The organism is Megalodesulfovibrio paquesii (assembly GCF_054653055.1).
This window is the reverse complement of the sequence record NZ_BAAIGQ010000006.1, coordinates 167,325-223,769: the sequence shown is the minus strand read 5'-3', so window position 1 is coordinate 223,769 and position 56,445 is coordinate 167,325. Positions and strand designations below refer to the sequence as shown.

General features: G+C 62.9%; 52 protein-coding genes and 1 riboswitch (2 of these 53 running past the window's edge). Of the genes, 24 read left to right on the top strand and 28 right to left on the bottom strand.

Annotation, left to right across the window (positions count from 1 at the left end):
* Window positions 1–1,187: the 3' portion of an alkaline phosphatase family protein gene (locus ACYQ00_RS13835; RefSeq protein ID WP_460032730.1), read on the top strand. Its footprint begins 151 nt before the window's first position; the window shows 1,187 of its 1,338 coding nt (coding positions 152–1,338); its start codon lies beyond the left edge, outside the window; it ends in the stop codon at window positions 1,185–1,187.
* A 66-nt stretch (window positions 1,188–1,253) separates the two neighbouring features.
* On the opposite strand, the gene ACYQ00_RS13830 is transcribed toward ACYQ00_RS13835, so the two are convergent.
* The 3 genes from ACYQ00_RS13830 to ehuB all read right to left on the bottom strand — a co-directional run bounded on the left by ACYQ00_RS13830 (window position 1,254) and on the right by ehuB (window position 7,164).
* Window positions 1,254–3,287, bottom strand: a complete 2,034-nt coding sequence (locus tag ACYQ00_RS13830; RefSeq protein ID WP_460032729.1) for a methyl-accepting chemotaxis protein — start codon at window positions 3,285–3,287, stop codon at window positions 1,254–1,256.
* A gap of 65 nt (window positions 3,288–3,352) precedes the next feature.
* Window positions 3,353–6,292, bottom strand: a complete 2,940-nt coding sequence (locus tag ACYQ00_RS13825) for a PAS domain S-box protein (protein WP_460032728.1) — start codon at window positions 6,290–6,292, stop codon at window positions 3,353–3,355.
* Window positions 6,289–7,164, bottom strand: a complete 876-nt coding sequence (gene ehuB, locus ACYQ00_RS13820) for an ectoine/hydroxyectoine ABC transporter substrate-binding protein EhuB (protein ID WP_460032727.1) — start codon at window positions 7,162–7,164, stop codon at window positions 6,289–6,291. The genes ACYQ00_RS13825 and ehuB overlap by 4 nt, the downstream gene beginning before the upstream one ends.
* 462 nt (window positions 7,165–7,626) lie before the next feature.
* On the opposite strand from ehuB, the gene ACYQ00_RS13815 reads away from it, so the two are divergent.
* From ACYQ00_RS13815 to ACYQ00_RS13805, 3 genes are all read left to right on the top strand, one after another.
* Window positions 7,627–9,801 (top strand): ATP-dependent helicase, encoded by a 2,175-nt coding sequence (locus ACYQ00_RS13815; RefSeq protein ID WP_460032726.1) that lies wholly within the window; start codon window positions 7,627–7,629, stop codon window positions 9,799–9,801.
* Between the two features lie 262 nt (window positions 9,802–10,063).
* Window positions 10,064–10,558 carry a hypothetical protein gene (locus ACYQ00_RS13810; RefSeq protein WP_460032725.1) on the top strand — a complete coding sequence of 165 codons (495 nt, stop codon included), beginning with the start codon at window positions 10,064–10,066 and terminating at the stop codon, window positions 10,556–10,558.
* A gap of 178 nt (window positions 10,559–10,736) precedes the next feature.
* The gene (locus ACYQ00_RS13805) at window positions 10,737–11,201 is read left to right on the top strand and encodes a hypothetical protein (protein WP_460032724.1); all 465 of its coding nucleotides are present in this window, start codon (window positions 10,737–10,739) and stop codon (window positions 11,199–11,201) included.
* 129 nt (window positions 11,202–11,330) lie between these two features.
* Here the strand turns inward: ACYQ00_RS13805 and ribB are convergent, their stop codons facing one another.
* Window positions 11,331–12,020 (bottom strand): 3,4-dihydroxy-2-butanone-4-phosphate synthase, encoded by a 690-nt coding sequence (gene ribB, locus ACYQ00_RS13800; protein ID WP_460032723.1) that lies wholly within the window; start codon window positions 12,018–12,020, stop codon window positions 11,331–11,333.
* Between the two features lie 153 nt (window positions 12,021–12,173).
* Window positions 12,174–12,352: riboswitch (FMN riboswitch) on the bottom strand.
* 194 nt (window positions 12,353–12,546) lie between these two features.
* Between ribB and ACYQ00_RS13795 the strand changes: the two genes are divergently transcribed.
* Both ACYQ00_RS13795 and ACYQ00_RS13790 read left to right on the top strand, forming a co-directional pair.
* Complete coding sequence (locus ACYQ00_RS13795) at window positions 12,547–12,765, top strand: hypothetical protein (RefSeq protein WP_460032722.1); 219 nt, start codon at window positions 12,547–12,549, stop codon at window positions 12,763–12,765.
* 243 nt (window positions 12,766–13,008) lie between these two features.
* Complete coding sequence (locus ACYQ00_RS13790) at window positions 13,009–14,088, top strand: DUF6765 family protein (protein ID WP_460032721.1); 1,080 nt, start codon at window positions 13,009–13,011, stop codon at window positions 14,086–14,088.
* Between the two features lie 32 nt (window positions 14,089–14,120).
* On the opposite strand, the gene ACYQ00_RS13785 is transcribed toward ACYQ00_RS13790, so the two are convergent.
* The gene (locus tag ACYQ00_RS13785) at window positions 14,121–15,071 is read right to left on the bottom strand and encodes an NAD-dependent epimerase/dehydratase family protein (protein ID WP_460032720.1); all 951 of its coding nucleotides are present in this window, start codon (window positions 15,069–15,071) and stop codon (window positions 14,121–14,123) included.
* Window positions 15,072–15,201: 130 nt separating this feature from the next.
* Window positions 15,202–16,221 carry a glycosyltransferase family 2 protein gene (locus ACYQ00_RS13780; protein WP_460032719.1) on the bottom strand — a complete coding sequence of 340 codons (1,020 nt, stop codon included), beginning with the start codon at window positions 16,219–16,221 and terminating at the stop codon, window positions 15,202–15,204.
* A 263-nt stretch (window positions 16,222–16,484) separates the two neighbouring features.
* On the opposite strand from ACYQ00_RS13780, the gene ACYQ00_RS13775 reads away from it, so the two are divergent.
* The 12 genes from ACYQ00_RS13775 (at window position 16,485) to ACYQ00_RS13720 (ending at window position 28,565) form a co-directional block, all read left to right on the top strand.
* A complete protein-coding gene (locus tag ACYQ00_RS13775; protein WP_460032718.1) occupies window positions 16,485–17,474 on the top strand; it encodes an SDR family oxidoreductase in 990 nt (329 codons plus the stop codon).
* Between the two features lie 27 nt (window positions 17,475–17,501).
* The gene (locus ACYQ00_RS13770) at window positions 17,502–19,052 is read left to right on the top strand and encodes a PfkB family carbohydrate kinase (protein WP_460032717.1); all 1,551 of its coding nucleotides are present in this window, start codon (window positions 17,502–17,504) and stop codon (window positions 19,050–19,052) included.
* A gap of 26 nt (window positions 19,053–19,078) precedes the next feature.
* Window positions 19,079–19,741, top strand: a complete 663-nt coding sequence (locus ACYQ00_RS13765) for an SIS domain-containing protein (RefSeq protein ID WP_460032716.1) — start codon at window positions 19,079–19,081, stop codon at window positions 19,739–19,741.
* A 2-nt stretch (window positions 19,742–19,743) separates the two neighbouring features.
* On the top strand, window positions 19,744–20,856 hold the full coding sequence (locus tag ACYQ00_RS13760) for a radical SAM protein (protein ID WP_460032715.1): 1,113 nt from the start codon (window positions 19,744–19,746) through the stop codon (window positions 20,854–20,856).
* Window positions 20,857–20,876: 20 nt separating this feature from the next.
* Window positions 20,877–22,145 (top strand): glycosyltransferase, encoded by a 1,269-nt coding sequence (locus tag ACYQ00_RS13755; protein WP_460032714.1) that lies wholly within the window; start codon window positions 20,877–20,879, stop codon window positions 22,143–22,145.
* Complete coding sequence (locus ACYQ00_RS13750) at window positions 22,142–23,089, top strand: thiamine pyrophosphate-dependent dehydrogenase E1 component subunit alpha (RefSeq protein WP_460032713.1); 948 nt, start codon at window positions 22,142–22,144, stop codon at window positions 23,087–23,089. The genes ACYQ00_RS13755 and ACYQ00_RS13750 overlap by 4 nt, the downstream gene beginning before the upstream one ends.
* A 1-nt stretch (window position 23,090) precedes the next feature.
* On the top strand, window positions 23,091–24,140 hold the full coding sequence (locus ACYQ00_RS13745) for an alpha-ketoacid dehydrogenase subunit beta (protein WP_460032712.1): 1,050 nt from the start codon (window positions 23,091–23,093) through the stop codon (window positions 24,138–24,140).
* A complete protein-coding gene (locus tag ACYQ00_RS13740; RefSeq protein ID WP_460032711.1) occupies window positions 24,137–25,261 on the top strand; it encodes a radical SAM/SPASM domain-containing protein in 1,125 nt (374 codons plus the stop codon). Before ACYQ00_RS13745 ends, ACYQ00_RS13740 begins: the two co-directional genes overlap by 4 nt.
* Before the next feature lie 35 nt (window positions 25,262–25,296).
* The gene (locus ACYQ00_RS13735) at window positions 25,297–26,010 is read left to right on the top strand and encodes a cytidylyltransferase domain-containing protein (RefSeq protein ID WP_460032710.1); all 714 of its coding nucleotides are present in this window, start codon (window positions 25,297–25,299) and stop codon (window positions 26,008–26,010) included.
* A 1-nt stretch (window position 26,011) separates the two neighbouring features.
* The gene (locus ACYQ00_RS13730; protein ID WP_460032709.1) at window positions 26,012–26,707 is read left to right on the top strand and encodes a hypothetical protein; all 696 of its coding nucleotides are present in this window, start codon (window positions 26,012–26,014) and stop codon (window positions 26,705–26,707) included.
* Between the two features lie 49 nt (window positions 26,708–26,756).
* Window positions 26,757–27,341 carry a nitroreductase family protein gene (locus ACYQ00_RS13725; RefSeq protein ID WP_460032708.1) on the top strand — a complete coding sequence of 195 codons (585 nt, stop codon included), beginning with the start codon at window positions 26,757–26,759 and terminating at the stop codon, window positions 27,339–27,341.
* 150 nt (window positions 27,342–27,491) lie between these two features.
* Entirely contained in the window at window positions 27,492–28,565 is a 1,074-nt protein-coding gene (locus tag ACYQ00_RS13720) for a Fic family protein (protein ID WP_460032707.1), read from the top strand.
* 107 nt (window positions 28,566–28,672) lie between these two features.
* Here the strand turns inward: ACYQ00_RS13720 and ACYQ00_RS13715 are convergent, their stop codons facing one another.
* The 4 genes from ACYQ00_RS13715 to ACYQ00_RS13700 form a co-directional block, all read right to left on the bottom strand.
* Window positions 28,673–28,969: a hypothetical protein gene (locus ACYQ00_RS13715; protein WP_460032706.1), complete on the bottom strand. Its 297-nt coding sequence runs from the start codon at window positions 28,967–28,969 to the stop codon at window positions 28,673–28,675.
* An 18-nt stretch (window positions 28,970–28,987) separates the two neighbouring features.
* A complete protein-coding gene (locus ACYQ00_RS13710) occupies window positions 28,988–29,485 on the bottom strand; it encodes a hypothetical protein (protein WP_460032705.1) in 498 nt (165 codons plus the stop codon).
* Between the two features lie 96 nt (window positions 29,486–29,581).
* Window positions 29,582–30,388, bottom strand: coding sequence for a TIGR04282 family arsenosugar biosynthesis glycosyltransferase (locus ACYQ00_RS13705; protein WP_460032704.1), 807 nt, complete (start codon window positions 30,386–30,388; stop codon window positions 29,582–29,584).
* Window positions 30,385–31,200 (bottom strand): TIGR04283 family arsenosugar biosynthesis glycosyltransferase, encoded by an 816-nt coding sequence (locus tag ACYQ00_RS13700; RefSeq protein WP_460032703.1) that lies wholly within the window; start codon window positions 31,198–31,200, stop codon window positions 30,385–30,387. Before ACYQ00_RS13700 ends, ACYQ00_RS13705 begins: the two co-directional genes overlap by 4 nt.
* A 113-nt stretch (window positions 31,201–31,313) precedes the next feature.
* Here ACYQ00_RS13700 and ACYQ00_RS13695 point away from each other — a divergent pair, with 113 nt between their 5' ends.
* Window positions 31,314–31,820 carry a pyridoxamine 5'-phosphate oxidase family protein gene (locus ACYQ00_RS13695; RefSeq protein ID WP_460032702.1) on the top strand — a complete coding sequence of 169 codons (507 nt, stop codon included), beginning with the start codon at window positions 31,314–31,316 and terminating at the stop codon, window positions 31,818–31,820.
* A 70-nt stretch (window positions 31,821–31,890) separates the two neighbouring features.
* Here ACYQ00_RS13695 and ACYQ00_RS13690 read toward each other — a convergent pair whose 3' ends face one another.
* Together ACYQ00_RS13690 and ACYQ00_RS13685 are read right to left on the bottom strand one after the other, a co-directional pair.
* Window positions 31,891–33,690: a cache domain-containing protein gene (locus ACYQ00_RS13690; RefSeq protein WP_460032701.1), complete on the bottom strand. Its 1,800-nt coding sequence runs from the start codon at window positions 33,688–33,690 to the stop codon at window positions 31,891–31,893.
* Window positions 33,691–34,172: 482 nt separating this feature from the next.
* Entirely contained in the window at window positions 34,173–35,396 is a 1,224-nt protein-coding gene (locus ACYQ00_RS13685; RefSeq protein ID WP_460033172.1) for an HD-GYP domain-containing protein, read from the bottom strand.
* A gap of 168 nt (window positions 35,397–35,564) precedes the next feature.
* Between ACYQ00_RS13685 and ACYQ00_RS13680 the strand changes: the two genes are divergently transcribed.
* The 5 genes from ACYQ00_RS13680 (at window position 35,565) to ACYQ00_RS13660 (ending at window position 42,459) form a co-directional block, all read left to right on the top strand.
* Window positions 35,565–37,157 carry a hybrid sensor histidine kinase/response regulator gene (locus ACYQ00_RS13680; RefSeq protein WP_460032700.1) on the top strand — a complete coding sequence of 531 codons (1,593 nt, stop codon included), beginning with the start codon at window positions 35,565–35,567 and terminating at the stop codon, window positions 37,155–37,157.
* A gap of 7 nt (window positions 37,158–37,164) precedes the next feature.
* A complete protein-coding gene (locus ACYQ00_RS13675) occupies window positions 37,165–39,123 on the top strand; it encodes a PAS domain-containing sensor histidine kinase (RefSeq protein ID WP_460032699.1) in 1,959 nt (652 codons plus the stop codon).
* Between the two features lie 7 nt (window positions 39,124–39,130).
* Window positions 39,131–40,570 (top strand): sigma-54-dependent transcriptional regulator, encoded by a 1,440-nt coding sequence (locus ACYQ00_RS13670; RefSeq protein ID WP_460032698.1) that lies wholly within the window; start codon window positions 39,131–39,133, stop codon window positions 40,568–40,570.
* Window positions 40,571–40,739: 169 nt separating this feature from the next.
* Window positions 40,740–41,126 carry a hypothetical protein gene (locus tag ACYQ00_RS13665; RefSeq protein ID WP_460032697.1) on the top strand — a complete coding sequence of 129 codons (387 nt, stop codon included), beginning with the start codon at window positions 40,740–40,742 and terminating at the stop codon, window positions 41,124–41,126.
* A 391-nt stretch (window positions 41,127–41,517) separates the two neighbouring features.
* Window positions 41,518–42,459, top strand: a complete 942-nt coding sequence (locus tag ACYQ00_RS13660; protein WP_460032696.1) for an ADP-ribosylglycohydrolase family protein — start codon at window positions 41,518–41,520, stop codon at window positions 42,457–42,459.
* Window positions 42,460–42,523: 64 nt separating this feature from the next.
* Here the strand turns inward: ACYQ00_RS13660 and ACYQ00_RS13655 are convergent, their stop codons facing one another.
* The 16 genes from ACYQ00_RS13655 to ACYQ00_RS13580 form a co-directional block, all read right to left on the bottom strand.
* Window positions 42,524–43,762 carry a hypothetical protein gene (locus ACYQ00_RS13655; protein WP_460032695.1) on the bottom strand — a complete coding sequence of 413 codons (1,239 nt, stop codon included), beginning with the start codon at window positions 43,760–43,762 and terminating at the stop codon, window positions 42,524–42,526.
* A gap of 109 nt (window positions 43,763–43,871) precedes the next feature.
* Complete coding sequence (locus ACYQ00_RS13650; protein ID WP_460032694.1) at window positions 43,872–44,828, bottom strand: chemotaxis protein; 957 nt, start codon at window positions 44,826–44,828, stop codon at window positions 43,872–43,874.
* A gap of 19 nt (window positions 44,829–44,847) precedes the next feature.
* Complete coding sequence (ispH, locus tag ACYQ00_RS13645) at window positions 44,848–45,717, bottom strand: 4-hydroxy-3-methylbut-2-enyl diphosphate reductase (RefSeq protein WP_460032693.1); 870 nt, start codon at window positions 45,715–45,717, stop codon at window positions 44,848–44,850.
* A 7-nt stretch (window positions 45,718–45,724) separates the two neighbouring features.
* On the bottom strand, window positions 45,725–46,825 hold the full coding sequence (locus tag ACYQ00_RS13640) for a tRNA dihydrouridine synthase (protein WP_460032692.1): 1,101 nt from the start codon (window positions 46,823–46,825) through the stop codon (window positions 45,725–45,727).
* Window positions 46,826–47,151: 326 nt separating this feature from the next.
* Window positions 47,152–47,544: a hypothetical protein gene (locus ACYQ00_RS13635; protein WP_460032691.1), complete on the bottom strand. Its 393-nt coding sequence runs from the start codon at window positions 47,542–47,544 to the stop codon at window positions 47,152–47,154.
* A gap of 3 nt (window positions 47,545–47,547) precedes the next feature.
* On the bottom strand, window positions 47,548–47,976 hold the full coding sequence (locus tag ACYQ00_RS13630; RefSeq protein WP_460032690.1) for a hypothetical protein: 429 nt from the start codon (window positions 47,974–47,976) through the stop codon (window positions 47,548–47,550).
* A gap of 24 nt (window positions 47,977–48,000) precedes the next feature.
* The gene (locus tag ACYQ00_RS13625) at window positions 48,001–48,321 is read right to left on the bottom strand and encodes a hypothetical protein (RefSeq protein WP_460032689.1); all 321 of its coding nucleotides are present in this window, start codon (window positions 48,319–48,321) and stop codon (window positions 48,001–48,003) included.
* 77 nt (window positions 48,322–48,398) lie between these two features.
* Window positions 48,399–49,133 carry a flagellar basal body-associated FliL family protein gene (locus ACYQ00_RS13620; protein WP_460032688.1) on the bottom strand — a complete coding sequence of 245 codons (735 nt, stop codon included), beginning with the start codon at window positions 49,131–49,133 and terminating at the stop codon, window positions 48,399–48,401.
* 15 nt (window positions 49,134–49,148) lie between these two features.
* Entirely contained in the window at window positions 49,149–49,946 is a 798-nt protein-coding gene (locus ACYQ00_RS13615; RefSeq protein WP_460032687.1) for a FliA/WhiG family RNA polymerase sigma factor, read from the bottom strand.
* The gene (locus ACYQ00_RS13610) at window positions 49,900–50,715 is read right to left on the bottom strand and encodes a MinD/ParA family protein (protein WP_460033171.1); all 816 of its coding nucleotides are present in this window, start codon (window positions 50,713–50,715) and stop codon (window positions 49,900–49,902) included. Before ACYQ00_RS13610 ends, ACYQ00_RS13615 begins: the two co-directional genes overlap by 47 nt.
* A gap of 37 nt (window positions 50,716–50,752) precedes the next feature.
* Window positions 50,753–51,898 (bottom strand): flagellar biosynthesis protein FlhF, encoded by a 1,146-nt coding sequence (locus ACYQ00_RS13605; protein ID WP_460032686.1) that lies wholly within the window; start codon window positions 51,896–51,898, stop codon window positions 50,753–50,755.
* A 1-nt stretch (window position 51,899) separates the two neighbouring features.
* Window positions 51,900–54,020 carry a flagellar biosynthesis protein FlhA gene (flhA, locus tag ACYQ00_RS13600; protein WP_460032685.1) on the bottom strand — a complete coding sequence of 707 codons (2,121 nt, stop codon included), beginning with the start codon at window positions 54,018–54,020 and terminating at the stop codon, window positions 51,900–51,902.
* 20 nt (window positions 54,021–54,040) lie between these two features.
* Complete coding sequence (locus ACYQ00_RS13595; protein WP_460032684.1) at window positions 54,041–54,682, bottom strand: EscU/YscU/HrcU family type III secretion system export apparatus switch protein; 642 nt, start codon at window positions 54,680–54,682, stop codon at window positions 54,041–54,043.
* Complete coding sequence (locus tag ACYQ00_RS13590; RefSeq protein WP_460032683.1) at window positions 54,630–55,172, bottom strand: EscU/YscU/HrcU family type III secretion system export apparatus switch protein; 543 nt, start codon at window positions 55,170–55,172, stop codon at window positions 54,630–54,632. Before ACYQ00_RS13590 ends, ACYQ00_RS13595 begins: the two co-directional genes overlap by 53 nt.
* Before the next feature lie 19 nt (window positions 55,173–55,191).
* Window positions 55,192–55,971 (bottom strand): flagellar biosynthetic protein FliR, encoded by a 780-nt coding sequence (gene fliR, locus ACYQ00_RS13585; protein ID WP_460032682.1) that lies wholly within the window; start codon window positions 55,969–55,971, stop codon window positions 55,192–55,194.
* A gap of 70 nt (window positions 55,972–56,041) precedes the next feature.
* Window positions 56,042–56,445, bottom strand: the final stretch of a protein-coding gene (locus tag ACYQ00_RS13580; RefSeq protein ID WP_460032681.1) for a polysaccharide biosynthesis protein. 1,513 nt of this gene lie beyond the right edge of the window; 404 of the gene's 1,917 nt are visible here — the last part of the coding sequence; the start codon falls outside the window, past its right edge — the gene reads right to left on this strand; its stop codon occupies window positions 56,042–56,044.

Below are 56,445 nucleotides of genomic sequence, written 5' to 3'. Positions count from 1 at the left end.
ACGCCGAACTGCCCGAACTCTCCCCGGTCAACTGGACCTCCGTGGCCACAGGCGAGGGGCCGGAAGGGCACGGTGTGTACGGCTTCACCACCTTCAACCCCGCCGCGTACGCCATCGGCATCGGCGATTCCCGTCAGGTGCGCGTGCCCACGGTATTTGACCGCCTGGGCGAGCGTGGCCTGACCTGCCGCGTGCTCAACCTGCCGGGATTGTGGCCCGTGCGGCCAGGGCCGAAGTTTCAGGGCACCCTCCTGGCCGGCTTTGTTTCACCCTCCCTGGACACCGCCGTCTATCCAAAAGAGCTGGCCGCGGAGTTGCGGCAGGTGGGGTATCGCATCGAAGCCGACACCCTGCGCGGTGCGGGCGATCCGGCCTATCTGCTGGGTCAGCTGCACGAGACCCTGCGCGGCCGGCGGTACCTGATGCAACGCTTCCTGGCCCCAGGTGATTTCGACTGCATGTGCTGCGTCTTTACAGAAACCGACCGCCTCTTCCACTTCCTGCTGCCGGCGGTGCTGGACGCCGGGCATCCCTGGCACGCGGCCTGCGTACGGTTTTTGGAAGACTGGGACGCCGCCGTTGGTGAATTCTTCCAGCTGGCCAACGGCCTGCCGGGCCTGACCAGACCGGCGCGGGTGCTGACCGTGGCCGACCATGGATTTGCGCCGCTGGAAACGGAATTCGACGTCAACGCCTGGCTGCGGACTCACGGCTTTTTGCGCCTGGAAGACCGGGCGCCAGCCTCGCCATTGGACGCCACCGTCATCCGGCCCGAGAGCACGGCTTTTGCTCTGGATCCCGGCCGCATCTACCTGCACCGGCGTGGCGTGTATGCTCGCGGCAGCGTGGCTCCCGAGGAAGAGGCCGGCCTGCTGGAACGCCTGCGCGCCGGGCTCAAGGCCCAGTGCTGGAATGGCCAGCCAGTGATGGAAGAGGTCTTTCTCGGACGCGAACTGTACCCCGGCGACTCCAGCCCGGCCCGGCCGGATCTGGTCTGCCTGAGTCGGGTGGGTGTGGATTTGAAGGCCAAGTTCGACCGTTCCGAACTCTTCGGGCACTACGGCCGCCAGGGTATGCACACTGCACGCGGGGCGATCTTTTTTGACTCCCTGGCTGGAGAAGGCGACGCCACCCGGCCGCGCCGCATGCGGGACGTGGGGCGGTTGTTGCTGGAGTCCTTTGCCTGACCTCTCATTGCTCGCGAGCGCCGGCCGGCAGTCCCATTATTCAACGCCGGCCGGCGCGTCCCCGTCCTACCGGGCCGCCTCTGTTCCCAGCCGGCAGTCCTCAGTCTGCTGTTTGCGCAGGCATTCGATGAGTCGGCCCAGCTCCTGCATCTGATTGCCCAGCTCCTGCACCTGACCGCTGGCCTTCTGCATGGCCTGGAGCGTGCGCTGTGAAACGCTTTGCACCGTATCCAACGACTGGGAGACCTGTGCGCTGGCATGCACCTGCTCCTGGGCCAAGGAGGAAATGGTGGATGCTTGTTCCGTATTGCGTCGCACTGCAGCCACAATGGCCTGAATCGCCTGCCGGGAAGACTCGGAAAGGGCCGTGCAGCCCTGGATACGCGCCGCGGCCTGTTGCGTGGCTGTCTGGTTGGCGCTGACCCCTTGCTGGATGGCCAGAATGGCTCCGGCCACGTTTTTGGTGGCGGCCATGGTTTTTTCCGCCAGCTTGCGCACCTCGTCGGCCACCACGGCAAAACCGCGGCCGGCTTCGCCTGCGCGGGCCGCCTCGATGGCGGCGTTCAGGGCCAGCAGATTGGTTTGATCGGCAATATCCTCAATCACAGTGATGATGGCCCCAATCTCCCCAGCCTGTGCGCCCAGGGATTCCATGCCCGCGCGCAGCCCTTCGGCAAGGTTATTGATGTTGTCGATGGCTGCCACCACATCCCGGGTATGTTGTTCGCCCATGGCAGCATTCCGCAAGGCCACATCGCCCTCTTTTGCCGAGGCAACGGCATTGCTGGCGACCTCCCTGGCATGATGATCCAGGGACTGCATGGCCTCGGCCGTATCGGCAGCCAGCTCACTCTGCCGTCGGGCATCGCCGCTGGCCTGGGCAACCAACTCCCCCAACTGCACCGAGGCCAGGCCCACAGCCTTGGCAATCTGATCCGTCTGGCCGGCCAGTTCCAGCAGACGAACCGTCTGCTCCTTGAGCTGCAACTCCTGCTCATGGCTTTTTGTCAGGTCGTAATAGATGGAGAACACCCCCAGCGGCTCGCCCTGCAACCCCAGGATGGGGTTGGAGCTGACGAGCACATGCACCCCTTTGCCATCGTTTCGATGGTAGTCAATTTCCATCTGCACCTGACGGCCTTCCTGCACTGCCTGCATGGAAGTCGTTTTGTGCCCCGGAGCGCCATAAAAGAACTCGCTGGCAGTCTTGCCTTCGTGCGAGGCCGGGGTGCCGGTTTTTCCGAACAATTCCAGGGCGTGCGCATTGCAGTGGGTCACTTTGCCCTGCATGTCGAACACAATGAAGGGGAAAGCGTCCGACAGCCCGCGCAGCACCCCTTGGGAAAAGCCAAACTTGTTGCGCAGGTCATCGCGCATTTTCATCATGGCGGTGCCCAGTTCACCAAGTTCCCCTGGTGCGTTTGCCCGGCAGTCGGAATACAACTCCCCCGCTCCCACCTGCTGGGCAAACCGCACCAGCTGCCGCAGGGGCAGAATCACCGAAGTGTGGGTGGTGAGGCACAGCCCTCCGGCAATCATGATGCCCAGGAACAACAGCCCCAGTTGGATGAACAACAGATCCTGAACGTTGTCTTCGGACTCGGCCTGCATCATGGATACAGCTTTGTCCATTTCCTGATTGATCCTGTCACTGGCGTCCAGGAAGCTCTCTGGAGAAACCGTCTGGTTGTGTTGGACTATGGCCTGGACCAGAGGAACATAACGTTCCCACTGCGTCGCCACCCGCTGCAGCTGTTCTGCAACCACAGCGGAGGGTGGCGGGATATGGCGCGCCGGCCCGGCAGGGTCAAGTGTGATGGGCGCAAGGCCGGATTGGCGAAGCGCCTGTAACGTCTGGGAAAACACCCTGATGGAGCGTTCCAGCTTTTCGCCTGCCATCTGGGTCAGGGATGCGGCATTGGCAGCAAAAAGTGCCTCTTTGGCTATTTTTTGCGAGAGCATCCGCTGGCGCCCTGCCAGGTTGATGACCACGCCATCATCGTGCTGCCTGGACGCCTTCCAGGCCGTCGCCCCCATCATGGCCCCCGAAACTGCCAGCAGGGCCGCCATGGTGAACAGCAATCGCAATCGCAGTGTCATGCCTCCTCCCCCTCCCGGTTATACTTTGGTGATGCAGTCTCCGGTGCTGCGGAGCCTCTGCAGCATCAGTGGGGTCTTCTTCCCAGAACACGGTGCATGGTGGCCACCAGGGCGTTCACTTCCACCGGCTTTGCGATATACTCGTCCATGCCGGCAGCGAGAAAGCGGTCCCGGTCTCCGGTCATGGCGTAGGCGGTCATGGCGATGATGGGCACGGCGGCCTTCATCCCGAAGACGTCAGGATCGCGAATGGCTTTTGTGGCGGCAATCCCGTCCATGACGGGCATTTGCACATCCATGAGGATGAGATCGAACTCCCTGGCAGCCAGGAGCGCCAGAGCCTCCTGGCCGTTCATGGCCGGTGTGGCCTCGTACCCCAGTTTTTCCAGAAGCTTGACTCCGGCCAGGGAATTCACTTCATCATCTTCCACAAACAGAATGCGCACCCCGTGTGCGTCGTCGTCCTGCTCCCGGATCAGGGAGGCTTGCTGCCTTGCGGACTCCTCGGGCGCCAGCGCCCGCGAACGGACCTGTTTGAACGGCAACAGCACGTACACCATGGTGCCGCCCTGCTCGGAGGAATCAATGCACAACTCCCCGCCCAGCAGGGCGACCAGCTTGCGCACGATGGCCAGCCCCAGGCCGGCGCCCTGAAACCGCCTGGAGTAGGCGGCTTCGGCCTGGGAAAATGGCTCGAAGATGGTTTTGAGCAATGAGTCTGAAATGCCGATCCCCGTATCCTCCACGGTAAACAGCACCCGCGTGGTGCCTGCCCACCGGCCGGGGGTGGGTTGCATGGTGACGCGCACGCTGCCCTTGTCCGTGAACTTGATGGCATTGCCCACCAGATTGAACAGAATCTGCCGCAGCCGGGCTTCGTCACCCATGAGGATATCCGGCATGGCGGGGTCGCAGTCAAAGCGCAGGTCCAGCCCCTTTTCCTGGGCGGTCAGGGAGAGCAGCCCCAGGACCGATTCCCGCACCCCGGCCACATCGAATTCTGCTTCCTGCAGGCTCAGCTTACCGGATTCGATGCGGGACAGATCCAGCAGATCCGACAGCAGGTTGGTCAGCCGTCTTGAGGCCTGGATGGCTGTGCGCACGTACTCCTGCTGTTCCTGCGAAAGCGGTGTGGTGCCCAGCAACTGCAGCATGCCCAGCACGCCATTCAGGGGGGTGCGGATTTCATGGCTCATGTTGGCCAGAAACTCGGATTTGGCCAGGTTGGCGGATTCGGCAACCTCTTTGGCCTTGCGCATCTCTTCGGCCGCACGTTTAAGGCTGCCGATTTCGTGAAAGAACACCAATGCCCCTTTCCCGCCCTGTTCTCCGGGCAAGGCAAAGGGCACTGCGGTCACCTCCACCTCCAGCGTGGTGCCGTCGCACCGCTGCAGCAACTCTTCCGCAGGTGGGGCCAGTCGGCTTTCCTCGTTCAACATTCTGATCCGCTCCTGCACCAGTGGACGACAGGAAGGATGAAACGAGTCCACCACGCTTGTGCCCAGCAGCTCCTCAGGGGCAGCCGCCCCCAGCATGCGGGTGGCAGCATGATTGAGATAGGCGAACCGTCCGGCGAGCTGAATGAAGATGCCCTCTGGCGCGCTGTCGGCCAGGGTCCTGAACCGGGCTTCGCTTTCCCGCAGGTCCACTTCCGCCTGCTTGCGTTCGGAGATGTCCAGACAGTGGCCTATGTATCCCAAGAACTCGCCGTGCACGCTGTACCGGGGGGCGCCGGTGTCCACAATCCAGCGATATTCACCGCTTGCATGCATGAGGCGGTATTCCATGGAAAAAGAGTCGCGCCGATCAAAAGCCTGGGTGTAAATATCCACGCAGCGTTGCAAGTCATCAGGATGCACGCCCTCGGCCCAGCCGTACCCCAGTTCCTCCCGCAGGGTGCGGCCGGTAAAGCGGAGCCATGGCTCGTTGAAATAATTGCAGAGCTTGTCCGTGTCCGAGGTCCAGATGAGCGCACTGCCACTGTTGGCCAGGGTGCGGTAGTGTTGCTCGCTCTCTGCCAGCGCCTGCTGGAAGCGACGCTCCTCGGTCCGGTCCCGGAACACCAGCACCGAGCCGGTCACCCGGCCGGCGTCATTGCGGATGGCCGCCACCGTCTGCTCCACGGGCCAGCGGGAGCCGTCTTTCGAAAGCAACATGGCCTGCACGGCCAGACGCTCCCGCACCACTGCAGCCTCGCTCTGGCCATTCCCGCCAACCCAGCGCGCCTGGACCTCCGGCACCAGATGAAACACCTCTGCCAGCGGCCTGCCCCTGGCTTCGGAGTCGGCCCAGCCGGTGAGTTGCTCGGCCTGATGGTTCAGCAGCTCCACACGGCCGGAGGCATCGGCCACAATGACGCCATCCCCAATGCTGCGCAGTGTGGTTTCATGACGTCTGGCCAAATCCCGGCGGGCAGCCTCTGCCTGCCTTCTGGCCCGGCCGGCCAGCATGGCCAGCCCCACGACGCCGGCCATGAGCATCGCGGAAACAGCCAATGCGCCCCAAAACTCCCTGGTTGTCCGACTGCGCAGGGCGGCAATCCCCTGGCTGGCCTGGGCATCTGTATATTCCGCCTCCCGGTCGAGGGCGTGGTAGGCGATGCGCAGGCCGGTCTCGCTGGCTTCCCGAGGGAGCGTTGCGTTTGTCAGCTGTCGGAGCTTGTCCTCGAAGTCCGCAACTGCCCGTTGCAGGACAGGATCATCTTCCCGTCGCAGCCCCTGCATTGCCTGGTTGAGCAGGGCCACGCCAAGCTCCCCCTGATAGGAGGTGGCATTTCGATTGGCCAGATGCACGGCCAGCATGCCGCGGGCGAGTTCCACCCGGGCGATCCGGAGGGTCTTCAACTCCAGGGAGGCCCGGGACAAGCTGTCCAGCTGTTGCTTGTGCAGGTAAAAGATCGCCACGCAGATGAGCGCACACAGCAGCACGGTGCCCCACACTTCCGGCTGCCGATGCTGCAGACCGCGAAGCCAGCGGAATGATTGGTGGGAGGAAGAGACGGTCATGGCGCCACAATATCCTCAAACTGGAGGTCCCCGGGATGTTCCTCGCTGGTAAAGCCGAATTCCTGCATCAGCACCCAGAAGTCGCGTGAATCCAACAGATGCTTCTGTTCCGTATTCCAGGCATCCACAAGGGCGCGGTCATTGGTGCGAAAGGCAAAGCCACCGTAGCCGAGCAGGCGGAATTCCGCCGGGAGGGGTTGCACAAAAGGCTGTGCACGGTCGAGGCGGCCAGTCTGATCGTGCCGGATCATCCAGTCGATGGCTGGCGAGGAGAGGGCGAGGCCGTCCACAAGCCCGGCGTCCAGGGCGGCCAGCCCGGTTGCGGCGTCGGGGACCAGCACCAGCTGGGACTCCTGTACGCCCAACCGACTCAGAAGCGCGGCTTCTACAGAGCCTGTCAGGGCGGCCAGCATGATTTCCGGGCGTTGAACGACTTCCTCATACGAATGCAGGCCGTGCGGGTTGCCCTTGGTCACAAGCAGGGCCTGTCGCACCCGGAACGAAGGATTGGAAAAACGCACGCGCCTGGCGCGAGCCTGAGTGATAAACATCCCCGCGGCGATGACATCGATATGTCCATCTTCCAGCTCGAAAAGCAGCGACCCGAATTCCGAAACCCGCCACTCAATCTGTTCGATGCCGAGGCGTTGGACAATTCGCTTGGCCAGCTCCGGGGCCTGGCCGCTGACGTCGCCATCGGGGCGCAAGAATGCGTACGGAGGTTCAATGGCGTACCCGATACGGATGACACCCGAATCCACCAGACGGGCCAGGGATCTGTCCCAGGGGCGGGCGCTCAGCAGCCAGACGCTGCCCGCGGCAACCGCCGCGCATAGCAGGATGCACACGCCAAAGACCAGCAGTCGGCGCATGCTGGACCAGGAGAGCCCCTCGGCTACCGGTGGCCGGAAGGTGTCCAACCGAAACAGAGACCCCCGCGGCCCTCGTGCCCGCGGCCTGCCCGAACGTTCCGCAACCCCCAAGGCTCCCTCCTGCCAGATGACCGCTGTCGCTCGTTCATGAATCCCCCCCATGACGTGCTCCTTGCCGGGTATCTGTTACGTGCGGCCCCTCACACCATTCATTAATATACTCAATCGATCAAGGCCTTTGCCTCTATCAACCAAGCGCGGGCCACACATGAGGGATATACTGATACTCTTTTCTGCAGCGTTTTGGACCAAAGATCAAGCAACTATTTATCCCACGATATTATTGCCGGTTGAGGGGGGAAACTTGACCCCTGCGTCTGCAGCTGGCATCCAGGGGCTGCCTCATTTCCGCCTGTTGCGGGCATCCAGCCTCCATCCGACTTGCCACAAGGTTGCAACCCCTTGATAGACTACGAATCCCATCTCAATCCCGCCCAGTGGGAGGCCGTGCGCACCGTGGACGGCCCGGTGCTGGTCCTGGCCGGGGCCGGCAGCGGCAAGACCCGGACCATCGTTTACCGCCTGGCGTACATGACCCAGCAGGGCGTGCCGCCGCAGCGCATCCTGCTGCTGACCTTCACCCGCAAGGCCGCTCAGGAAATGCTCCACCGTGCCGGCCAGCTCCTGGGCCACGGCGCCGGGGCCTTGCACGGCGTGCAGGGCGGCACCTTCCACGCTTTCGCTTACAGCGTCCTCCGGCGCACGCCACCCCCGGGGTTCCCGGACCGTTGCACCCTCATGGACCGCTCCGACGCCGAAGCCGTGCTGCGCGAGCTCAAGGCCGACGCCGGCCTGGGCAAGGGCGACCGCTCCTTCCCCAAGGTCGGCACCATTCTGGACCACTATTCCAAGGCCCGGAACAAGGAACTCTCCCTGGAAGAAGTCATCAAGCAGGAGAGCTTCCATCTGATCAGCTATACCGGGGCCATGCAGGAGATCTGCACGGCCTACGCGGCCTTCCGCCGCGAAAAGGGCCTGCTGGATTACGATGACCTGCTCTTCGGCCTGGAAGCACTCTTTCGCGAGACGCCAGAGGCCCTGGCCCGCTGCCGGGAGCGCTTCAGCCATGTGATGGTGGATGAATATCAGGACACAAACCTGGTGCAGGACCGGCTGGTGATGCTGCTGGCCGGCCAGGGCGGCAACGTCATGGCCGTGGGCGACGACGCACAGTCCATCTACGCCTTCCGCGGGGCCAACGTCTCCAACATCCTGACCTTTCCCGACCGCCACCCCGGCGCGCGGCTGGTCAAGCTGGAGCAGAACTACCGCTCCACCCAGCCCATCCTGGACCTGACCAACGCCATCCTCTCGCAAGCCGCGGCCCAGTTCCGCAAGCACCTCTTCAGCGACCGGCACGAAGGCCCCACGCCCCGGCTGGTCCGCCCCCTGTCCGACCGCACCCAGGCCCAGCTTGTGTGCGAGGAGATCCTCCGCCAGAGCCGGGAGTACGGGCCGGGCGAGGTGGCTGTGCTCTTCCGCGCCGGCTACCATTCCTATCACCTGGAAGTGGCCCTGAACCGCGCCGGCGTGCGCTTCAAGAAGTACGGCGGTCTCAAGTACACCGAGGCCGCGCACATCAAGGACGCCCTGGCCTACCTGCGCGTGGTGGTCAACCCTGCGGACATGCCGGCCATGCAGCGCATCCTGGCCCAGGCCGAAGGCGTGGGCCCCAAGACGGCCACCAATCTCTTCAACGCCCTGATGGCCGGGGACGCCAAAGCCAGCGCCAAAATCGCCGGCAAGCATCCGCTGGTCAAGGAAATGCTGGAACTGCTGGATCGCCTGCGGACCGCGCCGCCTGCGCCCGCGCCTCTGTTGGAGCAGATCCTGGAATTCTATCAGCCCATCCTGGAACGCCTGCACCCCGACGACCACCCCCGTCGCCGCACCGGCCTGGAGGAGCTGGCCCAGATTGCCGCCGGCTACGAGGACGCCGGGCAGTTCCTGGCCGACCTGCACCTGGAAAACCCGGATCAGGCCGAAGCCGAGGGCGAGCCGGCAGTCTGCCTCTCCACCATCCATTCCGCCAAGGGGTTGGAGTGGAAGGCCGTGCACATTATCGATCTGGTGGAAGACCGCTTCCCCTCCCGTCAGGCCATGGTCAAGGCCGAGGATTTTGAAGAGGAACGCCGCCTGCTCTACGTGGCCTGCACCCGGGCCCGGGACGAGCTGTGCCTCTATGTGCCCACGTCCATTTACAAACGCGGGCAAAGCATTTCCGAACCGGCCGTGGCCAGCCCGTTCTTGCGGGAGATGGGCGTGGAGGTGTTCGAGGAATGGCGCGAGGGCTACAACGGCGCGCTTTCCAAATGGGGTGGCATCGCCCGCGAGCAGTCGTCGTCGTATGCGGGATCATCCCCGGCCCCGCGCCAGGGGTCGGCCGCCATCCCCAGCGCCGCGCCGCCGGTGCTCAAGTCCGCCCAACCCAAACCCGCGGATCTAGGCTGGTGCACGCACAAGGTGTTCGGCCGCGGCAAGCTCGTTCAGCACCTGCCGCCGGACAAATACCGCGTCAATTTCCCGAATTTCGGGCTGAAGGTGATTCTGGCGGAATATCTTGAGCGCGAGGAGTGAGGGGCTCCTCGCGTTTTCTTTCCACATCCCCCTTCCCCCCACCTTTCCCCTCCCACGCCTTCCCTCCCCGCGAGCCCGCAGCGCGCCCGCCGCATCCGGCGGTGCTGCGTTACAGTCGTGCGCCCTTCGCCACGCCCCTTCGCCACGCCCCTCCGCCGGAAGGGCTTCCCCCTTGGATTTGCCTGCCGCATCTGGGACCGTTTGTCGATCCAGAGCCTCCCCGGAAAGATAGCCCCAAAAGCACAGGCCCAAGGAGCGCGCCATGGCAGCGCAGGGGTTTGGTCCCCCGTTATTGACAGAAGCCGAACTGGCGTTCTATAAAAATAATCCGTTACAACAATGGCAATGGAAGTCGGGCCCAGGCGTTTGCGTGGTCTGCACGGCGCGGGACGGCCGCAAATATACCCTCGGAGACATCCCCGGCCGGCCGCACCCGAACTGCAACTGCCGGCTGCAGCGTGTCGCCGGCACCAGTGGGAGCGCGACGCAGGCTGCCGAGGCGACGCCGTTGGAGGACTTGTGGTATCCGGAAGTGGACACCACGATCTTTGCGGATTGCACCATGGCGTCGGTGGGAAAACTGGCCAATATGGTGCAACTGCGCTGCAATGTCTCAACAGGCTGTATCCCCACAGAAAGAATCGATGCACACTCTTTCAGGGGATATGTGTATCGAGGTGTATATCAGGCCTTTCTTGCTGGTCTAGGTTTTTCAAAGTTTCCCGTAAGCGCATCTAAATTCACGGCTTCTTTTTAAATTTCAGGAGATTATAAAAAACTAAAGACCCCGTTTCATGCTATGGAAGGATGGGCCAATGTCGAAGTTCTCAGCGCGGTTTTCGGTGCCGGCCCCAGCATCAGTCGATTTGAATTGGGCAACACATTAACACTGTCAATCGATTGGGAATTAGGGGTTGATATTGGCGGAGGATGGTATGGTGGGCGTGGACAGCTGCTTTCTTTCTCCTCTTCCCAATGCGGAGTGTCGCGTGACTAGAAAAAAACTGTATCATCTGGTTGCATGGGAGGCTGCACTGTTTTGGATTGGATCTTTACCGTTCCTTTCAACCCCATGGTTCATTGTCATTTTTAGCACATTTTTCATGCAGTTTGGTTTGGTTAATGTATTCTCCGAGAAATACGCCGATGTTTCATCCCTGGCGAGAGGGCTCGTGTGGCTTGCAGGCTTCTCCAATATGGGCAGGTTCCCGTTTCAAGAAATCTCACCGGGCTGGTTCATGGTATGCGTGGCCGCAATCATCATGACAGGAAAACTCAGCGAGCACTTCTTCCAACGGTTCGGGTTCGATTTGCCTCTGGCCCTTGCCGCGGTGGCGGCTGTGGCCTGGGTGGGGGTGGTGTACCGGCTGCTGGAATGGGGGCTGACGCTGGAGGACTGAGCCGCGGCGTCACCACAGGGCCGGTCGCGGCTTCACAGCTCCAGGCATTTTCAGCCAACCCCATCCAGCGCGAAGCGCATCCTCCGCGCTGGATGAGATCGATTCCAACAATTGCAATATGTTCAGTGATTACGCCGCCGCGGCCTCGCCCTGTGGCGCCAGATCACCCTGGGTCGTCTGCTCCATTGCCAGCCGGTAGGCGGCCACGTCCTCCACGGTGAGGACGAGCATGCCGTGCCGTTCGGCAAAGGCCACGATTTCCGGGGTGCGGGCCATGGTGCCGTCGGGGTTGGTCAGTTCGCAGAGTACGCCGCAGGGAGCCAGGCCGGCCAGGCGCATCAGATCCACGGTGGCTTCGGTGTGACCGCGGCGTTCCAGCACGCCGCCGGGTCTGGCCCGCAGGGGGAAGACATGGCCGGGCCGGCGCAGGCTGGCCGGGGTGGCGTCTTCGGCGATGGCGGCCTGGATGGTCCGCACGCGGTCCGCCGCGGACACGCCGGTGGTCACTCCCTCGGCGGCCTCCACACTCACGGTAAAGGCCGTCTGATAGCGGCTGGAATTGTCCTGCACCATCATGGGCAGCTCCAGGGCGCGGACCTTCTCATCCGTCAGGCACAGGCAGACAATGCCGCTGCACTCGCGGATGAGCATGGCCATCTGGGCGTTGGTGAGCGTCTGGGCCGGGAAGATGAGATCCCCTTCATTCTCGCGGTATTCGTCATCCACCACAAGCACGCCACCCCCCTGGGCCAGCACGGCCAGGGCGCGTTCCATTCTTTGCCGGGAATTTCCGAAACGATCCAACAGCGTCTGATTCATGGGCGCTTTCCTCACGGTCAAAAGGCCAGAATCAGGGCACGAAGCAAGACAGCCCCTGCCGTGCACCGGACACGTCGCGCACCACGCGCCCACCAGAACGCGCACCACAAGACGTCCCCTGCAGATCGTGCAAATCTTGCAGGCAGGCGGCCGCCTTATCCTCTTTCATCCGGACTGTTACCGTCGGCTCTGGCGTTGCACCAGATCTGCTTGACCCTTGGCCCCTCCCACGGGGAGACGGTCCAAGGCGCTCGCGGGCTCTCCGGGGCAGCGCCAGTCGCCGCGCCCGGAATACCGCCGGTGGGGAATTGCACCCCGCCCTGAGAATAAGTGGGGAATGCATGCGTCAGGAGGGGTGGCGTTGTCAAGGCTAAGTGCGCGGCAACGATCCCCCGCCTTCCCACACGCCCCCTGCCGAACCAACGGCCAAACACAATCCACCCCGCAAATAGATCCAAATGATGCTTCCATCCTGAACCCAAGGCGTGGTATGCTCGCGACAAACACATTTCCCGGGGGGAGCACCATGCCTTGCGTGAACATCGAAAAGTGCATTTTCTTCAACGACAAGATGGCCAACAAGCCCGGCACCGCCGCCCTGCTCAAAAAATCGTATTGTCTTGGGGACTTCGAAGCCTGCGCCCGCTTCATGGTCTGCAAGTCCCTCGGCCGGGAGAAGACTCCATCGGATCTTTTTCCCAATCAGACCGACCGCGCCGCAGCGCTGATCAAACAGGGGGCGTAGGTGCTGGCGGCTGGTGGCCCACTCCATTCGCCCTGACTTTTTTGAGCGATTCCTCTGTTGTTTCAGGGTGCAAGGGCGATTCGCATGAGCTGTGGCGGCTTCCTTTGTTTGTGGAGGCCGCCTGCTCATTGTTAATCCAGTCAATACATTTCTTTTTTTAATTATCCTAATTCATCGTATCCATTATCCATACGGACTATTCAGACATTTTTGAGCCAACCCTATCAAAGTGACGGTACTGTCATGCAAATCGACATGCATTATTATGGAATGTACGCCTTGGCATTCGCTGCCGGCCTGCGAGAAGACGTCGCCAGCATTATCGCAACATCATCACAACTTGTGGACGACTTCGCATATAGCATGCCCGTCTCTTTCAGAGATGCCGGACAATTTACCGGCATTGCAACTGCACACCATACCGCCTCTATCCGCAATATCGACAGGGACGACCAGCGCGAGGTGTGGGTTCCGTTTCATTTTATTCCCGGCAACAATGGCAGCGATTTTACTGAACGGCTTGTCTGCCAACGCAACAGTCCCATTGCGAGAGAAATGTTTGAACGAGCCATCAGCGAAAAAAATGCACCGTATTGGCTCCATCGAATTGGAATCGCCACACACGTATTCGCCGATACGTTTGCCCATTACGGCTTCTCCGGCGTCAGCTCGCGCCGCAACCAAGTTGACAACACCTCCATCCGATTACACAACCTTGACGGGCAAATCAGGCAGTATATCCTCAATAAAGCCATGGCTTTTTTCAAGAACGAGGGCACCACTCTCATCGACAACATCAAGTCCACCGCGGCAGAATGTATATCCGGCGCCTTGGGGCATGGCGGCGTGGCAACCTACCCAGATCGTCCTTACCTCGTCTGGGAATTTGACTACGAGGATGGCCGGGCAAGTGGAAGACGCGACAACCCCCAGACATATATGGAAGCCTGCGAACACATCTTTGAATTCTTCAAGAAGGTGCTCGCTGCCGACGCCTCATTCGCCCGGACTGCGCACGCCTCTCCAGAATTTCGGGATATTGAGGCCAGCATCAATTCCATCATCCGTTACCAGGGCAATAAAGAATCACGAATCTCGCAATGGACGGACAAGGCTCGCAAGGGCGAGATTACGGGTTCATCCTTCAACATTCCGGAATATCCAGGGGAAAAGTGGTTGGAGCAACTGGAATCACTGCAGGAAGGCAAAGACTCTTCGGCTCTTTTTGATGTTCCAGGCTACCTGTTCGCCCTCGCAGCGCACGATCACCTCAATTTTGTTGTCCGCCGTCTGTTGCCAACGTACCGCATCTCCATCGCTTGAAGCAGCTACGGGAACCGAAAGTATTCCGCTTCTCACACCCCATACGCCTGCCGCATCCAGGCCGCCGTCCGCCTAAGGCCTTCGCGCATGTCCACGGTTTCGGTCAGGCCCAGCTCGGCGCGGGCTCGGGCGGCGTCCACCAGTTTGCGGGTGGTGGTCAGGTGCTCGCTTTCCTTGAACTGCACCAGCGCGGCCGGGGCGCCAGTCACTTCCAGCACCGCCTCGGCCAGTTCCTCGATGGTGTGCAGCGTGGTCCCGGCCACGTTGTACACCGCGCCGGGGATAAAATTCTCCGCCACCCGCGCCAGGGCCCGGACCGTGTCTTCCAGATACGTGGACGTCCGGCTGTGCCCGCGAAACACCGTGAACGGCAGCCCGTGCAGGGCGCAGTACAGAAAGCGGCAGTTCACGGACCGGTATGGACTGTACCACTCGCCGGGGCCATAGGTGTTGAACAGCCGGATGATCACATGCTCGGTCCCGAACAGCTCCGCCGAGTTCCTGAGCTGCATCTCATTGACCCACTTGGTCATGGCGTAGTCGTTCATCTGCCGGATGGGGTGCTCGTCCAGGACGGGCTCGAGCATCAGATCCGGATAATCGCCGTACACTTCCGAGGACGAGAAATGTACCAGTCGAAAGCCCCGCTCCTCCTGCAGGCGGATCAGGTGCTTGGTGCCGATGACATTGGTCCGCCACAGCGTCTCGTAATAATCCTCGCCGTTCCAGCGGCCGAATTCCGCAGCACAGTTGTAGACCAGATCAAACGGGCCAAGCGTGGAAAACACGCGCTCCAGCTGGCGGAATTCGCCGAGGTCCGCGCGAACATAGCCAGGCTCCTCCCGGTCCGGCCGCAGGCTGAAGGCGTGCTGGTCCGGCTGCAGGTACTGGTCCAGGCTGAGCACCCGGTGCCCGGCCTCGCGCAGCATGCGCACCAGGCACGCCCCCACGGTCCCCAGTCCGCCCGTTACAAGAATGTGCATACGTCTGTGCTCCAGGTGTTAAGAACGTCGGTGGAGAAGCTGGGGGGATACCTTTCTTTAAGAAAGGTATCCCCCCAGGCCCCCTGCCAAAAATAGTTTTGAAGGTGTGTACGCCAGCCAATTGGCACCACTAGAAATCCTTGCCCCAGCCCGAGCCTTCTGCTGTGCCGAGCACCGTGCATCCCCGCCCACGAAGCGCGGTGGCGTCGGCCTCGTGCAGGGCCAGGACGACCTCGCCCGGTGCAATGGCCTCCAGCGGTCGCGCCTCGGCTGGCAGCCCGCCAGCCTGCAACAGGGCGGCCAGGAGCGCGCCCGTCTCTCCGGCATCAGCCACCAGAAGCAGCGTGCCGGCGTCCGACGCCATACCGGGCAGGGCCAGCTGCACCGCACGCAGGCACTGCCGGGCCGCTCGGCGCAGCGTGTGGACGCGCTCCAGGAGGCGAGGCAGGGGAAGGGTGTGTGGCGCATGCGCCCGGTCCTCCTGCAGCAGCGTGGCCACCTCTTCGGCCAGCCGATCGCGACGCACCACGGTCTGCATGCCGGCGTGCTTGCGATTTTCTCCCAGCACTTCGGGCACATACATAAAGCGATACCCCCGTGCGGCGCGCAGCCAGAAGTCCAGGTCATTGGCCACCATGTCCCGATACGCCCCCACGCCCTCCATAAGCCGGCGGGTATACAAAAAGGCCATGCCCACGGCGCCGGGGTTGACCTGCAACAGCCCCGGCCACCAGGATTCCAGAAATTCATGGTCCAGAAACCGGCCGTCCTCGTCCACATTGGCAAAAGCGGCGTAGGCCAGATCGCAGTCCGGATGCGCCTCCAGTGCGGCGAGAAGTCGGGCCAGGCAATCGGGCCTGTAGCAATTATCCGACGCCAGCCAACTGAGATAGCGTCCCCGGGCGCGGGCAAAGCCGGTATTCAACGCGGCCGAAGCCCCACGATTCTCCGGGTGATGGATGATGACCAGCCGCGGGTCGCGTCTCTCTTGGGCCAGCTGGTCCAGCAGCGCCGCGGTGTCGTCCCCGGAGCCGTCGTTGACCACCACCAGCTCCAGATCGCGAACCGTCTGCACCAGCACCGAATCCACGGCCTGCCGCAGGAACCGGGCCTGATTGTAGGTGGGCATCACCACGGAAATGGCTGGCATGCATGCTCCTGCAATGGATGCGCGAATACGGGTTGGGACAGGTTGGGAACAGCCCTTGCAATTCCAACGCCGGGAAGTGCAACCCGGCGCATGTTTCCGGCCCGGAGCCTACGCAAGCCCCTGCCAAAGCGCAATGCAGCCCTGGCGCATTGGACCGGCTTTGCGTATGACACCGGGTGTCCACCCGTTTCACCCCGCCGTTTCACCCCGCCGGCCCACACCGGCGGCTTGCACCGGCGCAACGCATGAGGAGCGCATCGCGCATGAAGGCAGTGGTCACCGGCGGTGCCGGCTTTATCGGCAGCCACCTTGCGGACCGGCTTCTGGCAGAAGGGCTGGATGTCGTCATCGTGGACAATTTCGAGACCGGCCGGCGTGAGAACTGCGCCCAGGCCCTGGCCCATCCCCGCTGCACGCTGCACGAGCAGGATCTTTCCCGACCAGATCCACAGACCCTGGCGGTAATTTTTGCCGGGGCGGACTGGGTCTTTCACCTGGCCGGCCTGGCGGACATCGTCCCTTCCATCGAAGCGCCCCTGCGCTACCATCAGGTGAATGTGGACGCCACGGTGCATGTGCTGGAAGCCGCCCGGCAGGCCGGAGTCCGGCGGCTGGTCTACGCCGCCTCCTCCTCCTGCTACGGCATTCCAGACCATTACCCCACGCCCGAGACCGCCCCCATCCGCCCCATGTACCCCTATGCCCTGGCCAAACAGCTGGGCGAGGCCTGCGTGCTGCACTGGGCCCAGGTCTATGGCCTGCCCTGCCTCTCCCTGCGGCTTTTCAATGTGTACGGCCCACGCTCCCGGACCACCGGGGCCTATGGCGCGGTCTTTGGCGTTTTTCTGGCTCAAAAACTGGCCGGCGCGCCCTATACCGTGGTGGGCGACGGCCAGCAGCGGCGGGATTTCGTGTTCGTGACCGACGTGGCCGAGGCCTTTCTCCTGGCCGCGCAGTCCGGGGCCTCGGGGCTGGCCCTCAATATCGGCAGCGGCGCGCCACAGTCGGTCAACCGGCTGGTGGAACTGCTGGGCGGGGAGAAGATCCACATCCCCAAGCGTCCCGGCGAGCCAGACGCCACCCATGCGGACATCACCCAGGCCCGCGCCCTGCTGGGCTGGTCACCGCGCGTCAGTTTCGAAGACGGCGTGGCCGACATGCTGCGACACATCGAACTCTGGAAGGACGCCCCGGTCTGGGACGAGGCAGGCATTGCCCAGGCCACGGCCAGCTGGTTCAAGCACCTGCGCTAACTGTTTTTAGAGGATCAAACCCACCCCATGCCCGACACGTCCGGCAAGATTCTGCCCCTTACCGCCCTGGCCGAACGGCTGCAGACGCTTCGTGCCCAGGGGCACCCCCAGGAAAGCCCCACCGTGGTGCATTGCCACGGCGTCTTCGATCTCCTGCACATCGGCCACATCCGGCACTTTCAGGCCGCCAAACGCCTGGGCGACCTGCTGGTGGTCACGGTGACGCCGGATGAATTCGTGAACAAGGGGCCGCACCGCCCGGTGTTCACCGCGGCCCTGCGTACCGAAAGCATTGCCGCCCTGGACTGTGTGGACTACGTGGCCGTGAACGCCTGGCCCACAGCCGTGGAAGCCCTGGCCCTGCTCAAACCGGATATTTATGTCAAGGGCTCGGAATACAAGGATATTGACAACGATCCCACGGGCAGGATTGTGGACGAGGCCCAGGCCGTGGCCCGGCATGGCGGCCGCATCGAGTTCACGGAAGATGTGGTGTTCAGTTCCTCCACCCTGCTGAACGACTTTTTCTCCCCCTTCCCCGAGCCGGTGCAGCAGTATGTGCGGGACATCTCCCGCCGGCTGGGGGCGCCGGCGCTCCTGGGCTGGCTGGAACGCGCCGCCGGGCTGCGGGCCATGGTGGTGGGGGAAACCATCCTCGACGAATACGTGCTGTGCGATACCCTGGGCAAGTCCGGCAAGGAGCCCATCCTGGCCGCCCGGCATGTGGAGGCCGAATGCCACGCCGGCGGCGTGCTGGCCATTGCCAATCATCTGGCCGCCTTTGCCAGACGGGTGGACCTGGTCAGCAGCCTGGGGGAGCAGGAGCCGCAGGAGGAATTTGTCCTGCGCGGCCTGCGCCCCGGAGTGGTCCCGCACCTGGCGCGTCACGCCGGCCCGACCATCGTCAAACGGCGCTTTGTGGAACGCTATCCCTTCCAGAAGCTCTTTGAAATCTACCACATGCACGATGGCGAGCAGCCCGCCGCCGCCCGCGAGGATTTCCTGGCCCGCCTGGGCATGCAGCTGCGCGAGGACGGCGGACCGGACGTGGCCATCGTCGCCGATTACGGGCATAATCTCCTGGATGCCGAGGCCGTGGCCCTGCTTTGCGAGCAGGCCCGCTTTCTGGCCGTGAACGCCCAGCTCAATGCCGGCAACTTCGGCTACAACACCATTGCCAAATACCCGCGTGCGGATTTCCTCTGCATATCGGAAAATGAACTGCGTCTGGAAATGCGCCGCCGCGACGGGGACCTGCGCGCCCTCGTCGAACTGGCTTCCCGCCAGCGACAATGCCCGCGGCTCTTGATTACCCGAGGCAAACAGGGCTGCCTGTGCTACGGGGCAGAGGAAGGGTTCTTCGAGATCCCGGCCTTCACCGGCAAGGTGGTGGACCGCGTCGGCTCCGGGGATACGGTCCTGGCCGTGGCCTCCCTGTGCGTGGCCCAGGGCGCGCCCATGGAAGTGGCCGGATTTCTGGGCAATGTAGCCGGAGCCATGGCCGTGGGCGTGGTGGGCAACCGCGAACCCCTGGACAAGGTCGCCCTGGTCAAGCATGTCATTGCCCTGTTGAAATAGTCTTCAACGAAGCGAACGAGCCGTTCATGCCCGATCTCATGCCTGATTTCATGTCCACCTCGGCCTACTTCGACCAGCTCCGGAATCTGCTGGCCGCCGCCGAGGTCACCGACGCCTCCGGGGCAGCGATCTCCCTGGATGCCGGCATGGCCCGGCTGTGCGATGCCCTCCTGGCCCTGCGCCGACGCGGCGGCCTGGCCGTGCTGGTGGGCAATGGCGGCAGCGCGGCCATTGCCGATCATCTGCACTGCGACCTCTCCCTGTCTTGCGGCCTCAAGGCCGTGGTTCTGACCAACACCCCTTCCCTGACCGCCGCGGCCAATGACTTCGGCTACCAGCAGGCCTACGCCCGCCAGCTGGCCTGCTGGGGCGATCTGGCGGAGCGCGGCGGTCTGCTCCTGGCCATCAGCAGCTCGGGCGCGTCGGAGAACATCCTGCGCACCGTGGCCGCGGCCCGGGAGCTGGGCATGCAGGTGGCCACCTGCACCGGCTTTGCTCCGGACAATCCCCTGCGCCGCCTGGGGGATGTGAATTTCTACGTCCCTGCCGCCGCCTATGGCCCCGTGGAGCTGGCCCACGCCTGCCTGGCCCACTACCTGGCCGACCGTCTCAAGGCCACTGGGACTGCCGGAGCCGCCGGGACTGGCGGGACTGGCGGGACTGGCGGGACTGCCGGCGAGCGCTGCTGACCATGTCCGCTGACAACCATCGCATTGACGGCCACAAGCTGCTCTTCCACCCCGAGCGCGTGGCCGCCTGGCGTCAGGCCGGGGACGACTGGGAACAACTGAAACGCATCTATCCGATCTACATGGAAATGTCCCCCATCGGCGCCTGCAACCACCGCTGCACCTTCTGCGCCCTGGACTACCTGGACTACACACCGCACCGCCTGCCTGTCGAAATCATGCAGGACCGTCTGGCCGAGATGGGCGCGGCCGGGGTGAAGAGTGTCATGTTCGCCGGCGAAGGGGAGCCGCTCCTGCACAAGGGCATCCACGATCTGGCCGGAGCCGCCTGCGCGGCCGGCATGGACATTGCCTTCACCACCAATGGCGTCTTTCTGGACGAGGCCTTCTGCGAGCGGACCCTGCCCCGGACGTCCTGGATCAAGGTCAGCTGCAACGCCGGCACAGCCGAGACTTATGCAGCCATCCACCGCACTTCGCCCGGGGATTTCGATCGGGTCATGACCAACTGCACCCGCGCCGTGGCGGCCCGGCGCGCGTCCGGCAGCCAGTGCACCCTGGGCCTGCAGCTGCTGCTTCTGCCGGAAAACATGGCCGAAGCCGCCACCCTGGCCCGCCGCTGCCGGGACGAGATCGGCGCGGATTATCTGGTCATCAAACCGTATTCCCAGCACCTGCACAGCCGCACGCGGCAGTATGCCGGCCTGGAGTATGAAACTGGCAAAACTGGCGGAGCCCTCCGCCGCCTGGAAGAGACATTGCGCGGCTTGCAAACCGCGCAGTTCCGGGTCATCTTCCGGGCCGAGGCCATGGCCCGTCACGCCCAACCCAAACCTTATGACACCTGTCTGGCCACGCCTTTTTTCTGGGCCTATGTCAGCGCCGCCGGCGAACTGTGCACCTGCAGCGCCCACCTGGGCGACCCGCGGTTCCACATCGGCAACCTGCTCGAGGCAGGCTTCCGGGAGCTGTGGGAAGGCCCGGCCCGGCGGGCGAACTGGGAGCTGCTCGCCACCATGCCCAGCAGCGAATGCCGCATCAACTGCCGCATGGACAGCATCAACCACTACCTCTGGGAACTGCGCCACCCTGCGCCCCACGTGAATTTCATCTGACGGAGCCGCAACCCATCACCATGTCTGACTCTTCCCGATTCTCCTGGCTGCCCGAAGCCCAGCGCCGACAGGTGGAAGACGCCCTGGCCCGTCCCATGCCCCGCGGTCGCGGCGCGCTGCGCTATCGCCACAGGCCGCCGCATCTGGACCGGGCCGAGGTTGACGGCAGGCGGCATCTGGTCTTCGTCTGCTATTACGCCTATCCCAGCACGGTCAAAAAAAGCATCGTCCTGCGCGCAACCGGCCGCTACCACACCACCTTGCTGGCCTGCTGCGTGCGCGAGGATCTGGAGGCCGAACGCTGGTTTGACGCCGTGTACGAACTGGAGCACTACACCGAGCTCTTCGAGCTGCTGGCCGACGCCCGGCCGGCCTCGGTCACGGCCTGCATCCAGCCGGCCCTGCTGGGCGCCGTGGTCCTGGAAGCCTGCACACTTGTGCGGGATACGGTACGGGTCATCCTGGACGTCACGGACTCCAACTACTACATGCGCCGCGACCCCAATCACCCGGACTCCCTGCTGGAGCGCCCGGTGCTGGCCCGGGCCGACGCCTTTGTGCACAAGATGCCCCCCGCGGCCATCCACGCCCTGCGCCAGGCCTGGGATCTGGATCCGCAGCAGACGCCGGACTACCTGGCCCACTGCCTGCCCATGCCCGCGCTGTTTCAAGACGCCCCGCCACCGCCTTCACCGACTTCGTCCCCTGCCGGTCCCTGGAAAATCGTCTACGCCGGCGGCATCATGCCCTGGCGCGCCGCCCTGCGCGACGGGCACGAGCACATGCTCATGGACCCCATCGTCGAGGCCACGGCCAAGGCCGGCATCGGCCTGACCTTTTACGCCAACCTGAACGCCCGGGACATGTTCTGGGAGGAGCAGGACCGCTACTTCGACCTCGAAGCCCGCTGCCCCCTCTTCTCCCTGCGCCAGGGCGTCCCGTTCCATCGCCTGCCGGCCGAGATTGCAGACTTTCACTACGGCCTGCTCTACGATCAGAAGGCCCTCTCCTCCTGGCCGCACGAAGGCTACGTCCACAACATGTCCACCAAGATCTTCAGCTACTTCGAAGCCGGGCTGCCGCTCCTGGTCTACGAGGACATGGAATACGTCTGCCAGCTTGTCCGCGAGCACGGCCTGGGGCTCGTCTATTCCCTGGACCGTCTGGACGAGCTGCCGGCGCTCCTGGCCCGGGCCGACTATCCGACCCTGCGCGAAAACGTCCGCCGCTACCGCGAGTCCCACGCCCTGGAAACCCTCCTGCCCACCCTGGAGGCGATCTACGGATGATGGCAGACCACGCGCAATTGCACGCGCTGCTCAGGACCATGCTGCGCATCCGCCTCTTTGAGGAGCGCGTGGCCGCCCGCTATGCCGAGCAGGAAATGAAAACGCCCGTGCACCTGTACATAGGCCAGGAAGCCGTGGCCGCCGGCGTCTGCCTGGCGCTGCAGCCGGAGGACATGGTCTTCAGCACGCATCGCAGCCACGGCCACTACCTGGCCAAGGGCGGGGACATGCCCCGCCTGACCGCCGAGCTGTACGGCCGGGCCACGGGCTGCGCCTCGGGCCGCGGCGGGTCCATGCATGTGATTGACGTGGACGCCGGCGTGGCCGGCAGCACGGCTATCGTCGGCGGTGGCCTCCCCCTGGCCACGGGCGCGGCCCTGGCCTTTGCCATCCGGCACGAACCCCGCGTCAGCGTGGTCTTTTTCGGCGACGGCGCGGCGGATGAAGGCTCCTTTTACGAAAGCATGGCCCTGGCGGCCCTGCGCCGGCTGCCGGTGCTTTTTGTCCTGGAAAACAACGGCCTGGCCACGGCCTCGCCCCTGGCCAACCGCCGCGTGCAGCCGGACCTCTTCCGCCTGGCCGAGCCCCATGGCATCCCCGCGCTGCAGGTGGACGGCACCGACGCCCCGGCCGTCTTCGCCGCGGCCTCCGACGCCGTGACCCGCGCCCGCAATGGCGAAGGCCCGACCCTCCTTGAAGCCCTGACCTGCCGCTGGATGGCCCATGTGGGCCCGCTGCCCAATACTTCCTTGCCGTCCGAAGTGCTGGAGGCTTGGCAGGCCCGCTGCCCCATCTACCGGCTGAGGAACCAGTTGCCTGCGGAGGATGCCGGGGCCATTCGCCAGATGGAAGCCGAGATTGCCGCGGAAATCGACACCGCCTTTGCCTTTGCCCTGGCCAGCCCGTTCCCCGATCCCGCCACCCTGCTCGACGAGGTCTGGTGACATGCCCTGGACCGTGCTCCCTGAAGCGACTGCCGCCGCCCCGGCCTCTCCTGCTGCTGCGGGCGCGACGCGCTCCCTGAGCTACCGGCAGGCCCTCCTGGAGGCGCAGCGCCAGGCCCTGGCCGCGGACCCGGCCGTCTTCGTCATGGGCGAGGGCGTGGACGATCCGGCCGGATCCTTTGGCACGACCCTTGGCCTGCAGGAACAGTTTGGCGCAGAACGGGTCTTCGACCTCCCCCTGGCCGAGAATGGCTGCCTGGGCGCGGCCGTGGGAGCGGCCCTGGCCGGCATGCGACCTATTGTCGTGCATCTGCGGGCGGATTTTCTGCTCCTGGCCCTGGATCAACTGGCCAACCACGCCGCCAAGTGGCGGTACATGTTCGCTGGCCGCCAGCCCGTGCCCCTGGTGGTCCGGGCGGTCATCGGCCGGGGCTGGGGCTCGGCGGCCCAGCATTCCCAGCCGCTGCACGGCATCCTCATGCAGTTTCCGGGGCTCAAGGTCGCCCTGCCGTCCACAGCGCAGGACGCCAAGGGCCTGCTCCTGGCGGCCATCGCCGATCCCGGCCCGGTGGTGGTGCTGGAGCACCGCTGGCTCTATGACGACGTCGGCCACGTCCCGGAAGCCATGTACCGCACCCCTCTGGGCGCCGCCGTGGTCCGCCGTGCAGGCGCCGACGTCACCATCGCCGCCATCTCCCTGATGGTGCGCGAAGCCCTCAAGGCCGCCGAATTGCTGGCCGAAGCCGGCATCCAGGCGGAAGTGCTGGACCTGCGCTGCGCGGCCCCTCTGGATCATGCCGCCATCGCCGCCTCCGTGGCCCGGACCGGCCGGATCGTGGTGGCGGACACCGGCCACACCATTGCCGGCCTGGCCGCCGAGATTGCGGCCATCGCCGCGGAATCCCGCTTCAATTTCCTCAAGGCCCCGGTGACCCGCGTGGGCCTGCCGCCCGCGCCCACGCCGGCCGGGCACGTCCTGGAACAGGCCTATTATCCCGGCGCCGAGGCCCTGGCCCAGGCCGCGCGGCGACTTGTGGAGCACAGGCCATGAGCGCAGGCAGCCTCGTCCTCGACGGGCACAAGCTCGCCTGGCACCGCGAACGCGTGCAGGCCCTGCTGGCTGGCGAACGCGTGGCGCCCATCACCATCGACTGCGCCCTGACCCGCGCCTGCTCCTATGGCTGCGTTTACTGCTACGGCCAGTTGCAGCACAATCCCGGCCCGCCCCTCAGCCGCGAGGCCATCCTGCGGTTTCTGGACGATGCGGCCGGGATCGGCGTCAAGGCCGTCAGTTTTGTCAGCGATGGCGAGAGCACCTGCAGCCCGCACCTCTATGAGGCCATCCTCCATGGCCGGGCCAACGGCCTGGACATGGCCCTGGGCACCAACGGCTTTCTGCTCCAGGACGAGCGGCTGCCGGAGATCCTCCCGGCCCTGACCTACCTGCGCTTCAATATCTCCGCCGCCGACCCCGCGCGCTACGCCGCCATTCACGGCTGCCAGGAAGCCTGCTTCCACAAGGTTATCGAAACCATCCGCCAGGCCGTGGCCCTGGCCCATGCTGCCCGTGCGGGCGGACTCACCACCACCATCGGCCTGCAGATGGTGCTCATGCCGGCCTTTGCCGATCAGATTCTGCCGCTTTCCCGGCTGGCTGTGGCCCTGGAGGTCGACTATCTGGTCATCAAGCATTGCAGCGATGACGAAGCCGGCCGCCTGGGCGTGGACTATACCGCCTACGCCGGACTGGAACCGCTGCTGCGTGAGGCAGAAGCCCTGTCCACCCCGGCCACGGCGGTGCGGGTCAAATGGTCCAAGGTGCTGAGCGGCGGGCTGCGAGACTATGCCCAATGCTACGGGCCGCCGCTGATGCTGCAGCTTTCCGGCTCCGGCCTCGTGGCCCCCTGCGGCATGCTTTTCCACGAGCGGTATTCGGCGTATCATATCGGGAACATCAACCAGACGTCCTTCAAGACCCTCTGGCAGGGCGAGCGCTACTGGGAGGTGCTGCGACGCATCGCCTCGCCTGCCTTCGACGCCCGCCGCATGTGCGGTTCGCTCTGCCTGCAGCACAAGGTGAATGAATGCTTGTGGAATCTGCAGCTGGCGCAAGGCGCCGCCACCTTTCCCGAGGCTGACGGCCCGCCCCCCCAGCACGTCAACTTCATCTGATGCACTGGCCCTGCCTGCATGTGGGAGAACGCACGTTGTCAGTCCATGCCACCATCATCGCCCGCGGCGGCGGGTCGACATTTCACCGCAAGAACACCTGCCGCATCCTGGGCAAGCCCATCATCGCCTACGCCATTGAAACCTGCCAGTCTGCCGGATTCATTGACCATGTGTTCGTCTGGAGCGAGGATGCGGAAATATTGGACATCGCCCGCAGCCTGGGAGCGCACGCCCTGCCCCGGCCAAGGTCCATGGTCCATTATTACAGCGGGTTCGCCACACAGCAGGAGTGGTCGGTCAATCGTTCCGCCCAGATTGACGCCATCGCCGGCGGCCCCGGCGAGGTGAACGTGGCCTTCAACTGCAACAATTTTCTACTGCGCCCCGAGACCTTGGCCGCCATGCACGACCATGCCCGGCGCGACGAAGCCATCGGCGGCGTTATCGCCGTGTCGGCCGTGCCGGCCGGGCTGTGCCTCAAGACACGGGACGGCGCGCTCTTTCCCTTTTGGAATGATCCCTCCGTGCCCCAGGCCGAGCACCCGCCGCTCTACCGCCGTACGGGCGTGGCTGTGACGATCCGGGAACGCTTTCTGAACGGCCGCATGACCCTGGCCCCGCATGTGGTCAGCCGCGAGGAAGCCTTTGACCTGCAGCACGCCGAGGAAGTGCCCCTGGCGGAATATTACATGCAGAACCGGCTTGGATTGCTGGATTCTTCTGGCATGCCCGCAGGGCAGGAGGGCTGAGATGCGCGTGACTGCGTCCTTTATCGTGCTTGAACGCGAGGCCAGCGATGGCGTTTCCTGGGATGCCGACATGGCCGGCGCCACGCAGCTGGCCCGCGCCGTGTTTCAGCTGGAGCAGCTGGGCCTGGTGGACGACATGGCCGTTCTCACGGATTGCGAGACGTTGCTCGCGCGCGCTGGCGTGGCTGGTCTGCCAGTGCGCCGACTCTGCCCGGCCAGCGCCACGGAACGCTTCAACCATCTGACCTGCGAGGAAAGCCGCATCCGCCACCAGCTGCAGGCCCTGGACCAGGCCGGGCTTGAGGGCGATGTGCATTTTTTCGGGGCCTGGCGCATGCCGCTGCTTTCATCTCGCAGTTGGGAACGCATGTACCACGCCTTGCTGGAGGATCGCATTGCGGCGCGGGTGGTGCCGCTCACGGCCGAGGACCCGAACCTGTACACACCGCTGGGAGGGAATATTGCCGGGGGCCGACTCTTCGGGGTCTGGGCGCACCCGGGGCGCGACCGCCAGGAAGCGCCGCAGCTGTACCGGCCCGGGCTGGCCTGCGTGGCGCATTTGCAGCGGATCCGCTACCCTCAGCCGTTGACCAAGGGAGTGGAGATTTCCCTGATAGAGGCCATCACGACCCTGACGCCGGAGGATGTGCCCCTGGCGCGCGCGTTGTGCGCCCGCAACGCTACCGCCGTCTCCTGAGGTGGCAGCACGCGCTATGTCCCTTATTTTACAGACAAGGAGACTTCTTATGACCGTGAGAGAACTGGTCCTCAAAAACCGCAGCTGCCGGCGCTTCCGCCAGAACGCCGCAGTGCCCATGGGCGTGCTGGAAGCGCTGGCCGACCTCGGCCGGCTGGGTCCCTCTGCCGGGAACAAGCAGCCGCTCAAGTACATTTTGTGCAATGATCCTGGGATGAACGCTACCATCTTCCACCGCGTGGCCTGGGCTGGCTATCTCAAGGACTGGCCCGGTCCGGATGAAGGTGAGCGTCCGGCAGCCTACATCATCGTCCTGCTGGATACCGCCATTGACGAAAAAACCGACTGCGACCACGGCCTGGCCACCCAAAGCATCCTGCTCGGTGCGGTGGAACGCGGGCTGGCCGGCTGCATCATCGCCTCCGTGGATCGGGAAAAGCTCCGGGAAGAATTGCAGATCCCGAGCCACCTGAAGATCCTGCTGGTGCTGGCCCTGGGCGAACCGGTGGAGGAATGCGTCCTCGACCCCATTGGCCCTGACGGCGACATCAAATATTGGCGCGATGCACAGGCCGTGCACCACGTGCCCAAGCGCTCCCTGGCCGAGGTGCTAGTTAACAAAATCGGCGAGTAGCTTCGAGCTGAGCCCGCACTGTTTCACGCCATCTCTGCCACGTCGGGGATGGCGTTTTCCGTGACATTTGGCTTGACATTTTTTGCGACTATTTTACTCATGATTCATTGAAATTAAAGATTTTGCAACTGACAATATTATGACATAATTATGAACATCCAGCATCCCGTTCCCACACACTGGTCAGGGGTGTTCGCCTTCTTCCGGCCGACCGAAACTTCCGCCCTGGACAGGGCGCTGCAGGCCCTGCATGGTCGGACCGTGGTGTTATCTGCATTGCCGCTTGTGCCTGATTGGGTGGAGCAGTTACACGGTTCACTTCTGCCCTTGGCATATGCGGCTGGCATAGCGCTTGGGGGAATCCCTGTAGAGCAAGCCAACGTTGCGGCTCTGGCCGCCCGCCCCCTGGGCGCCGAAACGTCAGGCCATCAGCAGTTGCTGACCGAAGTCGCCATAAGAGACCTGCATCGCAGCCTGTTTGCCGGCTCCACAGCCTGGCAGAGCCGGAACGACGTCCCCGGGGTGTATCGCAAGCAACCTCTTGAAGACGCGGAGAGTTCTCCGGCACCAAAAACGCTGGTGGACATCCGGTTGATCATGGATGCCTTTGCGATCTGGGGCAATAGTGCGGATTTGCTTGCGCTCGACCCCTTCCTCCGGGCAGGCCTTGCGCATTGCCATCTGCTGCGGATCCAGCCGTTCCAAAGAGGAAACAACCTCGTTTCACTCTTATTGGAGGCACAGCTGCTGCGTGGCACAGGTCTTCCCTGGCCGCCGTGCCTCTTGTGGATCTGGTTGCACCAGCACCAGCGAGCATATCATGATTGTATCAACGCTGTGCGCGCGGCAAAGGAAGATGGGGAACTCTCATTCTTGGCCTTGCTGCTGCAAGGACACCTGCATGCCGCAACTGTTTGGCAGGAATCAGCCATCAATCTGCTGCGCCACCTGCTTTTGCGGCAACACATACAGATGTTGCAAGACAAGAAACACATTTCTCAACGACAGCATGAATTGATAACACTGTTGCTGGACATTCCTGGACCATACCACGCCGGACAACTCAAAAGGACTGCTCCCTTCAAGCAACTGTATGTCAACCGTGTGGAGCGGACCATCGAACGCGATTTGCAAGCACTCTGTGCAGTCCATTTGCTTGCCAGACGCGAAGACGGGTATTGGGTTAACTGGGAATTGTTTCCCGGCGGAGGCTCAGGGCCTTGAGGGGAACATGGCAGGGGGCTGCGTCACGCGCCGTGGCGAGCAGTGCTTTTGCCACGGCGCGTGCGACCATCGAAGGGAAGTCTGTTATGGCAGCCGGTTGCCGCTGACTACTGCCGCTGCCAATGCCCGGGCACCCAGGAGCCGTCTGGCTTTTTGTGCGCAGGTTGCCAGGTCCATCCAGGACGGGGGGGGCCCACGTACGTCCAGTATCCTTGTGGATTATCCGGCCCGGCAGGGGTCCAGACATAATGCTCCGGCGGTCCGTCCGGACGCGGCGGCATGAAGCCGGCGCCCACGTACCCGGGGCCGGATTCCCAGTAGCAGGAGGCGAGGGACAGCGTCATTGCGGCCAGCATAAGGCAGCACAGCAACGCAAGCAGCCGTCCGTGAACAGATGCACGCATGAGGGACCTCCGGATCGATCAGTGCATGGTGTCTGTGGAGCAGGAGATGGTGGGGATGGGGGACTGCTTGAGTTTGCTCAGCAATTCCTGCACCTGCGGCAGGCTCTTCCATTCCTCGTACAGTTCCAGCCACTTGGCAAAGTCAAAAAATCCCTGATCCAACTGTTCTTCGTGATGTTGCGCCCAGACGTGAAACAACTGCATCTCCGCCTGAAACGCATTTGTGTCCATCACATCCATCACGGTTCCCATGGGAAAAACCTGGCCGTCAAAATGCGAAATCATGTGCTGGCAGACCATGTGCACTGATTTTTCGTAGGTGATGGCCTCGTTATTCAGCAGGTTCACCAACTCCATGTATTCCGGATACTGTGTCTCCATCTTGGCAATGGCTTCGGCAGGGATGCGAACAAAGAGTGCATCCCCTTCTTCCCGGACAAAGTAAAACCGGATCCAGTTTTCGAACTTCATGACGCCGGAGAGCTGGCGCACGGCGTCGGCTTGATCATATTGCATCGGATGGCTCCTTGGGCAGGGTCGACCTGCATGGCGATTCGCCAATGATGGCTGCTGTCGCGCCAAAGGTCAACTGATGACACCAAGTTAATCCCCTTACTCCCGATCCGCAAGGGTCTGCAACCGGGCCAGGACATGATCCGGACCAATGACTTCTTCCGGGGCAGGCAAATCCATATTCAGGGTTTTCAGCAAGGCGGAGTGCGGCTTCAACAGGGCATAGGTTCTTGATTTATTGAATGAACTCTGCTTGTTGGTCCGATACAGCACATTTAGATCCTTCAGCTCATCCACATCGTTCCACTCCGGCAGCAGCAGGGTTTCGCGTGCGGCGGCGGCAAGGTCGGCCAAGGTGGCCTTGCCTACGGAATTCTCTCCCCAGGCCTTGCCCGTGAACACAACGGGAGTGTAAGCCTGCCGGGTGAACCCGATGGCGTAATACCCGCCATCCAGCGCAGGGCCGACAATGGCGTCCACCCGGTGCAGCACCTCGAAGGCCCCGCCGATGACCTTGGCCGGATAGTCCGGCACATCGCTGCCCAACAGCACGGCCCGCGCCGCCCCTTCGGCAAAGGCGGTTTCGAAGGCATGGGCCATGCGTTCTCCCAGACTCCCGGGGGGTTGCAGCCGGATGTCGCGGTCTGCTCCCAGCCAGGCCCGGGCCTGTTGCAGGGCCTCGCCTTCGGCCAGGGTCAACGGGTCCACCCACAGCTGCAAATGGGCCGGCACGGCGGCCATGGCTTCCACCAAATCTTCCACAAACGCCGTGTACAACGCGCAGGCCAGCGCCGCCGCCTCGTTTGCCGCCATATGGGCCGCAAGCCCTGTGGCGAGGCGCGTTTTCACGTGGCCAGGGAGCGGCAGCCGTACAAACAACAGCAAGGTATTTTCCTGATGATTCATGGTGTGTCTCGATGTGCTCGGTACCAGTGGTTCAAGGCCTGGGGTGAAACACCGCAGGCATACAGCAACCGCAGACAATTGTTGCGCAATCCTGTGCGGAGCAGGCCTCCGGCACGGTAGCGGCGGGCCGAGGTGGCGACCCGCTCGGGCAGAATGACCAGCCGCAGGCCCAGCTTTCGCACCGCCTGCATGATGGCCACATCCTCCATAATAGGGATGACCGGATAGCCACCCAGGTCATGAAACGCAACGGCCCGGAAAAAATGGGCCTGATCGCCATAGGGCGTGCCAAGGAGCCGATTGCGCCAGCAGGCAAGGCGTGCCATGCACTGCAACGCGCCACTCCCCCCGGCATACCCCAGGGAAAAAGCGCCTGCGGCGGCGGGCGTGGACCCATCTTCGGGGAACAACGCGTGCCAGACAAGCCCGAGCCCCTGTTGCGGCAAACGCGTGTCCGCATGCAAAAACAACAGCGCCTGACCGCGAGCCCGGGCGGCGCCGGCGTTCATTTGCAGGGCGCGGCCGCGTGGCGAGGCCAATGCCGTCACTGGCGCGGAACGGCCCGCCTCTTCGGTGGGGAGACTTGGCTCAATGGCGGCCAGGGTATCGCCGGCGTCATCGGCGTCCACCACCAGCAGCTCCAGAGACAATGGACGGCCCGAAACCTCCGGACGCGCCAGTCGCTTGACATGCTGCAAGCAGTCGTTAATCCTGGCTGCTTCATGCAGTGCGGGAATGATGACCGACAGCAATGGCCGGGATGTTCCGGTCGGGATGCCGGAGCCTGCGTGCTCGTCGCCCGGGGCGCTCATGGCGTGACGTCCTGCATGGTCCCCGTTGTGACTCATTTTACGGCTGATGAAAAGAGGCGCCTCATTGCCACTGCACCATGACTCTGAAACGCTGCCCCTCCGGAGACCGCCCCATGCAAGACGTTTGGCCGCACAATTCCCTGACCATCATGCGCCGCAAGGAAAAACAGATGAACGAGCCCGAGGCCATCCAGGCCCTGCTGCAGCAGGCGCAGGTGCTGCAGTTAGGCATGTGCGAGGATGGCTGGCCCTACGTCACCCCCGTCAACTTTGCGCTCCTGGATGGGGCCATCTGCATCCATTCCGCACGCAAGGGACGCAAGTTTGAGATATTGCAGCGCAATCCGCGCGTGTGCATCACCGTGACCACGGACGCCACCCTGACTGAACCGGCACACCCGGAGAACGCCTGTCAGTATTCCATGCGGTTTCGCAGCGTCATCGGCTTTGGCACGGCCGTCATCCATACGGATTTGCCCATGATCCGGCGTGGCCTGGAAGCGCTCATGGCGCGGTATTCCACCCGAAAATTCACCTTTCCCGAGACCGTTCTGGAAAAAACAGCCCTGATCCGCATTACCCCCGAGGTGCTGACCGGCAAGCAGGACGGTTGGGCCTGAGGTCAGGCGCGTCAGACGAGAACACTGAGGCGGGAGCCATTCCTCAGCGGGGAAGCACTCCCACAAACCATCAGATCTCCAGAAGCACCACCCCAAGCACATCATTGGTATAACAAGCATCGCGCTTGTATTCCCGGTAGCCCCCGGACATGGCACACCCCATGATGAAACGACGGCCATTGAGGGTGATACATTCCGAACGTCGCTCTCCATTTTCCAGCTGCATGTATTGTTCGTCCAGGGGCAGCATGGTCCCCACCCGCCAACCATCGTCAGAGGCGCTGAGGATACGGCGGGAGCGGTCCAAGAACATGGCCGTGCTGCCAGGCAACGGATGTCCGAGGCTGTCCCTGGGCAGACAATCCTCCAGCATGGCTCTGAACTGGGGTTCACTGTCGAAGACAATGGCCACGCCACCCACCACCGTCCCTGCCTGCTCGGGGTGAAAGACGGCGGCATTGTAAATATAGGTATGTCGAGGCTGACCGTCCGGGCCTGGATATTCGGCCGATGGGGTGAACTCAGAGACACAGTGCCGGCGCGGGTCTCGCAGTTGCAGGCAGTGCCGCACGTGCTGCCCGGTCAGGGTCTTGCCCACAAGCCGCTGCCCTTCCGGGGTTGAGGCGGCAGCAACCCTGCCGTCAGCATCAAAGAGAAACAGTGTGGTGTACACTGTGTACAGGCTATTGATGTATGCCAGTACGCTGTTGAGTTTTGCGCGGGCAGCATCATCAATGCGTTTCTGGGCAAGCACGTCACGAAAAGTCGAGGTCAGGGCCCACCACCGGCAGTCGTTGGCGCGCTCGTAAAGATTGCGGTCCATGATGTCTATGGCCAGGGCTGCCTGAAACTGGGCATCTTCCAACCGGGCAGTGATGACAGTTTGCAGCAGGCTGGAAATGGATTGGCTGAACACGCCGCGAATGCTCTCCCCCACCTGCTGGATGGCCCCAAGCACCGGGGGCAGGGCCTTGGCTTCCTGCTGAATCTGCCCGTCGTCGCTCTGGCCCTGCTTGGCGGCCATGACCTCTCCATTCAGGACCACCAGTTCCAAGTCGCTGAGAATCTCGTCTGCTTCGTCGTCAATTTCCCGCAACTCGCCTGAATACAGGCCTGTCTCGCGCAGCAATGCGTTTTCGGTGTGCAGGGCATCCTTGCCATTGCGCATGGAGAAGGCTTGCCCTGCTGGAATCATGGCCTGGCCAAGCCATGGCAATCCATAAAACCCTTGATAGCCGTTGGTTCGAGTGGTTTTGACGAGATATTGCACTCCGCCGTGGCTCATGAGCCTGCACTCTGCGTCAAGGGCCAGCGGTACCCGGCTCCCCTTTGGCGCCACGGCGGGGTGGCTGGACGAAAGCACCACTCCCTGCTCATCCAGGATGCACAATACCGTGGTATCATCCGTGAGCAGATTTTTATAGATGCCTTGCATCTCCCCAGGCAAGTCGAAACACAGGCACAACACTCCCAGGGGAATGTTGCGTTCGGGATCCATAATTCGGTGCGCGTATATCAATACCTCTCCGCGGCCGGGGCGCAAATCCGAGGCGCGATAGGTTTCGTGATAGCCATCCTGGCGAAGGGCCTGCTGCAGCAGCGAGTCAGCGGAGCGGGTGATGGTTGAAGTGGCATCCAGATGCGCCCGAACGCGGCCGTGGATATCCACAATGATGATTTCATCATACACTGTGTAATTATCGCGATATGCGGCCAGCCGGGCCTCCATGTGCCGAACCGAGGCTTCGTCGTTTTCCTGCAGTAAAAACAACCGGATATCGTCATCTGTGGCCAGGAAGCCTACATCCGCTGTCCGCTCAAACAGATTCCGCTTGAGAATATCGATGACGACTTGCGAAAGGCCCGCCATCTCAAGCACTATTTTCTTACAATTTTCGCAATGTAATGTTGTAATCAGCTTGTCCTGCAACAAGAGGAATTTGTTTTGTGTTCCTTCCATAAAATCAACCAGTGTCGCTGCAACACGACACGAATTGATCTTTCCGGCCAAGGTGGTGCGAACCCACCGCTTGTTCAATGCCTTCAGCTCAATATCGTGCTCCATCACTTCCGGCATGCAGTGCAGCAGGCTAAGATCTTGCTCAGCCATGGTTTCCCCTCAACCTTGTTATCCATGAATAGTCAGTGCTTTCCCCTCAGTCACAATTCTCACCTTCCTCCGATTATGACATTTTTGCAAGATACTCAAGACGGCTGGCACGGCTGTCACACGCTTTCCACAAACGCACCTGACAACTGGGCGCACTGACTCATTTCCTATTATTTTAGTATGAAATAAGCCGCGCTGTACCGAATACGCACAAGTGGGCCGCATGTTGAGGCCCGGCGGGGTCAGGCCACGAGAGCGGAAATGTCCAGATTGTAATGGCGGGGATCGAGGCAGTCTTCGATTTTGCGGGCGCTGATGCCTTTGCTGGATTTTTCCTCCGCAAGGTTCACCAGTTCCTGGCTCCGGGGCCGCATGCGTTCATCGAAAGCCACGCGAACCATGGGCAGCAAGGGGGAAAACGGATTGGCGGACACCACTACGCCATGGGAAAAATCCGAAAGCCGGACCAGACTGCCCACCGGGTAAATTCCCACGGACTTGATGAACCGTTCCACCATGCCAGGGAAAAAATCCTCTCCCCGCATGTTGTACATGATGGAGAGGGCCTTGTTGGGCAGCATGCCGTTTTTGTATACCCGGCGACTGGTCAAGGCGTCATACACATCTGCCACGGTGATGATGCGGCCGAACAGGTGCACACCGCTGCCCTGGAGTCTGGCAGGGTATCCGGAACCATTGTATTTTTCGTGATGCTCCAGGATGCCGCGCAGCACGGCAGGCTCCTTGAGTCCAGCCGCCAGGCACAGGGCATGGCCTCGCTCGGGGTGAGACTTGATGACCTCGAACTCCTCGCTGGTGAGCTTTCCTGGCTTATTGAGCACTTCCGGGGGAATGCGCTGCTTGCCCAGATCGTGAAACAGACCGGCCAGACCGAGCAGCTGCAGCTGGTGCTTGGGCAGGCGCAAGGCCTTGCCGAAAGAGACGCTTAAGACAGAAACATTGAGGCTGTGCGTGTAGGTATACTCATCAAATGATTTCAGCTTGGTGAGGGAAACAAGGGCGTCATCGCTGCGCAGCAGGGATTCGATGACCTGCTCCACCAGCGCCTCGGAAGCGCCCAATTCCGGCAGGGTGCCCTCACGGGCCGCGTCCAGGTAGCTGCGTACGTTTTTGATGGCATCCACGTACAGTTTTTTGGCAGTGGCCATCTCGGCCTGCATGGCTTCGTGCCGGGCCTGCACTTCTGCGGCGCCCTCATCCTTGCTTTCCGGAAGGGTCCGCACGTCGTCCGCCATGCTTTTTTCATCAGACAAATCATCTATTTCAAAAACATACGTACTGCGAGCAGGATCTACGAAAACATCGACATACCCTTCCTTCACCAGGGCATCCACTTGCTCGGCACTGACGATGAGGCCTTCCTTATCGTACAAATGGGGGTGCTCCAGCCAGGAAAGCCCCGTGTCGGCCACGAACATCCCAGCCTTCAGCTCCCAGACACACATTTTCAGCACCGCGTTCCCCCTCTCTGTGACGTGTCAATTATCCTAGCAAAAATCCCTGGCAAGACAATGGTGTTTTCGGGAGCCCCCCCCGCGCGGCCCATGCCTTTCGTTTCTCCTCTTGATGCAGCGTCCTGTTTCAGGCAAGTAACGCAACAGAGGGGACCCTGCATGGCTGATGTGGAAATCATGATCGTGGACGATGAACGCATCGTCGCCCTGGACATCAAGAATACGTTGGAACGGCTCGGCTACAAGGTTCCTGCCATCTGCTCCACGGGCGAGGAAGCCGTGGCCGCGGCGCAGGAGCTATCGCCCGATCTGATTCTCATGGATATCAAGCTCAAGGGGGAGATGGACGGCGTGCGTGCGGCAGAGCTTATCCACACCCGCCAGGGCACCCCCATCATTTTCCTGACCGCCTACTCCGATGAAAAAACCCTGGAGCGCGCCAAGCTCTCCGAGCCGTTCGGCTACCTCATCAAACCCTTTGAAGAGCGCGAACTCCATTCAAACATCGAAATCGCCCTCTACAAAATCCGCTCGGAACGCGAACTGCGCTCCGCCAAGCAGACCGCGGAACGCGCCAGCCAGCACAAAAGCGCCTTTCTGGCCAACATGAGCCATGAAATCCGTTCCCCCATGAACGGCATCATCGGCATGACCGAGCTGGCCCTGGATACGGACCTGACCGATGAACAGCGCGATTTTCTGGAAACCGTGCGCGACTCTGCCGAAACCCTGCTGCGCATCATCAACGATATCCTTGATTTTTCCAAAATCGAGGCCCGCAAGATGGAGCTGGCCAGGGTGGACTTTGACCTCAAGGCCGTGCTGGAAAAAGCCCTCAAGCCGCATCGCCACGCCTGCGAGCGCAAGGGCATCTTCTGCTCCCTGCATTTGAGCCCCGAAGTGCCCCCCCGCCTCAATGGCGACCCCGGCCGGCTGGGGCAGATCATCGGCAACCTCGTCTCCAATGCCGTCAAGTTTACAGATACCGGCGGGGTGGAGGTTGAGGTGAACATGGTCACCGTGCCTGTTGGACGGGAAGAGCCTGAAGCCCGCACCCTGGCCCTGCAGCCCAGCCCGGTCAAACTGCTCTTTTCCGTGCGCGATTCCGGCCTGGGCATCCCTCAGGAAAAACATCGCGAAATATTTGAAAGTTATCTCCAGGCGCCCACTGCCCGCCAGTACGGTGGCACCGGCCTTGGCCTGGCCATTGCCAAGGAACTGGCCGAGATGATGGGTGGCGCCATCTGGCTGCGGAGCCGGGCCGGCATGGGTTCCACGTTCTATTTTACCGCCACCTTCCAGCCTCCCTCTGTGCTCTCGCTGCGCCATACCGCCCCTGACCCCCTGCCCGCGCAGGATGCCCGGCCGCTGCAAATCCTGGTGGCGGACGACAACATCGTCAGTCAACGGCTGGTGCTGCGACTGCTGGACAAACTTGGCCATCAGGCCGCCTGCGTGTCCAATGGGGTGCAGGCCCTGGATGCCCTGCGCACACGACAGTTCGACATTGTCCTTACCAATATTCAGATGCCGGAAATGGACGGCCTGGAGTTGTTGCGGCGTATCCGGAGTGGCGAGGCCCTCGGCACCACCGCAACCATGCCTGTGGTGGCTGTGACGGCCCACGCCCTCAAGGGCGACAAGGAGCGATTTCTGGCCGCCGGCATGGATGGGTACATTGCCAAACCCGTCAACGCCGCAGAATTCCACCGTGTCCTGATCCAGACTGCGGCCAAGCTGTCCCGCGGGTGAGGGAAGCGTGGCGCCCACATCCCTGCCCCCATCCTCCAATGACGCCGGCACGGTGCGCTCTGCTGAAGAGACCGCGCTTTCCGTCTATCGTCACATCGCAGGCCTGCTGCCGGTGGCCGTGATCATCGCTGATGAGCTCGGGCGCCTGCTGGAAGTGAACCCCACGGCCGAGGCCCTGCTTGGCCCGGCCGCCAGAACCTTGTGCACCGGCCAGCCCCTGCCCACGCCCTGGCGGCTGGATTTGCAGGACGGCTCGCCCTTGTTGCCGCAGGACGCTCCCGGCGTGGTTGCCCTGGCCCGGGGGGTACGCTGTGGCCCCCAGGAACTGACCCTGCACCGTCCGGACGGTTCCCTGATCCGGCTGCATGTCCTGGCCATGCCCCTGGCGCAGTTGCAATCTTCCGCACCATTGCCACAACACCGTATGGTGATGCTGGTGGCCCAGGATGAAACCGCCCACCTGCAGGCCCTTGACTCCTTGCAGGCGAAAAACCGGCGGTATCAGCTGGCTGTGGTTTCGGGCCGGCTCGGCGTGTGGGAATGGGACGTGATCAGCAACTCCCTGCATGTCGATCCCATTCTCAAGCAAATCCTCGGTTTTTCCGAAGACGAACTCCCCTCAACACCCGAGGCCTGGCTGGCCAGGGTGCATCCGGAAGACAAAGACAGGCTGCTACAGCTCGTGCAGGACTGTCTCCTGGGCGCAAAAGACACCTTTGCCGACGAGCATCGCATGCGGCACAAGGACGGCTCAGTGCTCTGGTTCCTCACCCGCGGCGCAGCCGTTCGGGATGAGGCCGGCACGCCCCTGACCCTCTTCGGCACCCATGTGGACGTCACCAGGGCTCGCCATGTCAGGGAAATTGCCGCCCAGCACGAGCAACGCGCCAGATCCATCACCGATAATCTCCCCCTTGGTCTGGCGGTCATCAATGAACGCCGCCGGATCGTGTTGGCCAATCCACGGTTGCGTGCATGGTACCCGCATGTGGATTTCGACGATCACCCCTCCTGCCGGGTGCTCCTGCCGGAAGGGACGCCCCCTTGCAGCCCGGAGGATTGCAGCTGTTTTCCGGCCGACAACGCCTGCGCTCCCAATGAGTTGCAGCTGGAGTTCCCCGAGGCCACGGGGGTTCGCGTCAGGCGCTTTTCCTTCTGCCCCCTGCAACTGGCAGGCGGAAACAGGCGGGAGGTGATCCTGCTGGTGGAGGATGTGACGGAAAAAAACGCCGTGGAGGTCCGCCTGCAGCGTGCGCAAAAACTGGAGGCCATGGGCACCCTGGCCGCAGGCATTGCCCACGAGATCAATCAGCCCCTCAACGCCCTGCAGCTCTATGGCAGCGGGCTGGAGATGCTGCTGGAAAAAAACCCCGCCCTGCCCGTGGCCACCATCCGCGAACGCGTGGGCCTGATGCTCCGGGAGGCGAACAAGGTCCGGGAAATCATCACCCACATGCGGGCGCTCTCCCGCATGGATACCCCCGCCGCCACCCAGCCTGTGGATGTGGCCGCATCCGTGCGCAGTGCGCTGCAGTTGCTCAGGGCACAGCTGACCGCCCACGGCATCGAGCTGCAGCTGGATCTTGCGCCGGATCTGCCGCTGACGCTGTGCAGCCCGGTGCAACTGGAGCAGGCCATCATCAATCTGGTGGTCAACGCCATGCAGGCCCAGGACACCCTTCCCGCAGATCCCAATCATCCCAAAACCATCCAGGTGCGCACCGCCATGCTGGATGGCAACGTCCTCATCAGTGTCACCGACAACGGTCCCGGCCTTGGCAGCTGCCGCGACCGGCTGTTCGACCCCTTCTTCACGACCAAGGAATCTGGCGTGTGCATGGGGCTTGGCCTGTCCATCGTGCACAGCCTGGCCCGGTCCTGGGGGGCGGAGATCACCGCCGAGGCACTGCCCGAGCAGGGGGCCCGGTTCACCCTGGCCCTGCAGCCGGCCGGCGACGGGCAGTGAGGCAGCCATGCGTGTTCTGGTGGTGGACGACAATCCCAACAGCCTCAAAAGTATGGAAGTGGTCATCAGCGATCTGGGGCACGCCCCTGTGGCCGTGGCCAGCGGGGAAGAAGCCCTGCGGCTCGCCCAGGCCGATCCCTTTCCCCTGGTGGTCACGGACATCCGCATGCCGGGCATGGACGGCCTGGAGCTGCTGGCGGCCCTCAAGGCCGAACCGCAGACCCGCCGCAGCGATGTGGTCCTCATTACCGGCCACGGGGACATGGAAACCGCCGTCGAGGCCCTGCGCAAAGGGGCCTACGACTATCTGAACAAGCCCATCAACGCCCGCGAACTGGCCGCCGTGATCGACCGCGCCGCCGAACATCAGGCGTTGCTGCACGAAAACCTGATCCTCAAAGCTCCTGTCGAGCAGCATGTGGCCGCCGCAACCAGCCAGCTGCAGCAGGATTTGGAGCAGGCCCGCCAGCTCCTGCGCGAACACGCCGGGCTGGGAGGCGTGGTGGCAGCCTCTGCGGCCATGCGCAGATTGTTTGAGGAAAGCCGGATATTCCATGCCAACCCGGACGTGGCCGTGCTGCTGGAGGGCGAAACCGGCTCGGGCAAGGAAGTCCTGGCGCGGGCCATTCATTTTGGGGAAACAGGTTCCGAGGAACCGTTTATTGCCATCAACTGCGCCGCCATTCCTGCGGAACTTTTTGAGTCCGAACTGTTTGGGCACGAGCCCGGCGCGTTCACGGGCAGCGCGCCCCGCGGCACCCAGGGCAAGCTGGAACTTGCCGCGCGCGGCACGCTGTTTCTGGATGAAATTGCCGAGCTGCCCTTGCAGCTGCAGCCCAAGCTGCTGCGGGTGCTGGAAGAACGCCAGTTCTATCGTGTCGGCGGGGTCAAACGCCGCCAGTTCCGGGCCCGCGTCATCTGTGCCGCCAACCGCGACCTGGAGCGCTTGGTCCAGGAGGGCCGCTTCCGGCGCGACCTGTATCACCGGCTCAAGGTCGGCTACCTGCGCATCCCTCCCTTGCGGGAGCGCCCAGAAGACCTCCTGGCCCTGGCCCTGCATTTCCTGCAGCGGGAATCTGCCAAAAAACGCAAGCGGTTTAAGGAGCTGCATCCCGATACCGTCACCCTGCTGCGGAGCTGCCCCTGGCTGGGCAATGTGCGCGAGCTGGAACACGCCATCGAACGCGCCGTGCTCACCTGCGAAGGCGAGGTCCTGTTGCCGGAGCACCTGGCCTTCCTGACTGCCGAAGCGTCGGCCCAGTGCTCCCCGGCCCTGGCCGTTCCCCCCACAGACCTCCCTGAAGGGGGGCTGGATCTTGAGAGGCTGATCACCGCCATCATTGAACAGGCCCTGGCCAAGTTTGATGGCAACAAAAGCCGCGCCGCAGCATATCTGGGCATCTCTCGCTTTGCGTTGCACCGCCGTCTGCAGAAGCCAGGCGTGTGAATGCGCACAGCGCACAGTCGTCGTGCGCATTCGCACACCTTCCAGGCAGCCACCTCGCCCGCACTCAATAAATACTAACATTAATTTCAGTATATTATAGTATTTCTCAAAAAAAACGCTTCTTTGGCACGAGCTGTGCATTCTGCATAGCAAGCAAGGCAGACACGCTATGCACGTGATGGTCATTCACAGTTGCCGGCAAACGCTCGAACGGCTCCGCTCCCTGCTGCAGCAAACAGGGCTGCAATGTGAATGTCATACTTCGCCGGTAGCAGCAGCGTATACCTTCGCCTTCAGCAATGTGCAGTATGTGGCCGTGCTGGCAGGCCGTGAGGTGGGCACACTCCGGGAAGGCAATGTGTTGCAGGTCATCCGTTCCCTGCAGCCAAGTGTAAACGTGCAGTATGTCGATACGCCAGAAGAGGCCTTGCTGGCAGCGCGGGAGATTCTGGGGAGTTCCACTGAATCCCCGCCCCTGCAACGCTTCCCGGAGCCGCACCATGCACCGGGATGCATGACACACGTTGACAATACGGCGCCGCGTCACGATTCCTGACCCAGCGCGCCGGTACGCTCTCTGAATTTGTTTCGGCCTCCTGGCTGAACCCGTTTTCAGTCACTCCTCCCCCCCTGAGTGACTGAACTGCCGACCGCTATTCAGGATCCCCCCCCTCCTTCGGCGGTCGGTCCGACGCAAACGGGAGTGATATTGCACCAGCGCCGTATGTTCTGGCCTGTGTCGCGACACTTCCTGCCCATAGTGGGACCACCCCCCCGGTCCCCAGCCAAGTGCCCTGCCTGCACGGACACCCCCCCCACTGTGCAGGCAGGGCCTTCACTTTTTGTAACGCCTCTTGGCCTCCTCTGCAGAAGCAGGTATGCTGGTACCCGCTCTATCTGAACTGCCCTGGCTGGCCCTGGCAGGGCGTTTGCCATTGGAGGAAGCAATGCTCGCTGATGGATGCCGCGCCGCCGTGCTGGGCGGTTTTTTGGGTGATGCCGTGGCGTTGGGACTGCATTGGAACTACAATACGGCGGATGTGGCCGGGCTGGCCGCTCCGCATCTGGTGGATGGCCGGCTGGACACACTGCTGCCGCCTGCCGCCGGCAGCTATCATGCCGGCAAGCCCGCTGGCGCGTTCACGCATTACGGCGATCAGGCGCTGGTCCTGCTGGAAAGTCTGGTTGCGGATGCGTCCGGGGCGCCGCGCTGCGCGTTTGCCCTGCCGCGTTTTTTCCAGGCCTGGCAGGACCTGTTTGCCCACTACGCAGGCTACGTGGACAATGCCACCCGCGGCACCCTGGAGCGCATTGCCGCCGGAGCCGGTGTGGAGGATGGCGGCTCACCATCCGCGGATCTGGCCGGCGCGGCGCGTCTCTTTCCCCTGCTGGCCGCCCACGGGACCAACCTCCCCGCCCTGCTGGAGGCCGCACGGTTGCAAACCCGGATGACGCACAACAATTCCCAGGTACTGGACGCGGCCGCCTTTCTGGCCAGGGCCGCCTTCCACCTCCTCCACGGCGTCCCCATGCTGGAGGCCTTGCAGGCCGCCGGCGCGGCCGACTACGCCACTTCGCATGTCCAGGACTGGCTGCGGGCCGGCCTGGCCTCGGCGGGGAACGACACAGTGGCGGTCATTGGAGAGTTCGGCCAGAGCTGCACTGTGAGCGGGGCGTTTCCGGCGGTCATCCACCTGGCGGCAACCTATGCCGGGGATGCGGCCCTGGGCCTGACCCGCAACGTGTTGGCTGGCGGTGACAGCGCGGCGCGCGGCATGGCGGCGGGCATGCTGCTGGGAGCCGCCGGCGGCATGCAGGCCCTGCCTGACGCCTGGCTGGAAGGGCTGCTGGTCCGGACGAGCATCCTTGCCTGCCTGGACCATTGCTGACACATGCGCCTCGTGCAGTGACCCGCAATCTATGACCGGCCCCAGGCCCGTCAGCCCAGCATCCTCAGGAGGATTCAACTTCCGACGCCGGACAAGCCGCCTCGGCCGGCAAGATTGCTTCAGGAAGATAGGCGCGAAGCACCTCAGCGGCCCTGGTCCGCGCCCGGACGGCTCCGAAATTGTCCAGGCAAAAACGGGCCCAGGCAATCAGGAGCATGTTGCGTTGCGCCGCGCCAAAAGAAACATCTTCTTCCGGATGACGCTCCCGAAGCTGGGCGTCCACTGCGTTGGTGAACGCCTCCAGCCGGCTTTCGGCCTGAAACAGCTGCAGCAAATGCAGCAAATACGCCACCAGATACACAAGCACATGCTGTTCCTCAAAGTACTCGGACAGGCAGGCCTTGTGGAATCCTGATTCCGCAGTGCAGTATTTGTAGATACTTTGCAGGAATTTTCTGTTGGTGGCGTCGTATTTGTCCGCGCCGATGGCGTAGTCCCGCAAGGATTGCAACACGGGTCCGCAGAGCTGACGGGCAAACCTGTCGACTCGGGTAATGGCGCAATCCTCTATGCCGTAGTACTTGTCCACAGGGTGCAGCAATCCACGGCCAAACGCATCAATGAGCTGGGGCACCGCCTCGCTCTCATCCGCCAGGCATTCCGCATCCGCAGCCAGTGCCGCATCCTGGTCCTGCCCATCGCGCCGGCACAGCTCTTTTCTGAGAGCGCGCTGCATCAGGCAGTACAACTCCACCATCTCCATATTCAGCCGCCGGACGCGCGGCGTCATGTCGCCACGAAAGCGCATCACCAGACGGGCCAACCCGCCCGGCTCCAGCGCGTCTGCTGCGCCGGGGCACCCACCAGGGCCAGACCCGATGCGCAACGCCCGCAACGATTGCTGAAGATGTTCGGAGAACGCGGCCGTCAGGTCGTCCAGAAACAACGAGGCCACGGCCTCGGCCTGCGGACCGGGCAGAAAGCCCAGTTCCGGATCGCGCGAGGCTTCGGCGATGACGGCCTTCATCACGCCCAGCAGCCGGCCGATATAATGGCTGTCAGTACGCCGGGCCACGGCATGGCGAAAGGCATCCGCCGCCTGACGGATCGGCTCGGCCCGCCGCGTGTCCAGCGGCGTACCCGAGTCGATGAGCAACCGGCCAAGGGACACCTGGTACCGCCTGGCCGCGGTTTCGGCAAAGGAGCGTTTCCGCTGCAGAATGCGGGAAAGCAATTCCTCGCGGTGTAACGATTGCAGTTCCGGCCCGGACCACTCGTCCTGCCTCCACGCACGCTGTCGCATGACCACGCCCCTCGAAACAGTCAGCCAGCATCAGGGATATCCGTGATGCGACTAGGGATGTATCCCTATATGGTGACAATTTCGCGGCGCGATTTCGTCCGTTGCGACGCTATCCCCAGCGGGACTTGATCAGGGCCCTGGCGCGCTGGGCCAGTTCCGTGATCTGCGGTTTGGAGATCTGATCGTCCGCCCCCACGGTTTCGCCCTTGTGGCGGAGCTTGTCGGTAATGAGGGAGGAAAAGAGCATGACCGGCAGCTCGCGCAGCATGGAATCTTCCTTGATGCGCTTGGTCAGATGGTGGCCATCCATCTGGGGCATTTCGATATCCGAAACCAGCACATGCACAAAATCGCGTACGGGCCGGTTCTGTTCGGTGCACAGCTGGGCGATCCGCTGCAGTGTTTCCCAGGCATCGCGCCCGTTGGTGAAGGCGGTCACGTCAAAGCCGGCTTTTTCCAGCAAATCGCGCATCATCTCGCGGATCACCCCGGAGTCGTCCGCCACGATGGCCCGGTAGCGGGTGTCGGTGGTCCAGTCGATGGCTTCATCGAGCTTGAGCCCCAGAGCAGGGTTCAGGTCGGTGACGATTTTTTCCAGATCCAGCAAAAAGACGATGCGGTCTTCCAGCCGGACCACGCCGGTGATGGAGTTGTCGCTCATGGCGGCCATGTACTGGCTGGGCGGCTCCACGGATTCCCAGCTGATGCGGTGGATGCGCGTCACCCCGGAGACCATGAAGGCCGTGACGGAATTGTTGAACTCCGTGACAATGACCTTGGGCGCCTCGTTTTCGGCGCGCTCCTTGCCCAGCCAGATGGACAAATCCACCAGGGGAATGATGTTGTTGCGTTGGTTGAAGGCTCCGAGGATGGCCGAGTTGGAGGCCTCCGGCAGCTCCGTCACGTTGGGCATGCGAATGATTTCCAGTACTTTGGCCACGTTCACGCCATAGTACCCCCGGTAGCTGCCCTGCCCTTCGCCGCCGGTGCCGGCTTCCTCCAGATAAAACTCCACCACTTCCAGTTCATTGGTACCGGCTTCAAGCAAGATATTGGTCTGGGACATGGGGGAGCTCCTTTGTGGGTCACTCAAACGCGCGCAGGCGCGCTTCCACTGCATCAATGATGTGTTTGGGGGTCGATGCGCCGGCCGTGAGACCGGCCAGCCGGCACCCGGCAAAGGCTGCGGGTTCCAGGGCATCGGCGGTTTCCACATGGTGACACGGCGCACCGGCAGCCCGGGCCACATCCACCAGACGGCGCGTGTTGCCAGAATCAAAGCCGCCCACCACCACCATCACCTCCACGGCCTCGGCCAGGGCCTTGGCTTCGTCCTGGCGTTCGCGGGTGGCATCGCAGATGGTTTCCAGCACGGGCAGGTCTTCCCCCAGCCGCTGCTGCAGCCAGGTCCGGACCTCCTCAAACCGCCGGCGGTCCTGGGTGGTCTGGGAAGCCAGCACATAGGCCTGGCCCGGCTCCACAGGGAGCGTTTTCAGGGTTTCCAGATCCTGAAACACGAGACACCCCGGCCCGGCATAGCTCACCAGCCCCACCACCTCGGGATGGTCCGGCTCGCCAAACAGCAACAGTTTGCGCCCCTGGGAGGCCTGCTTCTGGATGAGCAGCTGGGCCCGCTTGACCTTGGGGCAGGTGGCGTCGAGGATCTCCACCCCGCGTTCGTGCAACCGGTTCTCCACAGCCTGGGGCACGCCGTGCGCCCGGATGACCACCTGGGCAGAGGTGGGCACGGCTTCGGGATCATCCTGGCGGGTCACGCCCAGGGAGGCGTAATGCTCCAGTACCTGCGGATTGTGGATGATGGGCCCCAGGGTCTGGATCGTCTGGCCGGTGCCTATGGCCTGGCCGGCATTGGCCTGCAACAGCCTGTCCAGCTTGTGCAGGGCCAGACTCACCCCCATGCAGAACCCCGCCGTGCGGGCGCGCTTCACGTCCATGCTCCGCTCATTCCTTTTCACAATATTCAACATCCAGCCGGGCCTCGTCGCCCGCCCCCGGCCCATCATAAGGTCCATCGCCCGGACCATCATAAGGCCCCTCGCCCGGCTCCATGGCCGGCAGCGTGGCGATGAACGCGGCGATGGTTTCCAGCTCTTCCCAATTCCTACACAATGTCAGGCGTCTTCGCAATGTCCCGCTTTCAGGAAGGCGCTTTACATACCGCGGAATAAAGCCACGCATGCGAAAAAACTGGCTCGGGCTGCCATTGTGTGTCTGGGCCAGGGCCGCATGGCGGCGGATGCATCCGGCCAGAGCCGCGGGGGAATCGTGCGGCAGCTCGCCGCCGGGATTGCCCCCCTGGCCGGAAAGTCTTCGAAACGCTTCGAAAATACCGGGATTCTTCAGCGCACCGCGGGCAAACATCACGCCCGCTGCGCCAGTCTGGGTCATGCAGCGCTGGCCGTCTTCCGGCTGGAACAAATCGCCGCTGGCCATGACCGGGATGGACACTGCCTGCACCACCCTGCGGATGGCCTCCCACCGGGCCTGCCCGCCGTAGCCCTGGGTGGCATGGCGGGGGTGCAGGGTCAGCCAGCCTGCGCCAGCCTCCTCCAGTCTGAGGGCCAGCTCCACGGCAATGTCGTCCCCAGTGGTCCAGCCCAGGCGGTACTTCACCCCCAGCCGGCCGGGGCCGAGCACGGCGGCCATGTCCCGCACCATGCGCACCAGCCGGTCACGGCTGTCCCCGGTGCGCACCAGGGCCGCGCCGCAGCCGGTTTTGACCACCTTGGGCACCGGGCAGCCGGCGTTGATGTCGAACCAGTGAAAGCCCCGGGCCAGGCACATGTCCAGGGCCGGAAGCATGTATTTGGATTCCGGACCAAAAAGCTGCAGCACCACCGGTGCGTCGGCCTCCAGCGTGGCCAGGTAGCTGTGGGTGCCAGGCGAGCCAAAGACCAGCCCCTTGGCGCTGACCATTTCAGTACAGCAGACCGCGGCGCCGTATTCCTTGCACAGCAGACGAAAGGCGAGATCGGTATACCCGGCCAGCGGCGCCAGCCAGGGCGCCCCGGCCCCCATGGGCGGAGTGAGGGAAGTACTCATGAATGAATAAACAGAAACATGGGGTTGGAGGGAATCCGCATCCATACACGCTACAATGACGGCGGCCTCCCGGAACATCTGTTACCGCAGACACCACCGGCGGGCAGCCGGCGACACAGTGGCATTCTCCTGGTGGGAAGGCAAGGCCTCCATCTGGTGTGATATCCACAGAAATAAGGTGATAAGAAGGTCATCAGATTTCGTGGAAGATCGTCAGCCGAAATGCGGGAATTTCGGCTGACTCGCGGAGCATGCTGCTCCAGAGCCGTTGCTCAGCGGCCCAGTGTTGCGTCTATTCTGTATGGATCATCTTAGCGGACGCAACACTAGACGGTGATGTGCAGGCGCGGGCGCAGGGCGGGGTCGTCGGCTTCTCCCGAATGCCCCTCGGCAGCAACGTCCGGGGCGCTTTCGACCGGGGAAAGGAGAATGTCCGGCGTCAGGGCGTCCACCTGGAGCAAAAAGCGGTCGCCCTGTTCAAAGGCGCCCTTGAGCGGGGCGCGCAAGGGGTGGCCGTCCACCAGCACCCAGGCCAGGCCGGGGGATTCCGCATCGGCGGGGGCGAGTTCCCATTCCAGGAATCGCGCCCGGACCCGGTCGCCTGGCCGGTGGGACCGCCTGAAAGCCTCGCGCCGCTCCTGCTGACCCTGCTGCGAAGACCGCCAGGGGTCTTCGTGTCCGAAGGAGTTCGGGCCAAAGGGATGCAGGCCGGCGCGCATGACTTACCCGAGGCCGGGGCTGGCCTGGGCCTGTTTGAGGATGAGGGCCACCTCGTCCAGGGAAAGGCCCGTGGCATGGGCCAGCGCCTTGGGACTCTGCCCGTGGCGGTGCCCCTGGATGACCATCTGGCGCAAGGTTTGCGAGGAGCGGGTGATACGCTCTGCCTTTTCCAGCAGGAGTTTGAGCTCTTCCGTGCGGCGCTCCATGTTCTCGGAAAGCATCACCAGCTCCTGTTGGCGCTGGGTGAAGCTGGAAACGAGTTCATGTTCCAACTGCGCGTTGAACTGGAGCCTCTGCAACAGGCGCTCCTGGTTTTCCTGCAGCTCCAGCACAATCTGCTCGGAGCGCTTCAACCGCATGAAGAAAAACGCCACCAGCACAAGCAGCAGCACTTCTGCGGCCGTAAGAACGAGAATAATCCATTGAGGCATGACAGGCGTAATCCGTGACTGCTATCAGACGTTGACGTTGACAATGGAGCCTTGCCATGGCCCCTCTGAGTGGGCATGGGTGGCTGCGGGCGCACTTTCCTTGGCCTTGCGGCGCTTGCGCCGGGGCTCCGGCAGATCCTGGCCCTGCCCTGCGCCGTCCTTGGAAAGGGATTCCATCCCTTCCTGCGGGTCCACGGCGGGGGTTTTCTGGCGGTCGTGCACCAGTTCATCAAACGCGGCTTCACGCGCCGCCTGGGCCTGGGCCTGAGGCAACGACTGCTCAGCGCCGGCAAGCTCCCCGGCCATGGGAATGGGGGCCACGAGGACATTCATCTGCACTGGCATAGGCGGCTCCCGGCGAGGCGCGCTGGCCCGTACGGGACGGACCTGATGGACAGCGTGGGCAGCATGGCAGGCGCGCGTTATTTGATGAGATATTCCTCGATAAGAATCACCTCAAGCTGGTCGCTGGCCAGGTATTGGTTGACGACAGAGAGCAGATCCTTCTTGAGCTGGTCCACATTCTTCGTATCGGACAGAAACACCATATCCTTATTGCGGAGATAGTAAAAAATTGCATCCCTGAGCACAACAATTTTGTTCCGAACCTCAAAGGACATCCGTTCGCTGTCCGTGGCCAGGGAAAAGCGCACCGTGAGGAAGCGATACGCCCCATTCGGCATGGCGTATTCCACCAGGAACGGGTCCAGGGACACGATGAAATCGTACCCGGCGGTGCTTTCCGGCTCCATGATCACTTCCGGCTCGGTTTCCTGCGCCACCACCGGTGCAGGAGGGGGCGGCGGAGGGGGTGGCGGAGGGGGCGAACCCGGCAGCAGCAAAAGCACGATGAGCCCGGCCAGCAGCAGCCCGGCACCGCCAAGGGAGAGTTTTCCCTTTTTGGTTTTCAGGAAGGCCTTGAGCGTTGCCAGGAACTTGGCCACGCCCGAAGGCTCCTTGGGCGCGGTCATGTCCAGGGCGGCAGGGGCCGCGGGTGCGGCTTCGGCTTCCGGAGCGGCCTCTTCCTCCTCGTCGAGGAAGGGGGCATCGTCCAGGTCCAGCTCCACCTTGTCGGCGTCGGAGCCGGCAGCCTCCTCGCCCGTGGCGAGTTCCTCGGTATCGAGCAGGGCTTTTTCTTTTTGTATCTCGTCGGCCATGGCGCTTTGCTCGGGTTACATCGTGAAATCCTGGCCGTAGCGTGCGCGGAACAAGGACCGCAGCCTGTTCATGGCCTGGGTGTGCAGTTGCGAGACGCGGCCTTCGGTCACGTCCATAACTTCAGCCACCTCGCGCATGGTCAGCTCATCACCATAGTACAGCGACATGACCATCCGTTCCCTCGGCGTCAGTTCCTCAATGAGCCCGGCCACCTTGTCGATCACCTCCTGCAAGGCGGTGGAGTGGTAGGGCTCGTTTTCCGTATGGGCCTTGTTTTCCGAGGAGAACGTATCCTGAATGGCGTCGAGATCCATGCAGAACTGGTTCTGCAGGGCCTCCAGGCCATTGCGGACGTCCTTTTCGGTCAGGCCCGTGTCCGTGGCCAGCTCCGCCTCGGTGGGTTTGCGGCCGTGGGTGGTTTCATAGCGTTTGCAATGATCTTCCAACAGCTTGACCCGCTGGCGCAGCCCTCTGGAAAACCAGTCCATGCGCCTGAGCTCATCAAGCATGGCTCCCTTGATGCGGTTTTCGGCATAGGTATCGAACTTGATGCCGAGTTCAGGGTTGAACTTGCCCAGGGCCTCCATGAGGCCGAGGGTGCCGGAGCTGATGATGTCTCCCAGCTCCACGTGCCTGGGCAGCTTGGCTTTGAGCCGGAGCGCCAGGTACTTGATTTTGGACGCATAGTGGCGAACCACCCGCTGTTTTGCGGGCGCGTCCATATCCTGCCAGGCAAGCTCGCCAGACTCGAGCTGCTCCCAGGCCTCAGGCGTGGAAAAGGAGCTTTTTCCAGAAGAACTTGATGTTTCCATCCAGGTTCGCCGCCGGGTTCCAGGTTGCGATATGCTTGGCCAGTTGCTCCAGCCCCTGCGAGGCAGGAGAGTCAGGGTAGGCCACACTCACGGGCTCCTGCCGCATGACCGCCTTTTTCACCAATGGGTCATGAGGGATACTCCCCACAAGGTCAAGGGAAACCCCGGAAAGGAAATGATCACAGGCCTTGGCCAGCCGGGCGTACACTTCCTTGGCTGCCTTTTCCGAGGGGGCCATGTTCACCAGGACGCGGAACCGGTCCACGTCGTGCTGCATCATGAGCACCTTGATCAGGGAATAGGCGTCCGTCAGGGAGGTGGGCTCCGGGGTCATCACCACCAGGCGCTCCTGCACGGCCAGGTTGAAGTAGAGCACATTATCGTTGATGCCGGCACCGGTGTCCACAATCAGGTAATCGATGGACTCTTCCAGGGCATCCATGGCTTCCAGCAGTTCCAGCTTCTGCCCTGTGGTCAGGGAAATCATGTCCGCCACGCCGGAGGAGGCAGGCAGGATGGAGAAGCCATAGGGCGTGGGGAAGAGGATGTCTTCCAGGGACGCGCCTTCATGGAACAGGTGAAAGAGGTTTTTTTGCGGGGATACGCCTAGCACGATATCCACATTGGCCAGACCAAGGTCGGCGTCCAGGAGGATGACGCGCTTGCCCTGACGGGCCAGGGCGCAGGCCAGATTGGCGGAAATGTTCGTCTTGCCCACACCCCCCTTGCCGGAGGTGACGGAAAAGACCAGGGGGAGCCGCTCGTCCATAATGAAAGGTTCCTCCAAAGGCGACATGCTGTTGTCCTTATGAACGCCGGCCCACGCCGGGGAGACGGTGCTTGAAGAGCAGTTCCCACATCACGCGGTGGCTGGCCGGTGTCAGGTCGTCCTGCAGTCCTGCTCCGGCGGAGAACGCCACCGTCGGCAGGCCCAGAGCATGCGCTGTGTTGACCAGATTCCCGAAGGTATAGGCTTCGTCCAGCTTCGTCCAGAGCAGACCGCCCATGTTCTCCGTCATATATTGCCTGCCGAACTGACGGAGCTGCGATGGCGCGTAATGTGGCGAGAGTGCCAGTAAAATTTGCAAGGTGCCGAGTTCCTCAAAGGCCAGCAGCCCCATCCGCAGGAGCAGGTGGTCCATGGTCTGCCCGCGGCCCAGGGCCGGGAGATCCACCAGGACCAGATCCATGCCCGCGCAGTCCCGGAGCAGCTGGGCGGCTTCCTGGCCAGGAGCCAGCTCCAGGTACACCAGATCCGCCAGATCGGCGCACTGGCGCAGGAGCATGCGGCCCTGGGAGCGCTGCACATCGGCATTGACCACGCAGATGCGGCCTGCGGGGTTCGCCTGCCGGGCCTGCAGGGCCAGACGGATCACGGCCGTGGTTTTGCCCACCCCGTGCGGGCCGGCCACGGCGAGCACCCGCCGCTGCCCGGGGCCGAACTCCAGGGGGGCCACCGGCACCATCTGCCCCAGGGGCGTGAGCACGGAACAGTTGGGCCGGGTGTGGAGCGCGGTCACCAGATCGGCCAGGGCGGCGTCGTCCACGCCCTCGCGCTCCAGGTACTCCAGGGCCAGCCGCTGCCGCGGGGCCAGGGCTTGCAGTGGCAGCTGCGGTTTGAGGGCCGTGAGCAGATGTTCGCGAATCTTCAGCCATTCCTGCTGCCAGCTGCCCACCACGGGCGTCACGGCCACCACTTCCTCCACCACGCTGGTCACCGCTTCAGCCGCGGGAACCGCGTCAGCGCGCTGGCCGCAGCTGACGGTTGCTGTCGGTTTCTTGACGGGCGCAGCATTCGACTTGGGTTCCAGCGCCGCCGTGATTTCGCACACAGAGGCGCCATCTTCCTTGAAGCTGCGGGTGGAGAGGATGACGGCATCCGCTCCCAGCTCAGCCTTGATGCGTTTGAGCACACTGGCCGAGGAGTCGCCCCGAAAGGTTTTCACTCGCATGTTACAACCCCACCGAAGACACTGCGTTCAGTTTGATGTCCGAGGGAATCTCCGCCTGGGAGATGACCGGCAACGTTGGCAAAAACCTTTGCAGTAACTGGGCCAGATGCGGCCGGACCACCGGCGTGGTCAGCAGCACCGGCTGGCCCTCGGCCGTGGCCGCGGCATCCACGGCATGGTTCAGCTTGCTGATGAGCTTGTGCGCCGTGCCGGGCTCCATGGCCAGGAAGGCGCCGTTGTCGGTTCGGCGCAGGCTTTCCTGGAGCATTTTTTCCACCCCATTGTCCAGCGTGATGATGGACAAAACGCCCGACGCGCTCAAATGCGGCTTGACGATGGTCCGGGACATGCGCTCGCGGACGTATTCCGTGAGCTGATCGGGATCCTTGGTGGCGTGCCCGTAGTCGGCCAGGGCTTCCACGATGGAGAGCAGATCGCGGATGGAGACCCCCTCGCGCACCAGATTCTGCAGCACCTTCTGCACCGTGCCCAGGTTCAGCACGCCGGGCACCAGATCCTCCACAGCCTTGGGGTAGGACTTGGCCAGGTTGTCCAGAAGTCCCTGCACTTCCTGACGACCCAGGAACTCGTGCAGCTGACGCTTGAACACTTCCGTCAAATGGGTGGCAATGACGGTGGAGGGGTCCACCACGGTATAGCCGGCCAGCATGGCTTCCTCCTTCTGGCGATCCGGAATCCAGAGGGCCGGGAGGTTGAAGGCCGGTTCGCGGGTCTCCACGCCAGGCACGCGGTGTTTGACATCGCCCGGGTCCATGGCCAGCAGGTGGTCGATGAGGATTTCCGCAGAGGCGACCTCGTTGCCCTTGATGAGCACGGAGTACTGGCCGGGCTTGAGCTGGAGGTTGTCCCGCAGGTGCAGGGAGGGGATGACCACCCCCATATCCAGGGCGAACTGCCGACGGATGGAGCGGATGCGGGTGAGCAGGTTGCCGCTTTGCTCTTCGTCCACCAGGGGGATGAGCCCGTAGCCGACTTCCAGCTCCAGGATGTCCAGGGGCAGGAGGGCCTGCACCTCTTCCGGCGTGTCCAGGGAGGGGCCGGACTTGCCGGCTTTCTTGGCGGCGTCCTTGGCGTCCTTGCCGCTGACGGCCTCGCCCTTGCCCTTGCCCCCTTCGACCATGCGGGCGCCCAGGAACATCATGACCGAGAAGACCATGAAGGGGATGGTGGGCATGCCCGGCACCAGCGAGAAGACAAAAAGCACCACCGAAACCAGCTTGAGGGAGCGGGCGTTGTACGCCAGCTGGCCGATGAATTCCTCACCCATTTTGGCCTTGGATGCCGAACGGGAGACGATAATGCCCGCCGCCGTGGAGACGATGAGGGAGGGGATGGTGGCCACCAGGCCGTCGCCGATGGTCAGCAGGGTGTAGGTTTCGGCGGCTTCGCGCCAGCTCATGTCCCGTTGCAGGATGCCAATGGCAATGCCGCCGACAATGTTGATCAGGGTGATGATCATGCCGGCTTTCACGTCCCCCTGGACGAACTTGCCCGCACCGTCCATGGCGCCGTAGAAGTCAGCCTCCTTGCGGATGTTCTCGCGCATTTCGCGGGCGTCTTCCTCGGTGATGAGGCCGGCGTTCAGGTCGGCTTCAATGGCCATCTGCTTGCCGGGCATGGCGTCCAGGGTAAACCGGGCAGCCACCTCGCCAATACGCGTGGTGCCGGCCACGATGACTGTCTTGTTCAGCGTGAACAGGATGAAGAAAATGACGATGCCGATGACGAAGCTGCCGCCCACCACGAACTCGCCAAAACTCTTGATGACCTGTCCGGCCGCGTCCACGCCCTCGTGCCCGTACAGCAGGATAAGCCGGGTGGAGGCGACGTTGAGCGCCAGGCGAAGCAGGGTCAGCACCAGCAGCAGGGAGGGGAACACCGAGAATTCCATGGGGCTGGTCATGAACATGGAGGTAATGAGCACCACCATGGACAGCGAGATGGACAGACAGAGCATCATGTCCAGCACGATGGTGGGCATGGGCACCAGCATGACGAACAGAATGACCACCACGCCGCCGGCAAGGAGGATGTCCCCCTGCCGCGCAAAGCGCTGGTAATCTATCTGTGGTCCTTTGAACTGGGAAAGCGTGCTAGCCATGGTTTTGACACCTCACTGCATCAGTGGCTCTGTTCATTGTCAGGTTCCTGCCGGCTCCGGTGGAGCACCTGCTCCACCCTGGGGCCGCGATGGGCCTTGGTTTTGTACACCTGGGCCAGAATGGCGGCCACAGCCTGGTACATTTCCTCCGGAATGGCATCTCCAATTTCCACGGACTTATACAAGGCTTGTGCCAAGGGCTTGTTTTCGCGGATGGGAATGCCGTGCTCGCGGCCGATTTCCTTGATCCGCTGGGCAATGCGGTTCACGCCCTTGGCCAGCACAATGGGCGCGGGCGCCACCAGCGCGTCGTACTTCAGGGCCACGGCATAGTGGGTGGGGTTGGTGATGATCACGTCGGCCTTGGGCACCTGCTGGAACATGCGGCGCTGCATGAACTCCATCATGTTTCTGCGCTGCTTGCTTTTGATGATGGGATCACCCTCGGCCTGCTTGCGCTCGTCCTTGACCTCGTCCTTGGTCATCTTCAGGTTTTCCGCATACTCGTAGCGGGTATACCAGAGGTCGAACGCGGCGATGGCGGCCATGGGCAACAGGGCGTTCAAGAGCACCTGAGCCCCTGTTTCCAGCATGAATCCGGCCAGATACTCAGGCCCCTGGTAATACAGGGGCAGCAGGTGGTGCATGGAATCCTCCAGCACCCAAATAGATGGAAAAGCCGATGACCACAGACTGCAGCAGGCTTTTGCCCAGGCGGATAAGCGTCTGGGTATCCACAAAAATCCGCTTGAGCCCGGCCACCACATTCAGCATGCGGTCAAACTTCATCTCAAACACTTTGGGCGCCCAGAGCGGGCCCACCTGCACCCGCATGGTGATCCAGGCAACCAAGCCGATGAAGATGATCACCGGCAGAATCATGATGGCCAGTTCCCAGCCCACTTTAATCACCATCGAATGCACGTTCTGCGCGGAAAGCTCAAACGTGGCGAACCCGCTGAAGAACCACTGGAACACCACCTGCAGCTCGTCCCAGATGTATGAGGCATACACCCGCAATGCAATATACCCGGCAAGAATGGTGGTCAGCTTGCTGATTTCCTGCGACTTGGCAACACTGCCCTTTTCGCGGGCTTTGTTTACCCGTTTTGGCGTCGCTTGTTCTGTTCTTGATGGATCTTGTTGCGGCATGGCGGCCTCACCAGCGGAGCTATTGCATCAATTGGAGCATGCCTTCATACATGCGGCTCATCTGCCCGATGAAGTCCTGCATGTAATCAGACATGATGGTGAACAACATCCCCATAAAGAAAAACCCGACCCCCAGCTTCAGGGGAAAGCCCACAAACAACACGTTCATCTGGGGAGCGGCCCGGGCCACCAGGGCCAGGCCCAGGTCCACCAGGAACAGCGCCACCAGCACCGGCGCGGCAATGCGGATGCCCAGGGAGAACATTTGCCCCGAGGCCTGCAACACCTGCTCCACCAGCGCCGGCCGCAGGACCAGCCCCCCCGGAGGGATGATATCGAAGGTGAGGGCCACGGCCTTGAGCAGGTACAGGTGCCCGTTGAATGACAGGAAAATCAGCATGGTGACCATCCACAACACGTGCGCGGTCACGCCTTCCGACTGTCCGCTCATGGGGTCGATCACATTGGACATGGTCAGGCCCATCTGAAAGCCGATGAGCTGCCCGCCTGTCTGGATGGCGGCAAAGATGAAGTTCACCACCAGTCCCATGGTCAGCCCCAGAACCATTTCCCCAAGCATCATGAGCAGAATGGAGATGGGATGGCCGGGAAAGGCCGAAGCCGGGAACTTCAGGTACGGCCAGATGGCCATGGTCAGGACGATGACCAGCGCCGCCTTGATGGGGTTGGGGATCTTGTCCCCCCCGAAAAAGGGGAGCAGAAACAGCACCACGCTGAGTCGAAACAGCGTGAGCATGAACGAGAGGACGTTTTCCGGCGTCAAACCCATGAATTCCATGGGCCGACTCCAGCAAAAAACGATCCAGCGGCAAGACCAGGGAAGCGCCTGCGAAGAATGTCCTGCCGGATCAGGCCCCGGCCGCCTCGGGACGGTATTCCGGCACGGCCTGGCGCAGCAGGTGGCGGATGGCCTCGCCGTCGCGGCGGGCGGCGGCGGCGGCCAGCTCGTCCACCAGCGTGTCCAGCGAGCCGGTCGGACAGGCCTCGCCCTTGAGCACCATGAGCTGCTCATGCGCCGAGGGCACGATGCCTTCGCCCTCGGTCACCAGCTCCTCATAGAGCTTTTCGCCGGGCCTGAGGCCGATGAATTCGATGGCCACATCCCGGCCCGGCTCGCGGCCGGAAAGGCGGATCAGATCCTCGGCCATGTGCGCGATGTTTACCGGCCGGCCCATCTTCAGAAGGTAGATCTCCCCTGCCCCGCCGCCGGGAGCCCGGGCCAGGGCGCCGGCCTGGAGGATCAGCAGGCAGG

Excerpts from the sequence above, each read along its gene's own strand:
- ACYQ00_RS13830 (WP_460032729.1), bottom strand. The coding sequence starts at position 3,287 with ATGACACTGCGATTGCGATTGCTGTTCACCATGGCGGCCCTGCTGGCA.
- ACYQ00_RS13825 (WP_460032728.1), bottom strand. The coding sequence starts at position 6,292 with ATGACCGTCTCTTCCTCCCACCAATCATTCCGCTGGCTTCGCGGTCTG.
- ehuB (WP_460032727.1), bottom strand. The coding sequence starts at position 7,164 with ATGCGCCGACTGCTGGTCTTTGGCGTGTGCATCCTGCTATGCGCGGCG.
- ACYQ00_RS13810 (WP_460032725.1), top strand. The coding sequence starts at position 10,064 with ATGGCAGCGCAGGGGTTTGGTCCCCCGTTATTGACAGAAGCCGAACTG.
- ACYQ00_RS13805 (WP_460032724.1), top strand. The coding sequence starts at position 10,737 with ATGGTGGGCGTGGACAGCTGCTTTCTTTCTCCTCTTCCCAATGCGGAG.
- ribB (WP_460032723.1), bottom strand. The coding sequence starts at position 12,020 with ATGAATCAGACGCTGTTGGATCGTTTCGGAAATTCCCGGCAAAGAATG.
- ACYQ00_RS13795 (WP_460032722.1), top strand. The coding sequence starts at position 12,547 with ATGCCTTGCGTGAACATCGAAAAGTGCATTTTCTTCAACGACAAGATG.
- ACYQ00_RS13790 (WP_460032721.1), top strand. The coding sequence starts at position 13,009 with ATGCAAATCGACATGCATTATTATGGAATGTACGCCTTGGCATTCGCT.
- ACYQ00_RS13785 (WP_460032720.1), bottom strand. The coding sequence starts at position 15,071 with ATGCACATTCTTGTAACGGGCGGACTGGGGACCGTGGGGGCGTGCCTG.
- ACYQ00_RS13780 (WP_460032719.1), bottom strand. The coding sequence starts at position 16,221 with ATGCCAGCCATTTCCGTGGTGATGCCCACCTACAATCAGGCCCGGTTC.
- ACYQ00_RS13775 (WP_460032718.1), top strand. The coding sequence starts at position 16,485 with ATGAAGGCAGTGGTCACCGGCGGTGCCGGCTTTATCGGCAGCCACCTT.
- ACYQ00_RS13770 (WP_460032717.1), top strand. The coding sequence starts at position 17,502 with ATGCCCGACACGTCCGGCAAGATTCTGCCCCTTACCGCCCTGGCCGAA.
- ACYQ00_RS13765 (WP_460032716.1), top strand. The coding sequence starts at position 19,079 with ATGCCCGATCTCATGCCTGATTTCATGTCCACCTCGGCCTACTTCGAC.
- ACYQ00_RS13760 (WP_460032715.1), top strand. The coding sequence starts at position 19,744 with ATGTCCGCTGACAACCATCGCATTGACGGCCACAAGCTGCTCTTCCAC.
- ACYQ00_RS13755 (WP_460032714.1), top strand. The coding sequence starts at position 20,877 with ATGTCTGACTCTTCCCGATTCTCCTGGCTGCCCGAAGCCCAGCGCCGA.
- ACYQ00_RS13750 (WP_460032713.1), top strand. The coding sequence starts at position 22,142 with ATGATGGCAGACCACGCGCAATTGCACGCGCTGCTCAGGACCATGCTG.
- ACYQ00_RS13745 (WP_460032712.1), top strand. The coding sequence starts at position 23,091 with ATGCCCTGGACCGTGCTCCCTGAAGCGACTGCCGCCGCCCCGGCCTCT.
- ACYQ00_RS13740 (WP_460032711.1), top strand. The coding sequence starts at position 24,137 with ATGAGCGCAGGCAGCCTCGTCCTCGACGGGCACAAGCTCGCCTGGCAC.
- ACYQ00_RS13730 (WP_460032709.1), top strand. The coding sequence starts at position 26,012 with ATGCGCGTGACTGCGTCCTTTATCGTGCTTGAACGCGAGGCCAGCGAT.
- ACYQ00_RS13725 (WP_460032708.1), top strand. The coding sequence starts at position 26,757 with ATGACCGTGAGAGAACTGGTCCTCAAAAACCGCAGCTGCCGGCGCTTC.
- ACYQ00_RS13720 (WP_460032707.1), top strand. The coding sequence starts at position 27,492 with ATGAACATCCAGCATCCCGTTCCCACACACTGGTCAGGGGTGTTCGCC.
- ACYQ00_RS13715 (WP_460032706.1), bottom strand. The coding sequence starts at position 28,969 with ATGCGTGCATCTGTTCACGGACGGCTGCTTGCGTTGCTGTGCTGCCTT.
- ACYQ00_RS13710 (WP_460032705.1), bottom strand. The coding sequence starts at position 29,485 with ATGCAATATGATCAAGCCGACGCCGTGCGCCAGCTCTCCGGCGTCATG.
- ACYQ00_RS13705 (WP_460032704.1), bottom strand. The coding sequence starts at position 30,388 with ATGAATCATCAGGAAAATACCTTGCTGTTGTTTGTACGGCTGCCGCTC.
- ACYQ00_RS13700 (WP_460032703.1), bottom strand. The coding sequence starts at position 31,200 with ATGAGCGCCCCGGGCGACGAGCACGCAGGCTCCGGCATCCCGACCGGA.
- ACYQ00_RS13695 (WP_460032702.1), top strand. The coding sequence starts at position 31,314 with ATGCAAGACGTTTGGCCGCACAATTCCCTGACCATCATGCGCCGCAAG.
- ACYQ00_RS13690 (WP_460032701.1), bottom strand. The coding sequence starts at position 33,690 with ATGGCGGGCCTTTCGCAAGTCGTCATCGATATTCTCAAGCGGAATCTG.
- ACYQ00_RS13685 (WP_460033172.1), bottom strand. The coding sequence starts at position 35,396 with ATGTGTGTCTGGGAGCTGAAGGCTGGGATGTTCGTGGCCGACACGGGG.
- ACYQ00_RS13680 (WP_460032700.1), top strand. The coding sequence starts at position 35,565 with ATGGCTGATGTGGAAATCATGATCGTGGACGATGAACGCATCGTCGCC.
- ACYQ00_RS13670 (WP_460032698.1), top strand. The coding sequence starts at position 39,131 with ATGCGTGTTCTGGTGGTGGACGACAATCCCAACAGCCTCAAAAGTATG.
- ACYQ00_RS13665 (WP_460032697.1), top strand. The coding sequence starts at position 40,740 with ATGCACGTGATGGTCATTCACAGTTGCCGGCAAACGCTCGAACGGCTC.
- ACYQ00_RS13660 (WP_460032696.1), top strand. The coding sequence starts at position 41,518 with ATGCTCGCTGATGGATGCCGCGCCGCCGTGCTGGGCGGTTTTTTGGGT.
- ACYQ00_RS13655 (WP_460032695.1), bottom strand. The coding sequence starts at position 43,762 with ATGCGACAGCGTGCGTGGAGGCAGGACGAGTGGTCCGGGCCGGAACTG.
- ACYQ00_RS13650 (WP_460032694.1), bottom strand. The coding sequence starts at position 44,828 with ATGTCCCAGACCAATATCTTGCTTGAAGCCGGTACCAATGAACTGGAA.
- ispH (WP_460032693.1), bottom strand. The coding sequence starts at position 45,717 with ATGGACGTGAAGCGCGCCCGCACGGCGGGGTTCTGCATGGGGGTGAGT.
- ACYQ00_RS13640 (WP_460032692.1), bottom strand. The coding sequence starts at position 46,825 with ATGAGTACTTCCCTCACTCCGCCCATGGGGGCCGGGGCGCCCTGGCTG.
- ACYQ00_RS13635 (WP_460032691.1), bottom strand. The coding sequence starts at position 47,544 with ATGCGCGCCGGCCTGCATCCCTTTGGCCCGAACTCCTTCGGACACGAA.
- ACYQ00_RS13630 (WP_460032690.1), bottom strand. The coding sequence starts at position 47,976 with ATGCCTCAATGGATTATTCTCGTTCTTACGGCCGCAGAAGTGCTGCTG.
- ACYQ00_RS13625 (WP_460032689.1), bottom strand. The coding sequence starts at position 48,321 with ATGCCAGTGCAGATGAATGTCCTCGTGGCCCCCATTCCCATGGCCGGG.
- ACYQ00_RS13620 (WP_460032688.1), bottom strand. The coding sequence starts at position 49,133 with ATGGCCGACGAGATACAAAAAGAAAAAGCCCTGCTCGATACCGAGGAA.
- ACYQ00_RS13615 (WP_460032687.1), bottom strand. The coding sequence starts at position 49,946 with ATGGAAACATCAAGTTCTTCTGGAAAAAGCTCCTTTTCCACGCCTGAG.
- ACYQ00_RS13610 (WP_460033171.1), bottom strand. The coding sequence starts at position 50,715 with ATGGACGAGCGGCTCCCCCTGGTCTTTTCCGTCACCTCCGGCAAGGGG.
- ACYQ00_RS13605 (WP_460032686.1), bottom strand. The coding sequence starts at position 51,898 with ATGCGAGTGAAAACCTTTCGGGGCGACTCCTCGGCCAGTGTGCTCAAA.
- flhA (WP_460032685.1), bottom strand. The coding sequence starts at position 54,020 with ATGGCTAGCACGCTTTCCCAGTTCAAAGGACCACAGATAGATTACCAG.
- ACYQ00_RS13590 (WP_460032683.1), bottom strand. The coding sequence starts at position 55,172 with ATGCCGCAACAAGATCCATCAAGAACAGAACAAGCGACGCCAAAACGG.
- fliR (WP_460032682.1), bottom strand. The coding sequence starts at position 55,971 with ATGGAATTCATGGGTTTGACGCCGGAAAACGTCCTCTCGTTCATGCTC.